Origin of the sequence: Streptomyces misionensis, assembly GCF_007896895.1 — a bacterium.
GTDB classification, from domain to species: Bacteria; Actinomycetota; Actinomycetes; order Streptomycetales; family Streptomycetaceae; genus Streptomyces; species Streptomyces misionensis_A.
Genome location: NZ_VOGW01000192.1, coordinates 1 through 41,102, shown reverse-complemented (window position 1 = coordinate 41,102; position 41,102 = coordinate 1). Strand labels below are relative to the sequence as shown.

Genomic DNA, 41,102 nt, shown 5'->3' with positions numbered 1-41,102 from the left:
CTCCCCGCACCCCCCATGGAGTCCGCATGCCCCTGCTGCACGACACCGCCCTGGCCGCCGCCTTCGACCGTGCCGCCCGCCGCTACGACCTGCTGACGGCGGCCGACCCGGGCCACCACGCCCATCTGCGCCGCTCCGCCCGCCGCCTCGGCCTGCGCAGTCCCGGCGACGGGCTGCGGGTCCTGGACCTCGGCTGCGGCACGGGGGGCTCCACCGCGGCGCTGGCCGCCGTGCTGCCGGGTGCGGACATCACGGCCGTCGACGCCTCGGCCGGCATGCTGCGACGCGCCGCCCGCCGGTCGTGGCCCCGGCCGGTGCGCTTCGTGCACGCCCCGGTGGAGCGGCTCACCGAGGCCGGGGTGCGCGGCCCGTTCGACGCGGTCTTCGCCGCCTACCTGCTGCGCAACACCACCGATCCGGACGCCGTCCTCGCGCACGTCCACCGGCTCCTCGCGCCGCACGGCCGCCTCGCGGTGCACGAGTACGCGCTGAGCGGGCGCGCGGCGCACCGCGCGGTGTGGAGCGCGGTGTGCGGCGGGCTCGTCCTGCCGGTCGCCACGTTGCTCGGCGACGGACCGCTCTACCGGCACCTGTGGCGCAGCGTCGGCGCCTTCGACACGGCCGGTCAGCTGGGGCGGCGCGTGCGGCGGGCCGGGTTCGAGCGGGTGCGGGTGCTGCCGCTGCCGGGCTGGCAGACGGGCATCACCCACACCGTCGTCGGCCGCCGCCCGTCCGCCGCGGTCGCGGGGGCGGGACGATGACCGTACCCGGCCGCCGGTTCGCACCCGCCCGCGCGTCGAGGCCCGGCCGGGACCGGCTGGCCCGGCTGCTGCCCGCGCCGCCCGGCGCCGCGCGCGCCGAGGGGTCCGGCGCCCCAGGGGTGGCGGTCGTCGGCGGCGGCATCGCCGGCCTGACCGCGGCGACCGCGCTGGCCGAGCGGGGCGTGCGCGTCACCGTGTACGAGCGCGCGGAGCAGCTGGGCGGGCGGCTCGCGGGATGGCCCACCCGCCTGGCCGACGGCACGGCGGTGACGATGAGCCGGGGCTTCCACGCCTTCTTCCGGCAGTACTACAACCTGCGTGCCCTGCTGCGCCGCACGGACCCGTCGCTGGACCGGCTGACCCCTCTCCCCGACTATCCCCTGCGGCACGCCGGCGGCCGGCGGGACGGCTTCCGGCACGTACCGCGCACACCGCCGCTGAGCGCGCTCGGCTTCGCGGCCCTGAGCGGGTCGTTCGGCGTGCGCGAGCTGGCCCGGATGCGGCCGCGCGCCGCGCTGCCGCTGTTCGACGTGCGGGTGCCGGAGGTGTACGAGCGGTTCGACCACGTCAGCGCGTACGACTTCCTGGAGGCCATCCGGTTCCCGCCGGCGGCGCGGCATCTGGCCTTCGAGGTGTTCTCCCGGAGCTTCTTCGCCGATCCCCGGCAGCTGTCGGCCGCGGAGATGGCGCTGATGTTCCACATCTACTTCCTCGGCTCGTCGGAGGGCCTGCTGTTCGACGTGCCCCGCGAGCCGTTCCCGCAGGCGCTGTGGGACCCGCTCGCCGAACGGCTGCGCGGGCTCGGCGCGCGGCTGCGCACCGGCACCGCGGTGGAGGCCGTCTCCCCGCGGCCCGCGGGCGGCCTCGCGGTGACCGCCGCGGGCGGCGGCGAGGAGCCGTACGACGCCGTGGTGCTCGCCCTCGACCCGGCAGGTCTGCGTTCCCTGGTGGCCCGCTGCGGCGGGCTCGGCGACGCGCCGTGGCGCGAGCGCGTGGCACGGCTGCGCACCGCACCGCCGTTCCTGGTCTCGCGCCTGTGGCTGGACCGGCCGGTGCGGCCGGACCGGCCCGGCTTCCTCGGCACCAGCGGCTACGGTCCCCTGGACAACGTCAGTGTGGTCAGCGGCTGGGAGGGGGAGGCCGCGCGCTGGGCGGTCCGGACCGGCGGCTCGGTCGTCGAACTGCACGCCTACGCCCTGGCCGAGGACGCCGACCCGGCGACCGTGCGCAAGGAACTGCTCGACGAGCTGCACCGCGTGTACCCGGAGACGCGCCGGGCCGGGGTGGTCGACGCCCGCCACGAGTGGCGGGCCGACTGTCCGCTCTTCGCCGTGGGCGGCCACGCCGACCGGCCCACGGTGGACACGCCCACGCCCGGCCTCGTCGTCGCGGGCGACACGGTCCGCACCGGCCTGCCGGTGGCGCTGATGGAGCGGGCGGCCACCAGCGGCTTCCTCGCCGCCAACGCCCTGCTGGGGCGCTGGGGGCTGCGCGGCCACGCCCTGTGGACGGTCCCGGACCGGGGCCGCACGGCGGCGCTGCGGTGGGCCGCGGCGTGCGCCGGGGGCGGCGGGTGAGGCTCAGGTGTCCCGCCGGGCCCGGCCGTCCTCCCGGTCGGAGGCCGGCCACACATAGGGCAGGTCGTCGGGCACGCCGGGGAACTCGGGTGCGTACGCGTCCGGGTCCTTGCGCACCAGCGCGGACTGGTGGCTGCGGTGGAAGGCCTGGTCGCCGAGCCACGGCGGCAGCTCCCCGGCGGCGGCGAGCGCGGCCTGGCCGCGCACCGAGGCCCCCGGCCGGGCGGCCTCGTACCCGGCGACCAGGGAGGCCGCGCAGCTGTCCTGGTGCCCGCGCTCCCGCCAGACCCGGCAGACCTCCAGGCCGTAGCGGACCAGCGCCTCCTCGTAGCCGCTCCACATGCGCACCGCCGGGTGCCTGCGCCAGCCGTAGCCGGGGACGGTCAGGCCGCGCAGGACCTGCAACGCCTCGACGCGCTGTTTGCCCAGGCGGCGGCGGTCGAGGAGCTGTGCCGAGCGCCGGAAGTCGGAATCGGGCAGAAACGTCTGCATGGGCACCGCCTTCGGGGATGTGGTGGCACGGGCCCGCCGCTCGTCCGCCGGCCGGTGCGGGCTACCGCCGCAGGGCGTCCGCGTGCCGGGGGCCGGGCGGTGCGACCGGGCCGGAGCGGTCCGCCTCGTCCTTGACGAGCAGCGACAGCAACGAGGCGACCGTGAGGCCCAGCCCGGCCTCGGCCGGGTGGCGCAGGACCTTGCCGGGGTCGATCCGGTAGGTGTTGCCGCGTCCTTCCCGGGTGTGGGAGAGGTAACCGTCCTCCTCCAGATCCACGATGATCTTCTGCACGGCTCGTTCCGTGAGCCGGCAATGCGCGGCGATGTCGCGGATGCGGGCGTTCTGATTGTCCGCGATGGCCGCGAGAACGCGGGCGTGATTGGTCAGAAACGTCCATCCGGTGTGGGGCTCGGGCACTCCATCCATGCCCCGAGTTTACCGAGGCGGTGTTCATGCACTCAAAAACACGTACTACATTTCATGCATCACTTGACGTATTTCTGCGCCGCGGGGAACGTGGGAGCCGACCCGGGGCGCTCAGCTGAGGGAGTGAGCCATGCAAGACCTTGTCCGCCACGCCTCTCTCCTTCTCGCGCCAGGAGGCCGTCGGGGGAGCCGGGAAGGCGAGCGGGCCCCGCTGCCCCCGGGCCTGGCGACCGCCTCGTACACGGCGGACGGCGCCTGGACCCGGGTGGAGATAGCGGGCGAGCTGGACCTCGACTCCGGAGATCGGCTCCGTGGCGGCCTGCTCGCGGCGCTCGCCCGGTCGGACCGCGGCCTCGCACTGGACCTGGACGGACTCGGCTTCTGCGACTGCGCGGGCCTGGCCGTCCTGATGGACCTGCGCCAACGGGCCGTCCGGGAGGGCAAGACGGTGGTCGTCCGCGCCGCCGGCCCCGCGGTCGGCCGCCTGCTGTCCCTGATCGGCGCCGAGGACCTCTTCGCGCCGCCGACGCCGCGGACGTGAGCGGTCAGTGCCCGTTCGGCCGGCCCCGCCAGTCCAGACAGACCACGAGCGCGTCGTCCTCCGGGTCGGCCCCGTCCCGGTGGCCGGTCAGCTCGCGCAGGACGGTGCGCGGCACCTCCGCCGCGGGCAGCAGCCGGGTCGAGTGGATGGCCCGGACCAGGGCGGCCTCCCCGTAGGGCTCCCCGAGCGGCGAGGCCACCGCGTGCACCCCGTCGCTGACGAAGACGAGCCGGTCGCCGGGCTCGACCTCGAACTCCTGGGCCACGTAGTCGGTCTCCTCGAACATGCCGAGGGGCAGCTGGGCGTCGAACGTGATGCGCTCCACCACGCCGCGCCGCAGCCGCAGCAGATGGGGGGAGCCGGCGTCCACCACGCTCACCCGCCCGGTGGCCACGTCGAAGTCGAAGAGCAGGACGGACAGGTGGCACCGTCCGCGGTAGTGGCCGTAGACGGCCTGGTCCGCGAGGGCGGCCTGGTCGGCGATGGAGACACCGGCCCGCCGCGCGTTGCGCAGGGCGTTGATGGCCAGGGTGGTCAGCAGGGACGCCTCCATGCCCTCGCCCATGCCGTTGGTGACGTACAGCATCAGGCGGTCGGCGGTGGCCGACCAGTCGTAGTTGTCGCCGAAGATGGCGTAGGCGGGTTCCAGTTGGGCGGCCAGGTCGTACTCGGGCAGCGAGAACGAACGGCCGGGCAGCAGCTGCCACTGCATCTCGGCGGCGAGGGTCAGCCGGTCCTTGCGGCGCGCCCGCACATACAGGTCCGTGTCGCGCTCGGCCACCAGCACCTCACGCCCCAGCACCTCGGCGACCTCGCCCAGTTCGTCCTCGTCGTGGCGGGCGTGATCGGGGCCGGGCAGCGTCACGGACAGCACGCCGATCCGGTCGCCCCGCACGCTGACCGGCAGATGAAGCCGCACCCGGCCGTCCGGGCGGTGCTCGCCGTGGCACCGCTGCGAGCCGAAGGCGCGGCCCGCCGGCGTGTTGAACACCGACACCGGCCGCGACGGCGCGCACACCGGCTGGAGCACGCTCAGGCCGTAGTCGGCGATGAAGAACTCGACGGCCTGCGCCGCGTACTGCTCCTTCAGCACACCGCGCAACGCGTCGAGCAACTGGTGGGGGGCCGCCGTCCGCAGGGCGCGTTCGGCGGCGATGAATCTCTTCACGATGAGAAATGAACCAATCTCTGTCGCCGGACAACGTGTGGATCCGAGAGGCGCGGGGAGCCACACCCCGTGGACCGCGCCGTTCGCTCGGGCCATCCGCCGCCGGCACCCATAGCTAGTACGCTGGCGGGCACCCCAGTGCCTGCGAGAGTGTGACCGTGACTGCCTTCCACCGCCGCCCGGAGCCCGCCGAGATCGCACGCGTGGCCTCCACGGCCGCGGAGCTGCTGGAAGTCCTGTGGGGCCGGGCCTCGACCGCGCCCGCCTCGGCGTCCCAGCTGCGCCTGCTGCACATCCTGGAGCACAACGACGGCGTCAACATGCGCACGCTCGCCGAGTCCCTCGCCTCGACCCCGCCCGCGACCAGCCGGCTGTTCGACCGGCTCCAGGCGGCGGGCTTCGTGGAGCGCAGGAACAGCCCGGAAGACCGGCGCGAGGTGCGCCTCGGCCTCAGCGGCCGGGGTCGCGCCTTCCTCGCCGACCTGCGCGGACGCCGGGAGGCGGAGTTGCGTGCGGTGCTCGAACTGATGCCCGCGGCGAAACGGACCGCCCTCGCCGAGGGCCTCGAGGCGTTCTGCGCCGCGGCGGCCGCGCAGATACACGAGGACCACACCCACGGGTCCGGCAGCAAGTCCGCCTGAACCACGCCGTGCCGCGCGGTCGTCCGCCGTGCACGGCGGCTCGCACCCGCAGCGGCCCGCGCAGACCGGAGCATCCCTGTTCCTTCCCCGTGCACATGCGACACGGCCACTTTGTTGACATACGGCGATAGTTGTCAAACGGCAACTTCCGGTGTGTGACCTTCCTGTGCAGGCATCTCACGACCTCCTCACGAGTGCGCTTACCCCGTCGAGCGCCGGATCTGCGCCGGGTGTGGCCCACCTCTCGGCGGAGGTCCGGAGAATCCCCTCAGCGGGCCCCGGCCCGGGACTGGTCGCCGTCCTCCCCGGGGGCGGAAAGACCGGCGGGGGTCACGGGGCCGGTGAGGTGGTCGAGGATGTCGGTGAGGCGCAGCCGGTGGTCGAGGAAGCCCGGCCGGTTGTCCAGGCGCAGGGCCGCCCCGAGGGCGCTGGTGGCCCGGTGGATCATCAGCAAGGCGGAGAGCCCCGAGGAATCGATCCAGGTCAGGCCGGTGAAATCCAGCCGGACCTCACCGGTGTGCGGTCGGCCGCGCAGATGCCCGACGACGGCCTCCACCAGCTCGTCGCTCGTGTCGTAGTCCAGCTCGCCCGCGATGCGCACGGTACAGCTCGCGGGATGCTCCGTGATCTCCACGCTGAACTCGGCGGGGAAGTAACCGGTCATACGCGGGTGCCGGGGCCGGCGGCGAGATCACCGGGGCGGGCGGCGAGCGCGCGGCTCCCCTCGTCCAAAAGGCGCGACGCGCGGGGGAAGTCGTGCAGTCGCGCGGCGAGGAGGTCCAGGCCCGCGGAGAGGGAGCGCGCCGGGACACCGCGCGCCTCGAGTATGCCGGCGGTCCAGGTGAGGAACGCGGAGAACACCTCGGGGTCGTCGACGTAGAGGGCGCAGGCGAGGAAGTCGACGATGTGGGCGACGTCCTCGGCCGTCCGTTCGCGCTGCACGTCGCTGTAGGAGCGCACCGCGGGGAAGCGGTCCTCCAGGTCGACGAGGGTCTGCTTCACCAACTGCCCGCGGGAGTGGACGACCAGCGTGTACTCCTGGTCGGCCAGGTGCGGCAGGTCGTCGACCACCTGGCGGACCGCCGCGGGGGCCGGCCGCGGCAGGCCGCGCGCCAGCACGTCCGCGGCGCCGCGGGCGTCCGGGGCCCACGCGTCGGCCCCGAGCGCCCGGGCGTGCTCGCCGTCCCGGCCGAAGGCGCGGCCGCCGGCCAGGACCGGGACCCCGACGGCCTGACAGGCGGTGATCGCCGTGTGGGCGGCCGGCAGCCGCGTCGGGAGCGAGCCGGACAGCAGCACGGCCTGCGGGTCGGTGTGGTGCAGATGGGCGATGAGATGCGGGGTGGGCGTCTGGCCGCCGAGGTAGTCCACCCGCCAGCCGCGCAGTCGCAGCACCTCCGCCACCAGCCGGGACGGGAAGGCGTGCCACTCGCCGTCCACGCAGCCGACGGTCACCCGGCCCCGCGGCGCCCGGTCGGCGCCGCCCGCAGCCCGGTGGGCGACGGCGGCGACCACCCGTTCGTTGACGGCCGTGGCGGCGTGCTCCACCGCGACGCCGATCCGGTCGGCGGCCCATTCCTCGCCGACCTTCTCCTGCACCGGGGCGATCACGTCCAGCAGCACCGCCTCCGCGTCCAGACCGGCGGTCAGCGCCTCCTGGACGACGGCCACGCCGGCGTACTCGTCACCGGCCACGACGGCGTCCCACAGCCGCTCACGATGCGGGGCCGCCTGGGCGACCTGACTCACCTGCTCCTCCTGATCTGCGACGGCTCGCCGCCCACCACCGACAGCGGACCGTTCTTGGGCGCGCTGATGGCGAGGACCGCCATGTCGTCGTGACGGCCCCCGCCGAGCCACTGGGCGGCGAGCATCTGCACCCGTTCCACGACCGCCTCCGCGGGCATGCCCGCGCACTCGGCCAGCGCGCGCCTGAGCCGGGCCTCGCCGAAGAACTCGTCACCGAGCGGGCCGCCGCGCGCCTCGGTGATCCCGTCGGTGTACAGCAGACAGGTCTCCCCCGGCGCCAGCGTCGCCTCGACCGTCTGCGCACTGACCGCCGGCAGCGCGCCGACCAGGGTGCCGCGGGTGGGGACCTGTTCCACCTCACCGTTGGTGCGGACGATCAGCGGCGGCAGGTGTCCGGCGCTGGTCAGCCGCGCCCGCACGTGCCCGCCCTGGCGGCGCACCGAGGCGAGCACCAGCGTCGCGAACCGGGCGTGATGGGAGGTCAGCAGGGCGCCGTTGAGCAGGGTCAGGACCTGCTGGTGGTCGGCGGCGAGCGGCAGCAGCGCGTGCAGGGTGTTGCGGATCTTGCCGGTCAGCACGGCCGCGTCCAGGCCCTTGCCCGCGACGTCGCCGAGGACGACGACGGTCTCCTGGTCGGGGTCGGCGCCGGGGTGGAAGTCGTAGAAGTCGCCGCCGACCCGTTCGTGGTCCTTGGCCGGGCGGTATCCGGCCGCGTACTCCACCCCGTGCACCCGCTCCAGGGTCGGCGGGAGCAGTTCACGCATCAACGTGGCGGTGATGGCGGCCTGTTCGGTGTAGAGGCGGGCCGCGGACAGGGCGGCCCCGGCCCGTGCGGCGAACAGCCGGGCGAAGGCCTCCTCCCCGTCGGAGAAGGTCCTCTCGGTGCCGGAGCGCAGCAGGACCAGCGCCCCGGCGGGCACCCCGTGTCCGGGCAGCGGGGCGATGATGACGGAGCCGGGCGGCTCGGTGAACCCTTCGGGGAGCAGCCAGTCGGGGATGCCGTGGGGGTCGATCCAGCGCGCCGGAACGGGCGGGAAACCCTGGAGCGCCTCGCTGAGGCCGTGCACGCTGAACGGATCTATCTTCCAGGTCACCTGGCTCACGGGCCCGCCGCGGCGCGCGTACGTCAGGGTGTGGCGCCGGCCGTGCGGGGGCGCCACGAGCACGGCCGCCTCGGCGAGGTGCTCGGCGGCCATGGCGGCGGTCTCCTCCATGCAGCGGGGCACGTTGAGCGTGGACAGGAGCCGGCTGGAGGCCTCGGCGAGGACGCCGGACCGCTCCTGGGCGTGGTGCAGGGCCTGTTCGGCCCGGCGGCGGTCGGTGTCGTCGACCAGCCACCACACCACGTCCCCGTCCGTGGACGGCGAGGGATGGGCCTCGAAGACGCGTTCGTCGATGGCGCCGGTCAGCGGGCCCGACGGGGCGCCCGGGGTTCCTTCGACCACGTGCCGATGGGCGTCGGAGAGCCAGGCCGGCGCGATGCCGTCCAGCCGGTCACCGTCACAGGCCCGCGGCAGGAGGGAGCGTGCGGCTCGGTTGAGCCGCACGAGGGCGCCGTGCCGGTCGACGACCAGTACGGGGCAGGGAGCCTCGCCCCACGCCGCACCCACATGAGCAGCGACGTCGCGCGGGCTTTGCGGGGAGCCGCGAAAAGCGCACACAAGCAGGGGCACGCCTGGTGCGCGCCCCACCACCTTCCTGCCCTGGGAAATAGATGCCTTCCGGCAACAGTTGCGCATCCGGCTGCCGGATGCAACCCGCTTCGCCCGGCCGGGGACAATTCCCGTCGGTGGCAGTGTGCTTGTGAGCCCCGTGGGCGGCGGGGGGCAGGGCATGCCCGACTCCCGGTCCCGGCGGGCGCCGTGAACCGGGTGGGTCACCGTACGCGGGGGACGCTCGCCGCCGAGCGCGCACCGGGGCTCCGGCCGGCCGCGCGCCCGGCGGCGGCAGTGTCCGCGAGGGCGACGCGGGCGGTGACCCTCTTGCCCGCACCCTCGCGCCGGGCCTCGAAGGTCTCGGCGACGGCCAGCACTATCTCCAGACCGTGCTGCCCCACCCGGCTCGGTTCGGCGGCCCGGGCCACCGGCAGCGCGGGGTCGCGGTCCCACACCGAGATCTCGACCAGGCCGGCGGCGATCCGCAGGCCCAGGCGGACGGGGCCGGGCGCGTACTTGCAGGCGTTGGTGACCACTTCGCTGACGACGAGCTGGGTGAGGTCCAGGGCCCGGCCGGAGACCTCGATGCCGTGTTCCTCCTGCACGCGGCCCAGGAACCGGGCCGCGTGGTGCCGCGCCGCGGCGATGCAGCCGGCTCCCCCGTCGAACTCCACGACCGTGGCCGGCGGTTCGGCGGGCATGCTCCGCCCGGCGTCGGCACGGACCCAGGACGCCATGGAAGTCGTTCGCGCTGCGTTCACTCGCCCGCCAATACCCCGCATCCCGGACTCCATCCCCCGATTTTCATGATCTGCGTCACATGGTGGTCAGCAGACCTTCCTTGAGCCGCTTGAGCGTGCGCGAGAGCAGCCGGGAGACGTGCATCTGGGACACCCCGAGCCGCTCGCCGATCTGGGCCTGGGTGAGCTCCTCCACGAAGCGCAGGTGCAGCAGCAGCCGGTCCCGCTCCTCCAGTTCGGCGATCATCGGCGCGAGGGCGTGGAAGTCCTCGACCAGTTCGAGCGCCGCGTCCTCGGTCCCGATGAAGTCCTGCAACACGGACTCGCCGTCCTCGCTGCCGCCGATGGCAGCGTCCAGGGAGGCGGAGTTGTAGCCGTTGGAGGCCAGCCGGGCCTCGACGACCTCCTCCTCGGACAGGCACATCAGTTCCGACAGTTCCTTGACGGTGGGCGTACGGCCCAGCCGGCTGCGCAGTTCCTCGGTGGCGCGGGCCAGCTGGACCCGGGCCTCCTGCAACCGCCGGGGCACGTGCACGGCCCAGGACGTGTCACGGAAGAACCGCTTGATCTCGCCCACGATGTACGGCACGGCGAAGGAGGTGAACTCCACCTCCCGGGAGATCTCGAACCGGTCGATCGCCTTGATCAGCCCGATCATGCCGACCTGGACGATGTCCTCCATCTCCTCCGGCCCGCGGCTGCGGAACCGGCCGGCCGCGTAGCGGACCAGGGACATGTTCATCTCGATGAGCGTGTTGCGCGCGTACTGGTACTCCGGCGTGCCCTCCTCCAGCCGCGTCAGCTGGTCGAAGAAGACCTTCGACAGCTCGCGGGCGTCCTTGGGAGCCACCGCGGCGGGGTCCGTGACCTCCAACCCCACCGCCTCGTCTGCCGCGCAGACGTCCGTCTTCACCGCGCCGATCGCAGTCAACCCGCTCCCCTTTCGTACCCGAGCCGCCCCGGAGGGCGACTGTCCTTGCTCGCGCCCGGTTACCCCCGTCCGCGCCGCACATGCACGCCGTGACGACGATCACGCCCGCCGCCCTGGTGCGCAGGGGCGCCCGTCACCACCCGCCGGTGGTACGCACCGCCTCGGCACGGGAGTTCGTGAGGGTGAAGTGCTCCAGGGTGCCGCTGATGGTGAGCAGCCTGGTGACGCTCTCCTGCAGGGGGCCGAGGAGGACGAAGACGCGGCCGCCCGCCTGGTGGCGCCGCCGCGCGTCCAGCAGCGAGCGGAGCAGCTGGCTGTCGCCGAAGGTCAGCCCCGTCAGGTCCACCACCGTGGCCGGCATGTCGCACTCGTCCGCCTCGTCCCAGGCAGCGCCGAGCAGGTCGCTCTCGTCGTAGTCGATCTCTCCGCGCACCACGACCTCGAAGACCCGACTATGCCGTCGGACCTGCACGAACGTCTCTGACTCCCAGCGCATCCCGTCATCCTGCCATCCCCCGACACGCCGGTGCGACCCCGCCCCTCGGCCGGGCCCTCGACCCGCCCGCGCCGTGCGGCACCCGCGGCGCGCGCCCCCGTCACCCGCGCGTGACGTCCGCCGTTCCGTCCTGCGCCGTGCCGGTGGACCCGGTGTGCGCCAGCGCGGCGAGCAGCCGCAGTTTCTCGTCGCTGTCGCTGTCCTTGTCGGGGTAGTAGACGACGAGGATGACGTCGTCGACCGGGAGTTTGTCGCGGTGCAGGCGGAGTTCACCGACGACGGGGTGCTCGACCGTGGTCGTGCCCCCGTCGAGGCCGCGGACGTCGTGGCGGGCCCACAGGGTGCGGAAACGCCGGCTGGACAGGGCGAGTTCGCCGACCAGCTCGATGAACCGGGGATTGTCGGTGTCGTCCCCGATGGTGGTGCGCAGGGCGGCGACGAAATCGGCGGTGGCCTTCGCCCAGTCCTGGTGGAAGGCCCGCTCCTCGGGGTCGAGGAGCAGGGAGCGCAGCCGGTTCTCGCCGGGCCGCAGGCGCGGGGAGAGCGCGACGGCCATCGGGTTGGAGGCCAGGACGTCGAACGCGCGCCCCTCGACGAACGCGGGGATCGGGAGGTGGGCGAGCAGCTGGTGCACCCGCGCCGGCACGTGCTCGGGCCGCTTGCGGCGCGGCGCCCTGGGGCGTGCCGCGGCGAGGCCGAGCAGATACGTCCGTTCGACGTCGTCGAGCCGCAGGACGCGTGCGAGCGCTTCGAGGACCTGGACCGAGGGGTTCTTGTCCCGGCCCCGTTCCAGGCGCAGGTAGTAGTCGGGGCTGATCCCGGCGAGCAGCGCGACCTCCTCCCGGCGCAGGCCGGGCACGCGGCGGTTGCCGCCGGGCGGCAGCCCCGCCTGCTCCGGGGTGACCAGCTCGCGCCGGGCGCGCAGGTAGGCGCCGAGCCGGTTGCCGGATTCCTCGTCCTTCATACCGACACCGTAATGCGGTGCGCGGCTGCGAAGGGGGGCCCTGGCAGGACCAGGGAAGACGGGGGCACTGCCCCGCCCGGCGGGCGCGGCCGAGACTGCGAGGGAACTGTTCACGAAAGGGAAAGGAAGATCTCGTGGATCTCTCCCACCGCACCGTTCTGGTCGTCGGCGGCACCTCGGGCATCGGGCGGGAGCTGGCCCGGCGGTTCGCCGCGGCGGGCAGCACCGTGGCCGTCGGCGGCCGCAGCCCGGAGGCCCTCGCGGAACTCGCCGGGGAAGGTTTCGGCACGTTCCGTGTCGACGTCACCGACGACTCCTCCGTCGCCGCCCTCCGCGACGCCGTGCTCGACCGGTACCCGGAGCTGGACACGGTGGTCACCATGTCGGGCGTGATGCTCCTGGAGGACCTGCGCGACCCCGCGCACTTCGAGGCGGCACGGACGACGATCGACACCAATCTGCTCGGCACCATCCGGGTCGTCGACGCCTTCACCCCGCATCTGGTCGGGCGGGGCGCGGGCACCTTCGTCACCGTCACCTCCGGCATCGCCTTCCTGCCGTTCCCGCCCATGCCCAGCTACGCCGCCTCGAAGGCCGCGGTGCACGCCTACTCCGAGGCGCTGCGCGCGCAGCTCGACGGCACCGGTGTCGGCGTCGTCGAGCTCGTCCCCCCGGCCGTCGCCACGGCCGGCCAGGAGAAGGTGAACCCGCACGCGCTGCCGCTCGACGACTTCGCCACCGAGGTCATGGACCTCCTGTCGGCGGACCCCACGCCCCGCGAGATCCTCGTCAAGGGCGTGCTCGGCCACCGCTGGGCCGAGCGCGACGGCACCTACGACGACCTCGTGGCCCAGCGCTCCCGGGCCCTGGCCATGCTCCCCGGCCGCGAGGGCTGACGTCCGTCCGGGCCCCGGGTCCGGACAGACGTCGGACCAAACAGGTCAGGGCCGGTGTCGGATGTCTCCGATACCGGCCCTGAACCGCGACTCTCTCGAGTCGGGACGACAGGATTTGAACCTGCGACCCCTTGACCCCCAGTCAAGTGCGCTACCAAGCTGCGCCACGTCCCGTCGTGCTCCGCGCGGGGTGTTCCGCGTGATCACGCAGGTCAACCCTACCGTATGCGCGCGGGTGCCCGGGCATCGGCGGCCGGATCACTTGATGAGGGCGTTGGCGACCACGACGACGAGGCCGAGGAGGGCGTCGCCGAGGCCCATCAGGACGGCGGACGGCCAGGTGCGCGCGGCCTGCCGGGCGGTGATCAGGCCGAGGGTGAAGAGGATCAGGATGTTGAGGGCGAACGCGGGGTACTCCACGCCCTTCGCCGGCCACCACCCCCAGCCCGAGCCCGCGAGCAGGAAGACCGTCGGCAGTACCGCCGTGACCAGCGGCCACTCGCCGCGCAGGGCGCGCAGGCCGTCCCCGCGGCGGTGCGGGGCGCGCTCGGCGATGTAGTGGGCGTAGCCGTGGGCCAGGGCGGAGGCGAGCGCGGTCACCACCAGCCAGACGGCGTCGTAGCGGCGGCTCGCGGGCGTGGTGCCGCCGTAGCGGCTGAGGGCGGCGACCATCGAGCTGGCGAGGACGGCGCCGTAGACCCCGCCGAACAGGACGGCCTCGCGGGTGCTGTGCCCGCCGGGCGGCCGTCCGCCCGGCGCGTGCTCATGGGGTCCGTCCGGCCCGCGGGCCGCCGCGGTCGAGTCCGCCATGTCTTCCACGGTCGCCCCCGCCGCACCCCGTCGCCAGTCGGCGCGACCCGACGAAGTGTCCTGTGACCAGGCCGGATGCCGCACACACTGTCGACGGCGGCGCGGGTGCGGGCCCCACTAGGGTCGGCCCATGACGCACAGCTTCGCGCTCCACATCCCCGACGCCGACCTCGAACCCGAGCCCCTCGACCCCGCGCAGATCGTCTCCGGGAACCCGGAGGTGACCGGGAAGGTGGTCTGGGAGTCGGCGGACGGCCGGCAGATACGCGGGATCTGGCAGATCACCCCGGGCGTGGTCACCGACACCGAGGCCGACGAGCTGTTCGTCGTGATCAGCGGCTCGGCGACGATCGAGTGCGAGGACGGTCCGACGCTGCGGGTCGGCCCGGGCGACATGGCGGTGCTGCGCGCGGGCGACCGTACGACGTGGACCGTGCACGAGACGCTGCGCAAGGCGTACGCCATCACCCTCTGAGGGAGCCCTCAGAGGGCGGCCACGGGTGCCGTCGTGCCCCGGATCTCCAGCGTCGGCGCCGCCAGGTGGAGCCGCCCCGGGGTGCCCGGCCGGTCGAAGCGGTCCAGCAGGCAGTGGGCGGCACGGCGCCCCACCTCGTGCGGGGCGGTGTCCACGGTGGTCAGCCAGACGTGCCGGAGCCGGGAGATGCTGGTGTTGTCGTAGCCGGCCACGGAGAGGTCGCGCGGGACCTTCAGGCCCAGCTCCTCGGCGGCCGAGAGGGCACCGACCGACGCCATGTCGTTGACGGCGAACAGTGCCGTGGGGCGCTCCGGGCGGCGGAGCAGCCGTACGGCGCCCCGGTAGCCGCCCTCCTCGGTCAGATCGCCGGGCTCGACCAGCGGCTCGGCGCCGCGGGCCCGCATCGCCGCCTCGAAGCCGCGCCGGCGCAGTTCGCCGACGGCGCCCCGGCCCGCGAGGTGCGCGATCCTGCGGTGACCGAGGTCGAGCAGGTGTTCGGTGGCCAGGCGGGCCCCGCGCTCGTCGTCCCCGGCGATCACGTCCACCCCGTCCGGCTGCGGCTCGCGGGCGCCCGCCACCACCACCGGCATCCGGCGCGCGAGCGCGCCGAGGGCGCCCGCGTCCGGGACCGTGCCGACCACCACCAGTCCGTCCACGCCCAGGTCCAGGAAGGGTTCGGCGAGATCGCGGCCCAGCCGCCGGTTGAGGCGGGCGTCGGCGAGCAGCATGCGCAGTCCGGCCGCGTGCAGCGGCGGGTTGAGGCCGTCGAGCAGGTCCACGAACCAGGGGTTGCGCAGGTCGTCCAGGAGGACGCCGACGGTGCGGGTGCGCTGCTCGCTGAGGCTGCGGGCGGCCGCGTTGGGCCGGTAGCCCAGCTCGCGCACGGCCCGCAGCACGGCCTCCCGCTTCTCCGGGCGCACCGGCCCCGAGTCCCGCAGCACCAGCGAGACCAGCGATTTCGACACCCCGGCCCGTTCGGCCACGTCGCGGATGGTCGGCGGTCTCATGGGATGGACCGTTCCATGGGGTGAGTCCTGCTGTCAAAGGGTTGACAGCCCCGCCATGTCCGAACAAAGGTGAACCGGCAGGGAGATGGACCGGTCCAAACAGCGGGGCCGGGACCGGAGAGGGGCTGCCATGGTGGACGAACTGGGTGTCGCCGTCGTCGGTTTCGGCTGGATGGGCCGGGTGCACACCCAGGCGTACGCCCGGCTCCCCCACCACTACCCGCGGCTCCCGCTGCGGCCCCGGCTGATCGCGGTCGCCGACGAGGTGCCGGGGCGGGCCGAGGAGGCCGCCGAGCGGTACGGGTTCGCCGCCGCGACCCGCAACTGGCGGGAGGTGGCCGCCGACCCCCGGGTGCGGGCGGTCAGCGTCACCGCGCCGAACTTCCTGCACCGGGAGATCGGGGTGGCGATGGCCGGGGCCGGCAAGCATATCTGGATCGAGAAGCCGGTGGGGCTGACCGCCGAGGACGCCCGCGCGGTCGCGGACGCGGCCGGCGAGGCCGGGGTGCAGAGCGCGGTCGGCTTCAACTACCGCAACGCGCCCGCCGTCGAGGCCGCCCGCGAGCTGATCGCCGCCGGCGGGATCGGCACCGTCACCCATGCGCGCATCCGGCTGTTCAGCGACTACGCCGCCCATCCGGACTCCGCCCTGACCTGGCGCTACGAGCGGCTGCGCGGCGGTCGCGGGGTACTCGGCGACCTGGCCTCGCACGGCGTCGACCTGGCCCGCTTCCTGCTCGGCGAGATCGCCGCGCTGACCGCCGACACCGCGGTCTTCGTCCCCGAGCGGGCCCTCCCGGGCGGCGCCACCGCGGGCCACGCCCGCGCGGCCGGCGGTGCCCGGGGACAGGTGGAGAACGAGGACTACGTCGGCTGTCTGCTGCGCTTCGCCTCCGGCGCCCGGGGCGTCCTGGAGGCCTGCCGGGTCTCGGTCGGCGAGCAGAACAGCTACGGCTTCGAGGTGCACGGCACCGAAGGAGCGGTGTCCTGGGACTTCAGGAGGATGAACGAATTCGCGGTCGGCCGGGGCACGGACTACCAGGACCAGCCGATGAGCACCGTCTACGTCGGCCCCGGCGCCGGGGAGTTCGCCGCGTTCCAGCCGGGCGCGGCCAATGCGATGGGCTACGACGACCTCAAGGTCATCGAGGCCTACCGGTTCGTGCGCTCCATCGCCGAGGGCACGCCGTACGGCACGACGCTCGCGGACGCGGTGCGCGCCGCCGCCGCACTGGACGCGATGGCGCGGTCCGCCGAGAGCGGCACGTGGGTGCGCCCGTAGGGCGCCTCCTCCCCCGAACCAGACATCCCCGACGACCCGGACCTTCCCGACCAGCCAGGAGTGGCAACCCATGCGTATCGGAATCCTCGGCCTCGGCCGCATCGGCGCCTTCCACGCCGAAACCCTCTTCGCGCTCGACGTCGTCGAATCCCTGGTGGTCGCCGATCCGCTGCCGGACGCCGCCAAGGCCGCCGCCGACCGGTTCGGCGCCCAGATCGCCCACTCGCCCGAGGCGCTGCTGGCCGCCGGGGTGGACGGGCTGGTCGTGGCGGCGGCCACGGACGCCCATCCGGCGCTGATCCGGGCCGGCGTCGAGGCCGGTGTCCCGGTCTTCTGCGAGAAGCCGGTGGCCCGCACCATGGCGGAGGGCCTCGCGGTGCGCGACGCGGTGCGCGGCGGCGCGGTGGCGGTCCAGATCGGCTTCAACCGCCGCTTCGACGCGGGCTTCGCCGCCGCGCGGGAGGCCGTGCGGGCGGGCGCGCTGGGGACGCTGCACACCGTGCGCTGCACGACGCTGGACCCGGCGCCGCCGCCGGCCGCGTACATCGCCGCCTCCGGAGGGATCTTCCGGGACTGTTCCGTGCACGACTTCGACGTCATCCGGTGGGTGACGGGCCGCGAGGTGACCGAGGTGTACGCGGTCGGCGGCAACCGGGGGGCCGGCTACATCGGCGAAGCCGGTGACGCCGACACCACCGGCGCGCTCCTCACCCTGGACGACGGCACGATCGCGGTGGTCTCCAACTCCCGCCACAACGGCCGTGGTTACGACGTGCGGATGGAGCTGCACGGTTTCACCGACGCCCTCGCGGTCGGCCTGGACGACAAGCTGCCGCTGCGCTCGGCCGAAACCGGGACGAACTTTCCGGCCGGTCCCCCGCACGACTTCTTCATGGACCGCTTCGCCGCCGCCTACCGGGCCGAACTCGCCGCGTTCACCGAGGTGGTGGCCGGTGACCGGCCGTCGCCGTGCACCGTCGAGGACGCGCTGGAGGCGGGCTGGATCGCGGAGGCCTGCACGCTCTCGCGGCGTGAGCACCGCCCGGTGCCGCTGGCGGAGGTGCGGCGGGCCTGACGCCGCGCGCCGGGGCGCGGGTCAGCCGCAGTAGCGCACCAGCCATTCGTCCGCGTGGTAGCGGTCCCGGGCCGGGTCCGGCAGGGTCGCCGGCCTGGTCTCGACCGTGTCCTCGGGGCGTATCCGCTCGGGCAGCGTGCCGAAGCGGTCGCGGCGCAGGGCGGCCGCGTCGGCCGTGTCCGGTGCCGTCTTCCGGGGTTCTGTGCGGTGTGTCATCTCGTCCTCCCGTCTGCGCGGGCGTCCCCCGTCTTCTTCTCCAACGCTCGCTGCCCCGGGTTGGTTCCCGGCCGCGCCGGGGGCGAATCCGTCGTGGTTGCGCAGGAACCCGCGCGCGGCTCACGGACGGCAGCGGGCGAGCAGCGCGGCGAGGATGCCCAGCGGGTCGTGCAGCACGCGGGCGCCGTCGGTGACGACGCGGTGGGTACCGGGATCGACGGGGTCGGTCCGCGCCCAGTCGGGGGTGCCGATGCCGAACTCGACCTCCAGACCGCTGGACAGGGCGTAGCGGCGTTCGGTGACCGGGCCCCAGACGCGGGTGCGCAGGGGGTCGCCGAGGGCGAGTTCGGCGGCCCAGGCGTCGGCGAAGTAGTGCGCGGGGTCCGTCGTCAGCAGGACGAGGTCCACGTCCGAGTCGGGGCGCGCGGCACCGCGGGCGTAGGAGCCGACGAGGAGCAGGCCGGCGAGGTCCTCGCGGCGCGTGGCCCACCGGGTGACGCGGTCGATGAACTCCCCTGCCTCCGCGAGGCGCTGCGGGGTGATGCTCATGCCCCGCACGACCGCAGGAACCGCCGGGTCCGTTCCGCGATCGGCAGGGGGCGGTCCGGCTCGCAGGGGTACATGTCCTGTTCCACGATGGCGAAGAGGTCCACGCCGAGCTTCTGGGCCGCTTCCAGGACGGGGCCCAGCTCCGGTACGCCGTGCGGTGGTTCGCACATGACGCCGCGCTGGACGGCGGGCCCGAAGGGCAGCGACCGGGCGACGACGTCGGCGAGGACCGCGGGATCGACCTGCTTGAGGTGCAGATAGCCGAGGCGCTCGCCGTAGGTCTCGATCAGCCGGACGCTGTCGCCGCCGCAGTAGGCGTAGTGCCCGGTGTCCAGGCAGAGGCCGACCAGTGCCGGGTCGGTGGCGTCGAGGAAGCGCGCGACGTGGGCCTCGGTGTCGATGTGGGTGTCGGCGTGCGGGTGGACCACGATGTCGAGGCCGTACGTCTCCTTCACCTCGCGGCCCAGGCGCTCCATGCCCCGGGCGAGGTGGCCCCACTGCTCGGCCGTCAGCTCGGGCGGCTCCAGGATCTCGGCGGTCTTGTCGTCCCGCCAGAAGGACGGGATCACCACCAGGTGCCGGGCGCCCATCGCCCGGGTGAGGGCGGCGACCCGGCCGACGTGGGACCAGGTGTCGGCCCAGACGGCGGGGCCGCGGTGCAGTCCGGTGAAGACGGTGCCCGCGGAGACCTTCAGGCCCCGGCGGGCCACCTCCTCGGCGAGCCGGGCGGGATCGGTGGGCAGATAGCCGTAGGGGCCGAGTTCGATCCACTCGTACCCGGCCTCGGCGACCTCGTCCAGGAAACGGTCCCAGGGCACCTGCCGGGGGTCGTCCGGGAACCAGACGCCCCAGGAGTCGGGGGCGGAGCCGACCCGGATGTGGTCGAGGACGTGGGGCATGGTCAGGGGTTCCCTTCGGGAAAGGTGTCGGCGATCGGCGGCTCCTCGGCGAGCCCGTCGGTTCTCACGCCGCCCGCCTGCGCCAACTCGTGTTTGAGGGCGGCGAGTTCGGCACCGCCGGCCATGTGGTCGGTCAGCTCTTCGAGGGTGATCTCGCCGCGGTCGGCGGACAGTTCCAGGGTGCCGAGGCGCAGCACGCCGAAGTGGTCGCCGACCAGGTAGGCGTGGTGGGGGTTGTGGGTGATGAGGACGACGCCGAGGCCGCGCTCGCGGGCGGCGGCGATGTACTTCAGCACCACCCCGGACTGCTTGACGCCGAGCGCGGCGGTCGGCTCGTCCAGGATGAGGACCCGGGCGCCGAAGTGGACGGCGCGGGCGATGGCCACGCACTGGCGCTGGCCGCCGGAGAGGGTGCCGACGGGCTGCTCCAGGTCGTCCAGGACGATGCCCATGCGGCGCAGTTCCCGGTCGGCGGTCTCCTTCATCCGGGCGATGTCCAGGCGGCGCAGCGGCCAGGGGCCCTTGGTCGGTTCGGAGCCGAGGAAGAAGTTGCGCCACACGGGCATCAGGGGCACGGTCGCCAGGTCCTGGTAGACCGCGGCGATGCCGTGGTCCAGGGCCTCGCGCGGGGTGCTGAAGCGCACCGGCCGGCCGTCGACCAGGAAGTCGCCCTCGGTGTGCCGGTGCAGCCCCGAGATGATCTTGATCAGGGTGGACTTCCCGGCGCCGTTGTCGCCGAGCACACAGGTGACCCGGCCGGCCCGGACGGTGAGGTCGACGCCGTACAGGGCGCGGACGTTGCCGTACGTCTTTCCCGCCCGGCGCAGTTCCACCAGGGGCGCGTCCCCGGCGGCGGGGGCCTCGGGCGGGGCGGTGCCGTGGGGGCCGGCTGTGGTGTCGTTCATCGGTTACCTCCGCGTCGCCGTGCGCCGGACCCACAGGTTGATCAGGACGGCGCCGAGCAGCATCACGCCCAGGAAGGCCTTGAACCAGTCGGGGTTCCAGCCGGCGTAGACGATGCCCTGGTTGACCATGCCGAACATGAAGGCGCCGAAGAGCGGCCCGATCGCGGAGCCGTAGCCGCCGGTGAGCAGGCAGCCGCCGATGACGGCCGCGGCGATGTAGATCAGCTCGTTGCCGACGCCCTCGCCGGACTGCACGGTGTTGAAGGAGAACAGGTTGTGCATGCCGACGAACCAGGCGCCGAAGCCGACCAGCATGAACAGGGTGATCTTGGTGAACCGCACCGGGACGCCGACCGCGCGGGCGCTGTCCTGGTCGCCGCCGACGGCGAAGACCCAGTTGCCGTACTTGGTGCGCAGCAGCACCCAGGTGGCGAGCGCGGCGTAGACCAGCCACCACACCACGGTGATCTTCACCTGGACGCCACCGACGTCGAAGGAGGACGCGAAGATCTTCTTCGCCTGGTCGAAGCCGTCCATGTCGCTGATGTCGTCGGTGGCGACGTTGCCGGTGACCAGCTTGGTGACGGCGAGGTTCACGCCCTGGAGGATCAGGAAGGTGCCGAGGGTGACCAGGAAGCTGGGCAGCCCGGTCCTGACCACCATCCAGCCGTTGAAGGCGCCGATGGCGAGCGAGAGGACCAGGGCAACGATCACTCCCGTCCACACGTTCAGGCTCAGCTGGTAGCCGAGCATGCTCGCGGTGAGCGCCGAGGTGATCACGGCGACGCCGGACGACAGGTCGAACTCGCCGCCGATCATCAGCAGGGCGACCGGCAGCGCCATGATGCCGATGGTGGAGGACTGGTAGAGGACCGTGGCCATCGACCCGCCCTGGCGGACCGACGGCGCGACGATCAGGAAGAAGACCAGGACGGCTGCGGCGCCGAGGAAGACGCCCACCTCGGGCCGGGCCAGCAGCCGCAGCGCCAGGGGGCGGCGGGCGGTGCGGCCGTCCGCCTCGCGGGGTCCGGGGGCCGGCGGTGCCTCGACGGCCCCCGGACCCGTCACCGGGTCCCCTTCGCGGCGAACCCGGCGACCTTGTCGACGTTGGTCCGGTCGACGAACGCCGGGCCCGTGAGGACCGGCTGGACGCCGCCGCCGCTGTAGTTGCCGTTGTTCTTGTAGAGCCAGAGCGAGTCGACCGCCAGATAGCCCTGGAGGTAGGGCTGCTGGTCGACGGCGAACTCGACGCTGCCGTTCTGCACCGCCTTGACCAGGTCCTTGTCGAGGTCGAACGTGGCGACCTTCGCCTTGCCGCCGGCGTCGCCGACCGACTGCGCCGCGGTGGCGGCGAACGGGGCGCCGAGGGTGACGACGGTGTCGATCGCGGTGTTCTGCTTCAGTTTCGCCGTGATGGTGGCCCGCACGGAGGGCATGTCCGTGCCGTTGACGTACAGCGTCTCGGTGGTGCCCTTGAAGGTCTTCTTCACCCCGTCGCAGCGCTGGGTGAGGCCCACGTTGCCCTGCTCGTGGATCACACAGACGACCTTCTTGGCGCCGGCGGTGTTCAGCTTGTCGCCGAAGGCCTCGCCGGCCACGCTCTCGTCCTGCCCGAAGAACTCCATCAGTCCGAGCTTCTTCCAGTCGGCCAGCCCGGAGTTGAGGCCCACCACCGGTATGCCCGCGCGCTCCGCCTTGCCGAGCACGTTCCGCATCGCGTCGGGCTTGGCCAGGGTGACGGCGATGCCGTCGACCTTCTGGTCGACCGCGTTCTGCACCAGGTTCGCCTGGTTGCCCGCGTTCGGGTCGGCCGAGTAGACGAGCTTGATGTTGTCCTTGGCCGCCGCGGCCTCGGCGCCCTTGCGCACGGTGTCCCAGAAGGTGTCGCCGGGCGCCTGGTGCGTGACCAGGGCGACGGTCATCCGGGGGGTGTTCGCCTTGCCCGCGGAGTCGTTCGCCGCGGCCTGTTCGGCCTTCTTGCCACCGTGGCCGCTGGAGCAGCCGGTGAGGGCAAGCGATGCGGCGGCGGCCACGGCCACCAGCGGAACCAGCCTGCGGGGGCCCGGACGGGAAGAGCGGTCCATCGTTGCTTGCACCTCGCTGTGCGTGCGACGGGAAGGGGGCGCTGTTGCGTCGGGAGGCGATCCAAGTCCCTGCCGGACCCGCTGTCAAGACTTTGTCCAGACATAGTTTCACCCGTAAGTTATGATGTAAGGACAAGTCACTCCATGGAAGCCATGGGGTGACAGGCGGCGGCGGTCACGTTTCGGGCAAGACAACTCCCGTTGTGCACCCACCTCTTGACGCCCATGCGGCGCCGCGGCTGTGATGACGGTCACACTGTTCGGTCGAGTTGGTTTATGAGCGGTTCCGACAAGTCCGCGGCGATCGACTCACCCCCGTGGCCGAACCCTGTATCCCTCGGGAGCCGCCATGCGTCCGTCCCACCCCGGTCCGTCCGTCCCGTCTCCCAGCCGTCGCTCCCTGCTGCGCGGGGCGGGCTCCGCCGCCCTGCTCGCCGGGGCCGGCACCCCCCTGCTCGCCGCCTGCGGCGGCAGCGGTTCCGCCGCCGACCCGAAGGCCGTCACCGTCGGCTCCAACGCCTCCGACGCGGTGCCGAAGAAGGCCTTCGCGAACGTCTACGCCGCCTTCCGGAGGCAGTCCGGGATCACCGTCCGGGTGAACACCAAGGATCACAACACCTTCCAGGAACAGATCAACTCCTACCTCCAGGGCACCCCCGACGACGTGTTCAACTGGTTCGCCGGGTACCGCATGCAGTTCTTCGCCGCGAAGAAGCTGGCCGCGCCGATCGACGACGTGTGGGCACGGATCGGGGACAACTTCCCCGACGCGATGAAGAAGTTGAGCAAGGGCGAGGACGGCACGTACTACTTCGTGCCGATGACCACCTACCCGTGGGCGGTCTTCTACCGAAGAAGCGTCTTCACCCGGTACGGGTACGAGGTCCCCGCCACCTGGGACCAGCTCGTCGCCCTGTGCAAGCGGATGAAGAAGGACGGCCTCGTCCCGATCGCCTTCGGGGACAAGGACGCCTGGCCCGCGATGGGCACCTTCGACCAGATCGACTTCCGGCTCAACGGCTACGACTTCCACGTGCGGCTGATGGCGGGCAAGGCCTCCTGGACCGACCCGAAGGTCAGGGCCGTCTTCGACCACTGGGCCGAGCTGCTCCCCTACCACCAGGACGGTTTCATGGGCCGTACCTGGCAGGACGCCGCCCAGTCGCTGGCCGCCCGGAAGGCCGGCATGTACCTCCTCGGCTCCTTCGTCGCCCAGCAGTTCACCGACAGGAGCGCCCTGGAGGACCTGGACTTCTTCCCCTTCCCGGAGATCGACCCCGCCCACGGCCTGGACACGGTGGAGGCGCCCACCGACGGCTTCATGGTGAGCAGGTCCCCGAAGAACCGCGCGGGCGTGGTGAGACTGCTCGAGTACCTCGGCACCCCGGCCGCCGAAGAGCTGTACCTCAGGACCGACTCCAGCGTGGTGGCCGCCTCCGGCAAGGCGGACACCTCCGCCTACTCGCCGTTGCAGAAGAAGGCGTTCGCCATGATCAGCGGCGCCAGGAACCTGACCCAGTTCATGGACCGCGACTCCCGGCCCGACTTCACCTCCACGGTGATGCAGCCAGGACTGCAGAAGTTCCTGCAGAATCCCCAGGGCGTGGACGGCCTGCTGGCGTCCATCGAGCGCCAGAAGAAGACGATCTTCGCGTCCTCGTGAGCGCCCCCATGACGAGCGAGCCGTCGCGAGCGGCCGCCGCGCCGCCTCCCGGCACCACGCGCGCGACACGCGAGACGACGAGGCGGCAGCTGCTGACCCGGCGCGACCGGATCACGCTGGCCGTGATGGCGGGCGTGCCCACGGTGCTGCACGTGGCCCTCGTGTGGGTCACCGCGCTCGCCTCCGTCGCCCTCGCCTTCACCACCTGGGACGGCATCGGGTTCGACTCGATCAGATGGGTGGGCCTGGACAACTTCCGCCAACTGTTCGCGGACAACCCGCAGTTCTGGCCGGCCGTCGAGCACAACGTCGTCTGGTTCGCCGTACTGATCCTGATCCCCACACCGCTCGGTCTGTTCCTCGCCGTCCAGCTGGACAAGCGGATCCGGTTCAGCCGGGTCTACCAGACCGCGTTCTTTCTGCCGGTCGTCATCTCCATGGCCTGCATCGGATTCGTCTGGCAGTTGGTCTACAACCCCGACACCGGGCTGATCAACAGCATCATCGGGGCGAACAGGCCCGGGCACTACATCGACTGGATCGGCGACCCGCACCTGAACCTGTGGGCCGTCCTGGTCGCCGCGTCCTGGCGGCACACCGGCTACATGATGATCCTGTACCTGGCCGGGCTCAAGAGCGTCGACCCGTCGCTGCGCGAGGCCGCCGCGCTGGACGGCGCGGGCGAGTGGCAGGCGTTCAGGAACGTGGTCTTCCCGACCCTGCGGCCGACCAACACGGTCGTCCTCGTCGTCACCATCATCGAGTCGCTGCGCGCCTTCGACCTGGTCTTCGTCTTCAACAAGGGCGCGCAGGGCACCGAGTTGCTGTCGATCCTGGTGACCGGCAACATCATCGGCGAGTCCAGCCGCGTCGGGTACGGCTCCGCGATCGCCGTCGTCCTGCTGGTCGTCTCCCTCGCCGTGATCATCCCGTATCTGATCGCCACCTTCCGCAAGGAGCGCCGGGCATGAGCGCCTCCACCCTCCCGCCCAAGCGCCGCGCCCCCGTCCGCCCGGCCCGGGTGGTGCTGCACGTCTTCCTCGCCGGCACGGCCCTGGCGTGGCTGGCGCCGCTGCTGTGGGCCGTCTTCTCGGCGCTGCGGCCGTACGCCGAGACCAGCGCCAAGGGGTATGTGTCCTGGCCGGACCGGCTGACCTTCGAGAACTTCACCCACGCCTTCCGGCAGTCGGACATGCTGCACTACTTCGGCAACACGCTGGTGATCGCCGTACCGGCCGTGCTGCTGACCCTGTTCCTGTCCTCCTGCGTGGCCTTCCACGTCAGCCGCTTCGACTTCCGGCTCGACCTGGCCCTGCTGCTGGTCTTCACGGCCGGCAACCTCCTCCCGCAGCAGGTGATCATCACCCCGCTGTACCGGCTGTACCTGCTGACGGACCTGCCGGGCATCACGGCGAGCGGCAAGCTCTACGACTCCGCGCTCGGTCTCGTGCTGATCCATGTGGCGTTCCAGTCCGGGTTCTGCGCGTTCGTGCTGAGCAACTACATGCGCTCGCTGCCGCACGAGCTGACCGAGGCCGCGCTGGTCGACGGGGCGTCGGTGTGGCGGCTGTACTGGCAGATCACGCTGCCGCTGTGCCGACCGGCGATGGCGGCGCTCGCGACCTTGCTGTCGATCTGGATCTACAACGACTTCTTCTGGGCCCTCGTGCTGATCTCGACCGGCGCGAACATGCCGGTCACCTCGGCCCTGAACAACCTCTCCGGCCAGTACTTCACCGACCCGAACCTGGTCGCGGCCGGCTCCCTGCTGACCGCGATCCCGACCCTGGCCGTGTACTTCGCGCTCCAGCGGCAGTTCGTCGGCGGGCTGACGCTCGGCTCGAACAAGGGGTGACCCCCGGGCCGGGTGCCGCGATGCCTGCCGCAAAGGCCGTGGCGGGCATCGCGGCCGGTCGTCAGGCGGTGCGCGTGCGGTCCCCGTCGGCGGGCCGCTGTCCCGCCTCGTCGACGACGGCGTGGGCCAGTTCGGCCGTGCCGGACAGCAGGGTCCCGGCCTTCCCGTACGACGTGTCCCTGGTCAGGTAGGTGCGGGCGCCGAGGAAGACGTAGTCCTTCGCGTCGAAGACCCACTCGGTGCGTACGCCGTAGCGCGTGTCGTCGCGGACGATGCCGAGACCCTGCCGGCCGATCACGTCCCGTGCCTCGGCGGTCCGGCGGACGCCGGGGATCTCGGCGGCGGCCCGGTAGAGGGCGGCGGCCGTGCGAGGCGGCATCACCCCGCCGAGCAGGCTGCCGATCTGCTCGAACACCGCCTGGTCGCGCTGGCGTCGCTCGGCCTCGGGCGTCTTGGCGTACAGGTAGTCGAGCAGCCGGCCGGGGTCGGTGGGCAGTGAGCCGAGCCAGCGGTAGGTGGGACGGCCGAGGCCGGCCGGGGTGCCTTCGGTGTCGCCCAGCTGGGCGTTGATGGGCAGGGTCTCGCCGTCGACCCGGAACAGTCCGAGCTTGTGCAGCGGTCCGGGTTCCTGCGCGAGCCACGACTCGTAGTCCTTCAGCGGGCCGACGACGGCCTTGCCGCTGGTCACGTCGGCCTCCCGGATCTTCTCCCGGGTGTACACGAACTGGTCGTCGCGCACGGTGGGCGTGTCGTGCCGTGCCGCGGCGGCGGAGATCCGGTGCAGCAGGGCCGCGGCGGGCCGCGACTCCGTGGCCGTCGCCGCGGTGCCGCCGTGGGCCCGCCCCTCGGTGCCGGTCATGGCGACGCCCGCGGTCAGCGCGCCGGCCAGGGCCAGCGCGGTGGCCGACGCGACGAGTACGGGCCTGCGCCACGGGGTGCGCCGGACGGGTTCGGCGGCCGCGGCGGACGCGGCCCGGTCGTGGTCGATGTGGTGCATGAGCAGTTCCTTGTGCCGTAGGTGCTGCTCGCGCGTGAGGTCCCGGTCGGCCGGGGCCGGCAGCAGACGGGCGATCTCGTCGCGGTCGTCGGGCCGGTTCCGGGAAGCGGTGCTGTCGGTCATGTGAGTTCCTCCCGCACGGGCAGGGCCGCGAGCGCGGCCGCACTGGTTGTCTCTCCGCGGCGGACTCGGGGTTCCCGGCCGCTTTCGTCGGCGAGCCGGGCGAGCTTCCGGCGGGCGCGTGACAGCCGGGACCGCACGGTGCCGACCGGGATGCCCAGCGCCTCGGCCGTCTCCTGGTAGTCCAGGCCCGACCACACGCACAGGACCAGCACCTCCCGTTCCGGGCGCCGCAGTCGGCCCAACGCCGCCTGTACGGCGCGCAGTCGGCGCGCGTCGTCGATCCGCGCGGCGGTTCGGGCGGCGAAGTCCTCCACCTCGCGCGGGGACTGGCGCGCCAGGAACAGCTGCCGCCGGCGGGCGCCGCGGCGCGCGTTGTCGGCCTTGTGGGTGGCGATGCCCAGCAGCCAGGGCAGCAGTGAACCACCCTCCTCCTGGACCCGGTCCCGCGAGCGCCACGCGGTCAGGAAGGTCTCCGACATGACCTCTTCGGCCGTCGACCAGTCACCGGTCAGCCGCAGCGCGTGGTTGTACACGGCCCGGGCGAAATCCTCGTAGAGCAGGGCGAACGCCTCGCGGTCCCCCTCGCGCACGCGGCGGCGCGTGTCGTTGTCTGACTTGTTCACATCCACTTCTCTCCGCACGCACCCGGCGGTTCCCGTGTCCTGCGTCACTCCGACGAGGCCGGCGGCGACCACACGGGGACCGGCTCGCCCAAACGCGGCGGGCGCCGTACCGCACGGGGAGTGATCAGCGGGGCACGGGGCCGGTGCTGCTGCGGACCACGAGCCGGGTGGCGAGTTCGATGTGCGGGCTCTCCAGGGTCTCGCCCTGGATCAGCCGCAGCAGCGTACGCGCGGCGACCTGGCCCATCTCGTCGAGCGGCTGGCGGACGGTGGTGAGCGGCGGTGGGGACCACTGGACCTGGGGCAGGTCGTCGAAGCCGACCACGCTGAGGTCGTCCGGGATGCGCAGCCCGTGCTGCCGGGCCGCCTCGTAGACGCCGAGCGCCATCTGGTCGCTGGACGCGAAGATCGCGGTCGGCGGGTCCGCGAGGCCGATCAGCCCGGTGCCGGCGCGGAAGCCTGCCTCGTGGGAGAAGTCGCCCTGCCGGACGAGCCGGTCGTCGATCTCCGCACCGGAGGACTCCAGCGCGGCCCGGTACCCGTCCAGGCGGGCCCGGCTGCACAACAGCGTCGGCGGGCCGGTGATGACGCCTATGCGGCGGTGCCCGAGGGCGAGCAGGTGCTCGACGGCGCTGCGCCCGCCGGCCCAGTTCATGGCGCCGATCGTCGGTATGCCGTAGGTGGGCACCCCGGCCGGGTCGACGATGACGGTGGGCACGCCCAGGCGGCGCAGCTCGGCGTGGAGTTCGGGCGCCAGGTCCGAGGTCACCAGGATGACGCCGTCGGAGGCCCGCGCCCGCAGGTTGACCAGCCACTGCCGGGCGGAGGTGCTGCGGTGGTGCACCGCGGAGACCACGGTGCCCAGGCCCGAGGCGTGCGCCACGTCCTCCACACCGCGCAGGATCTCCACGGCCCAGGGGCTGTCGAGGTCGTTGAAGACCAGGTCGATCAGTTCGGCCCGGCCGGCGGGCTGCGCGGCGCGCCGCCGGTAGCCGTGGTGGGCCAGCAGTTCCTCGACCCGGCGGCGGGTCGAAGGGGACACATCGGCGCGCCCGTTGAGCACCCGGGAGACCGTCGGCAGGGACACGCCCGCCTCCCGGGCGATGTCCGCGATCGTGACGCGCCCCGCGTCCTGTGCTGCCATCCGAGCCTCCTCGCCTGCGCTCCTCAGCATAGGCAATCGCCGCGCGCGGCCCACGGGGGTGCCGGACCGGGCCGCCTCTGCTGTCAACCCAGCGCCCGCACGGGGCAGTTGGTGCCGCGCGTATTGACGGCCGGTCGGCCCGTCCCTAACGTTTCGCGACAACTTCCGGAAATTTTCCGGAAACAGTATCCGCGAAAGGGGCGCTTGCGGGCCCCACGGAGGGCGGCATGGATTCTGCGCGGCGCGGGCCCCACCCGACACGACCCGGCACCGACATGAGCCGGCGAACGGCACTGGCCCTCGGAGCCGGACTCACCGCACTGGCGACCCCCGCCGCCTCGCTGCTGGGCGCGGCCGGGCCCGCCGTTGCGGGTACGTCCGGGAGTCCGGCGCGGCCCACCGACCCCGGCGCGTACATCACCACCTCACGCGGGCCCGGCACCTTCCCGCTCGTCGAGCGCGGCGCGGCCACCCCCCTCGTGGTCAGCGCCGACGACCACCCGGGCGTCGTCCGCGCGGCCGGTGACCTCCAGGGCGACCTCCAGCGGGTCACGGGCGTCGAGCCGGACCTGTCCCACACCCTCCCGGCGGGCCGGCGCGAGGTCGTCCTCATCGGCACCCTCGGCAAGAGCCCGCTGATCGACTCCCTGGTGGCCGCGGGCAAGCTGGACGTGACCGGGATCGCGGGCAAGTGGGAGACCTCCCTGGAGCAGGTGGTGGACGACCCGCTGCCCGGAGTCGACCGCGCCTTCGTGATCGCCGGCAGCGACCAGCGCGGCACCGTCTACGGCGTCTACGACGTCAGCCGCGGCATCGGCGTCTCGCCCTGGTACTGGTGGGCCGACGCCACCCCCGTCCACCAGGACCTGCTGCACGTCCGGCCCGGCCGCCACACCCAGGGCACGCCCGCGGTCAAGTACCGGGGCTTCTTCATCAACGACGAGAACCCCGCGCTCGGCACCTGGGCCCCGGCCCGGTTCGGCCCCGGCCTGGCCCCCGGCCACCCCGACGGCTTCAACCACGCCTTCTACGCCAAGGTCTTCGAGCTGATGCTGCGCCTGAAGGCCAACTACCTCTGGCCCGCGGTGTGGGGGCGCGCCTTCGCCGAGGACGACCCGGAGAACCACGCCACCGCGACGGCGTACGGCATCGTCATGGGCACCTCCCACGAGGCGCCCATGATGCGGGGCATCGAGGAGTGGAACCGGCACGCCGTACCCGCCGTGCGCGACGCCCAGGGCAAGGTCGTCACCCCGGGCAGCGACCCCTACGGCGGCACCGGCGAGTGGAGCTTCCGGCACAACGCCGAGGCCATCAAGGCGTACTGGGCGGACGGCATCCGCCGCAAGGTGCGCGAGGGCTTCGAGGGCGTGGTGACCCTCGGCATGCGGGGCAACGGCGACACCGCGCTGCCCGACGGCGACGGCATCGACCTGATGCGCGGCATCGTCTCCGCCCAGCGGCAGATCATCGCCGACGTCACCGGCAGGCCGCTGTCCGAGACCCCGCAGGTGTGGACGTTCTACAAGGAGGTCCAGCGCTACTGGGAGCAGGGGCTGCGGGCGCCCGACGACGTGACGGTGGTCTTCACCGACGACAACTGGGGCAATCTGCGCCTGGTGCCGGACCCGTCGCTGCCGCCGCGCGAGGGCGGTTACGGCCTCTACCACCACTTCGACTACGTCGGCGCGGGCCGCAACTACAAGTGGGTCGACACCGCCAACCTGGCCAATGTCTGGGACCAGCTCAACCAGGCCTGCACGTACGGCATCCGGCAGCTGTGGATCGTCAACTCCGGTGATCTGAAGAGCAACGAGCTGCCCACGCAGTTCTTCCTGGACTACGCCTGGGACCCCGCCCGGTGGCCGGTCGAGAACCTCACCGAGTGGCTGGAGCACTACGCGCGACAGAACTTCGGGCCCGAGCACGCCGCCGCCATCGCCGCGGTGCTGGGCACGTACGGGCGTCTCCAGGCCCGCCGCAAGCCCGAGTTGCTCAACCGCAGGATCACCGTGGACCCGGCCAAGGACCTGGCCACGGACCCCTCCGCCGTCGTCTACGACGACCAGGCGACGCCGTTCAGCATCACCGACTACCAGGAGATGGAACGCGTCACGCAGGAGTGGCGGGAACTGTCCGCCGCGGCCGAGCGCATCGAGTCCGCGCTGCCGGCGGACCGGCGGGACGGCTACTACGAGCTGGTGCTGTACGCGGTGAAGGCGACCGCCAACCTCTACGCCCTGCGCCAGGCCCAGTTCACCAACCTCCTGTACGCCGCCCAGGGCCGGACCACCACCAACTCGCTCGCCACGGCCGCCGAGTCGTACTTCCGTACCGACAAGGCACTCGCCGACCGCTTCAACAACACGGTGGCGGACGGGAAATGGAAGGGTTTCCAGACCCAGCCGCACATCGACTACGGCGATGTCGCCCGGTACGGCCCGGACGCCCCCTGGCAGCAGCCGCAGATCGACAACGCGGCCATCCCCGACGTGATCTTCCCGGCGGTCAAGCGGATCACCCCGGCCACGGGTTCCCGGATGGGGGTCGCCGTCGACGGCTGCGACCAGGCGTGGCCCGGCTCCGCGGCCGACTGCGCGCTGCCCGCGCTCAGCCCGTACGCCACCGGACCCGCCCCCTGCATCGAGATCTTCAACCGGGGGACGGCACCCTTCGAGTACCGGATCACGACCGGGGTCCCGTGGCTGTCCGTGGACGCGACGAGGGGGCGGGTCGACGGCCAGGTGCGGGTCGCCGTGCGGGCCGACTGGTCCCGGGCGCCCAAGGGCAGGCGCAGTGTGCCCGTCACCGTCACCGGCCCCGACGGCGAGCGGGTGACGGTGCGGGTCCCGGTGGACAACCCGGACGTGCCCCGGCGGAGCCTGCGCGGATTCGTGGAGGCGGGCGGCCACGTCTCCATCGAGGCCGACCACTACGGCCGCGCCCACGGCGGGGGCGTCGTCTCCTGGCGGCGCATCCCCGGCATCGGCAGGACCGGCTCGGGCATGGAGCCCTTCCCGGTCACCGCGCCCCGGCAGACACCGGGCGGCGACGGCCCCCGGCTGGAGTACCCCGTCACGCTCTTCACGACCGGACCGCTCACGGTGTCGGCCTACCTCTCGCCCCGGAACAACATCCTGGCGAGCGACGGCCTCACCTACGCCGTCTCCTTCGACGACGACCGGCCGCAGTCGGTGAACATCACGAAGGCCACCGGCTCCGACGACGGCACGATGAACATGCAGTGGCAGCGGAACACCTCCGACAACGTCAACGTCACCGCGACCACGCACCGGATCACCCGGCCCGGGCTCCACGTTCTGAAGTTCTGGATGGTCGACCCCACCGTCGTCCTGCAGAACCTCCTCGTGGACACCGGCGGGCTCAAGCCCAGTTACCTCGGCCCGCCCGAGAGCCTCCGGCTGCGCTGAAGGAGGGAACCGGATCATGGCCCGAACATCCGCACTCGTGGCGAGCCTGGCCGCCGCGGCCCTGCTCACCGTCACCGGTGTCGCCGCGTCCTCCGCGGCCGGCGGCGCACGCCCGGTGAGCACGGCCCGGATCGCCGCGGCCGGGCACTGGGTGAACACCTGGACCTCGACGCCCCAGCTGACCGAGCCGGGCAACATGCCCCCGGCGCCGTTCACCCGGCCGGGCCGGGTCTTCGCCGACAGCACGGTGCGCCAGACCGTGCACGTCTCGGTCGGCGGGACGCATCTGCGGCTGCGCTTCTCCAACGCGTTCGGCGGCGCGGCGCTGCCCATCACCGCGGTGTCGGTGGCGCTCCCGGACGGCGGTCGCGCCGGGTCCGGCGCCGTCCAGCCGGGCAGCGCTCGGAAGGTGACCTTCGACGGCCGCTCCTCGACGGTGGTCCCGGTGGGCGCGGAGGCCGTGTCCGACCCGCTGGACTTCGGCCTGCGGGCGGGCAGCAATCTCACGGTGACGCTCTATCTGGCCGACGGCCAGGCGTCGGACGACATCACCTCGCACCCCGGCTCCCGGACCACCTCGTACATGGTGAACGGGGACCACGTGGACGACGCGGACCTCGGCGGGGCCGCGACCACCGCCCATTGGTACTTCCTGAGCGGGGTGGAGGTCTGGTCGAAGAGCGGCACGGCGGCGGCCGTCGTGCTGGGCGACTCGCTGACTGACGGCCGGGGCTCCACGACCGACGGCAACGACCGGTGGACGGACCGGCTTCTGACCCGGCTGCGGTCCACGCCCCGCACCGCCGGTGTCGCGGTCCTCAACCAGGCGGCCGGCGGCAACCGGGTGCTCAACGACGGTCTCGGACCCAATGTGCTGGCCCGCTTCGACCGCGATGTGCTGGCGCAGAGCGGGGTGAGGTGGCTGGTCCTCTTCGAGGGCGTCAACGACATCGGCACCGCCGACGCCACCGAGGCCGCACAGCGGCAGGTGACGGCGGATCTGCTCGCGGCCTACGACCAGATCGTGGTCCGGGCGCACGCGCAGGGCATCCCCGTGTACGGCGCCACGCTGACGCCCTTCGGCGGGAACACGGACTACGACGACCCGAACGGCTACCGCGAGGCGGCCCGGCAGGCCGTCAACCGCTGGATCCGCACCAGCGGCCGCTTCGACGCCGTCCTCGACTTCGACCGGGCGGTCCGCGATCCGAGCCGACCCCGGCGGCTTCTGCCGTCGTCGGACGTCGGCGACCATCTGCACCTGAACCCCGCCGGGTACCGGGTGCTGGCCGACGCGGTACCGACCCGGCTGTTCGGACCGGACCGTCCCGTACCGGACTTCGGCCTTCACTGACCCGACCAGCACAAGGGATCTCGTCGCCTCGACCCTCTCTTCCGACGATTTACGAAGATCCATGGCGCTTCTTCGGCGGAATCAGTACTCTCCCGTCGTCACCACCTCCCATGCCCCGGAAGGGAAGCGCCCATGAACTCCGGTCGTCCCGAACGGCAGTTGCCGGTCACCGAGCGCACCCGGCACCGCCGTCTGCGGGAGCAGGGCAGCCTGGACCGCGACCGGCTCGACGCGATCCTGGAGGCGGGCTTCGTCTGCCATCTGGGCGTCGAGGTCGAGGGGACCGTGATGGTGGTGCCGACCGTCTACGGGACGGACGGCACCACCCTGTACCTCCACGGCTCGGTGGCCGGCCGCAGCATGATCGCCTCCCCCGCCGCCACGGTCTGCGTCACGGTCACCCACGTCGACGGACTCGTCCTGGCCCGCTCGGTCTTCGAGCACGGGGTCAACTACCGCAGCGCCATGATCTTCGGCACCCCTCGCCTCGTCACGGACCCCGACGAGAAGCTGGCCGGCCTGCGCTGCCTGACCGAGCAAGCCGCCCCCGGCCAGTGGGACTACGCCCGGCGCCCCCACCGCAAGGAACTCGCCGCGACGGCCCTGCTGGCCCTCCCCCTGGACGAGGCCTCCGTCAAGATCCGCGAGGGAGCCCCGGACGACGGCGCCGGTCCGGACGCCGAACTCGGCCTGTGGGCGGGTGTCCTCCCCCTGCACACCACGTGGGGCGAGCCGGACCCGGACCCCCTCCTGCCGGAGGGCGTGGAGGCCCCCGCGCATGTGACGAGGCGGGTTGGCGGTCCGGCGAACTGAGCGGACATGCTCAGGGCCGGCAGCGCGCGGCAGGTCGATGCCGGTGGCGAGGCGGACAAGGTGGCCGATCATGTCCCGGCGCGGCGACCGTTGACCTCGATGAGGCGCGGCCGGCCGTGGACGAGGCGCATCTCGATGCGGCCGACGCCGTTGGCAGCACGCAGCACGCAGCACGCAGCACGCAGCATCAAATGCGATCGCGACCGGGTCGAGCCCTGGAACCGCTCGACTGGCTCGACCAGCACGACATCCCTCGGGAGCTTGTCAGCACCTCCGCAGACGTCCTACGCGACCCTGACCACGTACTTGCCCTGGACGCCGCCCGCCTCCAGCGCCCGGTGTGCCGCTGCCGTCTCCTCCAGGGGGAAGACGGTGTCCACCGCAGGGCTCAGCTTGCCCTCGACCACATGCCGGGCCAGGTCGTCGAAGTCCGCCCGCGTGGGGTTGCCGCTGAAGAAGCGCACCCGGCCGTGTCCGTGGACCGTGCCCGCCGCGAGGTGGCCGAGCGACGCAGCGGGCCGTTTCAGGTCGAAGGCGATGGTGACCATGCGCCCGCCGGGATTCAGCAGGCGCCGGAAGGCCCGCAGGTCGGTCCCCGCGGTGTCCAGGACCACGTCGAAGCGGCCCAGTTCCGCCGGCCGCACGGTCCGGTGGTCGACGGCCTTGTGCGCGCCGAGCCCGCGGACGAAGTCGAGGTTGGCCGCACGGGCCAGGGCCGTGACCTCTGCGCCGTACGCCTGTCCGAGCTGGACGGCGGCGTTGCCGACACCGCCCGCCGCGCCCCGGACGAGGAGTCGTTCGCCGGGGCGCAGCCCGGCTTTGTCCCGCAGCGCGGTGATGGCCGTGGTGGCCACCGGCAGCGCGGCGGCGTCCACCGGGTCGAGGCCGTCGGGGAGCCGGCCGACCCGCTCGGCGGGCACGGTCACGTACTCGGCGGCACTGCCGAACCCGGAGGTGCGGCCCAAGACCCCCCATACGAGGTCGCCGGCCGCGAACCGTGTGGCTCCGGCCCTCAGTGCGGCGACCTCGCCGGTGAAGTCCAAGCCGACGCGCTTGGGGAATCTCCGGCCGCTCAGGAGGCGGAGACGGCCGGCACGGACTGCCAGTTCGCCGCCGTTGACGCTGAACGCGCGCACCTTCACCAGGATCTCGCCGGGGGCCGGCTCGGGGCGTGGCACGCGGGCCGTGTAGAGCACATCGGGGCCGCCGTAGCGGTCGTAGAGCACTGCCTTCATCATGCGGTCGTTCATCGGGCTGCCTTTGCCGCCGGGGGCCGTACAGGGATCTGGCGTCGACCGTAAGCTCCTCGGTGGACGCGATCGTCCGCTTGGACCGGAAGCGAGAGACAGTGATGGCGGAATCCTCTCGGATCACAGCCCGGGACGGGGTGCGGGCGGACGCCCGGCGCAACCGGGAGCGCGTCCTCGCCGCCGCCCGTGCGGTCTTCGCGGAGCGCGGGATCGACGCCCCGATGGCGACCGTGGCCCGGCGGGCCGGGGTCGGCGTGGCGACGCTGTACCGGCATTTCCCGACCCGGGACGCCCTGGTGAGAGGCGCGTTCGCGCAGCAGATGGAGACCTGCGCGCGGGCGCTCACCGAGGCTCTGGCCGCCCCCGACCCGTGGCAGGGCTTCCAGCAGCTGGTCGAGACGGTCTGCGCTCTGCAACGGGAGGAACGCGGGTTCCCGGCCGCGTTCGTCGCGGCCTTCCCGGAATGCGCGTCGGAACACGCGCAGTCCCGGCAACGAGCCGAGCGGGACTTCACGACCCTGGTACGCAGGGCAAAGGCGTCGGGCGCGCTGCGGGCCGATTTTCACCCTTCCGATCTCGCCGTGGCCCTGTTGGCACACTGCGGTCTGGTGACCGCCCTACCGGACGACGGCGCAGCGTCCCGGCGCCTGGTGGCCTATCTGCTCCAGTCGTTCCGCGCCGACCCGGCCGACGAACCGCTGCCCCCGCCGACTGCGCTGACACTGCGCAGCCTCCCCCTTGCAGCTGACAGTTCCCAGGGACAGCGGCCCCCCAGAGCCTGACACCTGCTCGCCACCGCCGGCGTCACCGTCAAGCCGTCGTCCACGCCGGGCAGCACATCCGCGCCTGTCGGCCGGCACGCCGGCGGCTCACAAAGGGGGTCCCCCGGATCAGTCGCGCGACCGGTCCGGGGAGGTCGACGGCTCCGCCAAGGTCCATGACGCCAACAGGCTCAGCGCCTGGGCGGACGCCGACCGGGGTTCGGCGGTGTAGAGGAACAGGGTGGTCTCGCTGTCGCCAGGAAGCGAAAGCGTTTCGTATTCCACGGTGAGCTCGCCGACCAAGGGGTGCCGGAGCCGCTTGGAACCGTGCGTGCGCTGGTGTACGCGGTGCTGCCGCCACCAGTGGTCGAAGTCGTCGCTCAGTTCCCGCAACTCGGTGACAAGCGCCTGCGTGGCCTGCCGCTCCGATGCGCGGGCCGCGTCCAGGCGCAAGTTCTCCACCGCGGCACGGGCCTGCACCTCCCAGTCGACGAACAGTTCGCGCGCGTCCCGGTCGAGAAAGAGCCAGCGGGTGTAGTTGCGCTCAGCGACCGGCATGGCCTCGAAGTCCGCGAACAGGGCTCTGGCCATCCGGTTCGCGCCCAGGACGGCGGATCGACGCCCCAGGATGAGGGCGGGAACAACGTCGTCCAGGGAATCCAGCAGCCGATGGAGCCCGGAGCGCAGACGCTGGACGCTGGGCGGACGGGACGGGGGGCGGGTGTCGGTGATGCCGACGAGATCCCTGAGGTGGGCAAGGCTTGCCGCGTCCAGTCCCAGGGCGTGCCCGATGGCCTCGATGACGGCGGGGGACGGAGTGATGGGGCGGCCCTGCTCAAGACGGGCGTAGTAATCGGCGGAGACCCCCGCCAGGCGGGCGACTTCCTCTCGCCGAAGTCCAGGCACGCGCCGGACCCGTCCGTCCGGTGGCAGCCCCGCCCGCTCGGGATCGCACTGGGCACGGGAACGCTTGAGGAAATCGGCGATTTCACGGTTGACGGCAGCCATGAAAACAAGTCTGTCTCACGAAAAACGACAAGGGCCCTCTCCAAGAAGGGCCTGTCAGTCCTGGTCTGCCGCGTCCTAGGGCGCACAGGGCACCTCATGGCCCCGAAAGCCGCTCTCCGGCGAACCACGATTGAGTCAGCGCCGGAACAGCAGCCCTGGTCCGGTTCCCCGTCACCGCACTGACAGAAGAGGAACACCCATGCCTGCCACCGCCCCCGCCACCTGGTTCATCACCGGCACCTCCCGCGGGATCGGGCTGGAGCTGGTCCGTCAACTGCTCGCCCAGGGCGACAACGTGGCCGCCACCACCCGCTCCACTGAACGCCTGACGACCGCGCTGGGCAGCACGGTCGACACCAGTCGGCTCCTCGCGCTGACCATGGACCTGACCGACGAGACACAGGTCGAGAACGCCGTGCACCGGACCACCGAGCGATTCGGCCGTCTGGACGTCGTGGTGAACAACGCGGGTTACGGCTACCTCGCGGCCGTCGAGGAGACCACCGCCAAGGACGTACGGGACATGCTCGACGTCCAGGTCGTCGGCGTATGGAACGTGCTGCGCGCGGCGTTGCCGGTCATGCGTGAGCAGCGCGCGGGCCGTGTCGTCAACGTCTCCTCGATCCTGGGTCTGACCACGATGCCCGGGTGGGCCCTGTACTGCGCGGGCAAGTTCGCGCTCGAGGGGCTGAGCGAGGCGCTCGCCGCCGAGGTCGCCGACTTCGGCATCAAGGTCACCGTCGTCGAGCCCGGCTATTTCCGCACCTCCTTCCTCACCACCGACTCGCTGGCCCTGCCCGCCGAGACCTCGGAGCACTACCCGGCCGTGCGGACCATGGTCGAGGACCATCTCAAGCTCCAGGGACGCCAGCTCGGCGACCCGGTCAGGGGAGCCGCCGCCATCATCGAACGCGCCGGCCTCGACGACGGCCCCCTGCGCCAGCTGCTGGGCTCCGACGCCCACGCCTACGCCACCGCGAAGGTCGACGCCCTGCGCGCCAACCTCGACGCCACCGCCGCCTGCGCCGCGGCCACCGACTTCCCCGAAGCCTGAGCACGCGTCGCGGCCGGCGGGGCCCGACGTACGGACGACGGCCGGAGACGTCCTCCGGTTCCGGCCGTGCCCCAGGCCCGCCCAGGGCGCTTGGAGGCTGCCCACCGTCACTCGACCCAGACCGCGATACCTACACGCTGGAGTTATGAGGTATAACTTAGGCGTTGAGCGATAACAGCCAAGGGCTTCGTCGCCCCTGCCGAAGGGATCACGTCATGACTGCAGCACCGGGTGCACTCCACACCGTTCTGGGGGCCGGGCCCGCCGGCACGTCCCTCGCCCTGGAACTCGCGCGCCGCGGGCACGCGGTCCGGCTCGTCGACCGCGTCGGCGCCGGTGAACCGCTGGACGGCGTCGAGCGGCTCGCCGGGGATGTCAGCACGGCGGACGGGGCGCTCGCCGCGATCGAGGGCGCGGGCGTCGTCTACCACTGCGTCAACGTCGCCTACCACCTCCAGGTCGACGTCATGCCCGGCATCCAGGAGGCAGTCCTGGGCGCGGTGGCGCGCTCCGGCGCCCGTCTGGTCGTCCTGGACACGCTGTACCCCTACGGCGAGACGCACGGCGAGGTCATGACGGAGGACACGCCGTGGCGGGCGACCACAGCCAAGGGCAAAATGCGTGCCGCGCTGGACGAGAACTACCTCGCCGCGCACCAGGAGGGCCGCGCAAGGGTCGCGCTGGGGCGCTCGGCCGACTTCGTCGGGCCCCGGGTGCTGAACTCGACGCTGGGCGGGGCCGTCTTCCCGGCCGCGCTCACAGGCGGCGAGGTGCCGGCACTGGGCGACATCGACCTCAAGCACAGCTACACCAGCATTCTCGACGTGGCCCGGGGCCTGGCCACGCTCGGCGAGAACCCGTCAGGAGACGGCCGGGTCTGGCACCTGCCCACCGCCCCCGCCCGCACGACACGCGAGATCTTCACCATGCTGGGCGACCTGGTGGGCCACCCGCTCCAGATCGCCGCGATGGACGAGCCGCGCCCCTTCGGACCGTTCGACGAGACGTTCATGAACTCCTACGCCGAGCTGTTCTACCAGCACACCGAGCCGCAGATCATGGACTCCACCGCCTTCCAGCAGAAGTTCGACCTCGAACCCACCCCGATCGAGAACACCCTGAGCCAGACCCTGGAGTGGTACCGCGGCTTCCTCACCGACGAGCACAAGGGCTGACCGGGCAGGGGGTATGCGCCCGGAAGTCCTCTACCGTCAAGGGCCGGGAGAGGGCTTCGTCGTATCGCGCCGGCGATAGGGTGACGCATACGATATGAGCTGGACCGTGTAGTCCGGCGCGACCGGCGACAGGAGGCGGGAATGACAGTCCGCGTGGACAGTCCGCGTGCGCGGTACCGGGAGCAGACCCGCTCGGAGATCAAGGCAGTGGCCGTACGGCAGCTCGCCGCCGGCGGCATCGAGAGCGTGGCGCTCCTGCGGATCGCGAAGGAGATCGGGTTGTCCGGCCCGGCGCTCTACCGCTACTTCGCCAGCCGAGACGACCTGCTCGCGGAGCTGGTGCTCGATGCCTACCAAGGCGCGGCCGCAGCCGTCCACGCGGTGGACGTCGAGGGCGGTGGGCGGGCCGCGCTCCACGCCCTGACCAGCGCCTATCGTGCGTGGGCCATGGCGCAGCCACACCTGTACCTGCTCATCCAGGGCACCCCGGTGGCGGGCTTCACGGCTCCGGCCGAGACCGTGCTGAAGGCGCGCTCCGTCCTGGGCCCCTTCCTGTCCGTCTTCACCCAGGGGCGGCCGTTGGTCTCCGTGGACCCGCTCCTCGCGCAGTTGCGCGTATGGCTGCACGACAAGCCCGAGGTGGCGGCCTGGGTCCAGGAGTGGACGGGGCAGCCCGCCGACACATCCGCCGCGGCCATCGCGCTGACCGGAGCAGTGATGACCTGGCCGCAGATGCACGGCACGGTCAGCCTGGAGGTCACAGGCCAGTTCGCCGGCATGGGACACGACCCCGCCACCCTGCTCGACGTCCAGACGGCACTCCTGGCCGACACCTTCCAACTTCCCTGACCGCCAGGAAACCCCCCTGAAGGCCGATGTGGCGCTCCCCGGCGAGCGCCACATCGGCCAGGGGAGCGGCCGGCTTGTGCGGGCGGCCGGCGGCCTCTGTGCCGAGAGACTTCCAGGGCCCGGAGTCCCGTCAGCCGGTTCCCGGACAGCATGCGAACCAGCTTCTCCGGTCCCTGGCGGCCTGTCATGCAAAAGGCCGCTGACCTGGGAATTCTCCCGGCCAACGGCCTTTCCGACTCACGTCGGGACGACAGGATTTGAACCTGCGACCCCTTGACCCCCAGTCAAGTGCGCTACCAAGCTGCGCCACGTCCCGATGCGCGACTCGCGGTGATCCGCGTGATCGCGCGGACAGCACTTTACCGCACGTACGGGGGTGTGCCGAAAACGGGCCGGAACGGGGCGGGGGACAATCGGTCGTATGACGAACGCGGACGAGCCGGCGGGCCGGGACCGGGACACGGAGGGGCGGGCCCGCAACGCGCGGCCCCGGGACGGACTCGGCCGGCCGCTGGCGTACGGCGCGCAGGGGGTGCCGCGGCAGCCGGAGGGTGTCGTACGGGCGCCGCGCCAGACGGTGGCCGAGGCACAGGCGCTGCTGGGCGCGGGCCGGCCCTTCCACGCGCACGAGGTGTTCGAGGACGCCTGGAAGTCGGGGCCCGATG

42 protein-coding genes, 2 tRNA genes and 1 pseudogene are annotated in these 41,102 nt (G+C 72.6%); 19 read left to right on the top strand and 26 right to left on the bottom strand.

Translation table 11 applies throughout. The annotated features are described in order from the left end of the window. The first annotated feature begins 26 nt into the window (after nt 1-26). Together FRZ03_RS35200 and FRZ03_RS35195 are read left to right on the top strand one after the other, a co-directional pair. Nucleotides 27-761, top strand: a complete 735-nt coding sequence (locus FRZ03_RS35200) for a methyltransferase domain-containing protein (RefSeq protein WP_146469124.1) — start codon at nt 27-29, stop codon at nt 759-761. Then, entirely contained in the window at nt 758-2,338 is a 1,581-nt protein-coding gene (locus FRZ03_RS35195) for an FAD-dependent oxidoreductase (RefSeq protein ID WP_146469123.1), read from the top strand. Before FRZ03_RS35200 ends, FRZ03_RS35195 begins: the two co-directional genes overlap by 4 nt. A gap of 3 nt (nt 2,339-2,341) precedes the next feature. Here FRZ03_RS35195 and FRZ03_RS35190 read toward each other — a convergent pair whose 3' ends face one another. Next, nucleotides 2,342-2,830 (bottom strand): MSMEG_6728 family protein, encoded by a 489-nt coding sequence (locus FRZ03_RS35190; protein WP_146469122.1) that lies wholly within the window; start codon nt 2,828-2,830, stop codon nt 2,342-2,344. A gap of 61 nt (nt 2,831-2,891) precedes the next feature. After that, on the bottom strand, nt 2,892-3,257 hold the full coding sequence (locus tag FRZ03_RS35185) for a MarR family transcriptional regulator (protein ID WP_146469121.1): 366 nt from the start codon (nt 3,255-3,257) through the stop codon (nt 2,892-2,894). Between the two features lie 130 nt (nt 3,258-3,387). On the opposite strand from FRZ03_RS35185, the gene FRZ03_RS35180 reads away from it, so the two are divergent. Then, nucleotides 3,388-3,798: an STAS domain-containing protein gene (locus FRZ03_RS35180; RefSeq protein WP_146469120.1), complete on the top strand. Its 411-nt coding sequence runs from the start codon at nt 3,388-3,390 to the stop codon at nt 3,796-3,798. A 4-nt stretch (nt 3,799-3,802) separates the two neighbouring features. Here the strand turns inward: FRZ03_RS35180 and FRZ03_RS35175 are convergent, their stop codons facing one another. Continuing rightward, complete coding sequence (locus FRZ03_RS35175; protein WP_146469119.1) at nt 3,803-4,966, bottom strand: PP2C family protein-serine/threonine phosphatase; 1,164 nt, start codon at nt 4,964-4,966, stop codon at nt 3,803-3,805. Between the two features lie 152 nt (nt 4,967-5,118). Between FRZ03_RS35175 and FRZ03_RS35170 the strand changes: the two genes are divergently transcribed. Further along, complete coding sequence (locus tag FRZ03_RS35170; RefSeq protein WP_261399479.1) at nt 5,119-5,607, top strand: MarR family winged helix-turn-helix transcriptional regulator; 489 nt, start codon at nt 5,119-5,121, stop codon at nt 5,605-5,607. A gap of 268 nt (nt 5,608-5,875) precedes the next feature. On the opposite strand, the gene FRZ03_RS35165 is transcribed toward FRZ03_RS35170, so the two are convergent. The 7 genes from FRZ03_RS35165 to FRZ03_RS35135 all read right to left on the bottom strand — a co-directional run bounded on the left by FRZ03_RS35165 (nt 5,876) and on the right by FRZ03_RS35135 (nt 12,139). Further along, entirely contained in the window at nt 5,876-6,271 is a 396-nt protein-coding gene (locus tag FRZ03_RS35165) for an STAS domain-containing protein (RefSeq protein WP_146469118.1), read from the bottom strand. Continuing rightward, nucleotides 6,268-7,353, bottom strand: coding sequence for a cobalamin B12-binding domain-containing protein (locus FRZ03_RS35160; RefSeq protein WP_146469117.1), 1,086 nt, complete (start codon nt 7,351-7,353; stop codon nt 6,268-6,270). The genes FRZ03_RS35165 and FRZ03_RS35160 overlap by 4 nt, the downstream gene beginning before the upstream one ends. Beyond that, nucleotides 7,350-9,014, bottom strand: a complete 1,665-nt coding sequence (locus tag FRZ03_RS35155) for a PP2C family protein-serine/threonine phosphatase (protein WP_464862775.1) — start codon at nt 9,012-9,014, stop codon at nt 7,350-7,352. The genes FRZ03_RS35160 and FRZ03_RS35155 overlap by 4 nt, the downstream gene beginning before the upstream one ends. Before the next feature lie 215 nt (nt 9,015-9,229). Then, complete coding sequence (locus FRZ03_RS35150) at nt 9,230-9,709, bottom strand: ATP-binding protein (RefSeq protein ID WP_261399477.1); 480 nt, start codon at nt 9,707-9,709, stop codon at nt 9,230-9,232. Between the two features lie 115 nt (nt 9,710-9,824). Next, nucleotides 9,825-10,670 carry an RNA polymerase sigma factor SigF gene (locus tag FRZ03_RS35145; protein ID WP_146469126.1) on the bottom strand — a complete coding sequence of 282 codons (846 nt, stop codon included), beginning with the start codon at nt 10,668-10,670 and terminating at the stop codon, nt 9,825-9,827. A 142-nt stretch (nt 10,671-10,812) separates the two neighbouring features. Beyond that, entirely contained in the window at nt 10,813-11,175 is a 363-nt protein-coding gene (locus FRZ03_RS35140; RefSeq protein WP_186785792.1) for an STAS domain-containing protein, read from the bottom strand. Between the two features lie 100 nt (nt 11,176-11,275). Continuing rightward, the gene (locus FRZ03_RS35135) at nt 11,276-12,139 is read right to left on the bottom strand and encodes a helix-turn-helix transcriptional regulator (protein WP_146469114.1); all 864 of its coding nucleotides are present in this window, start codon (nt 12,137-12,139) and stop codon (nt 11,276-11,278) included. A 134-nt stretch (nt 12,140-12,273) separates the two neighbouring features. Between FRZ03_RS35135 and FRZ03_RS35130 the strand changes: the two genes are divergently transcribed. After that, entirely contained in the window at nt 12,274-13,035 is a 762-nt protein-coding gene (locus FRZ03_RS35130) for an SDR family oxidoreductase (protein ID WP_146469113.1), read from the top strand. Nucleotides 13,036-13,135: 100 nt separating this feature from the next. On the opposite strand, the gene FRZ03_RS35125 is transcribed toward FRZ03_RS35130, so the two are convergent. Then, nucleotides 13,136-13,209, bottom strand: a tRNA-Pro gene (locus tag FRZ03_RS35125). 84 nt (nt 13,210-13,293) lie between these two features. Continuing rightward, the gene (locus FRZ03_RS35120; RefSeq protein ID WP_146469112.1) at nt 13,294-13,845 is read right to left on the bottom strand and encodes a hypothetical protein; all 552 of its coding nucleotides are present in this window, start codon (nt 13,843-13,845) and stop codon (nt 13,294-13,296) included. Between the two features lie 130 nt (nt 13,846-13,975). On the opposite strand from FRZ03_RS35120, the gene FRZ03_RS35115 reads away from it, so the two are divergent. Then, nucleotides 13,976-14,320: a cupin domain-containing protein gene (locus FRZ03_RS35115; protein WP_146469111.1), complete on the top strand. Its 345-nt coding sequence runs from the start codon at nt 13,976-13,978 to the stop codon at nt 14,318-14,320. 8 nt (nt 14,321-14,328) lie between these two features. On the opposite strand, the gene FRZ03_RS35110 is transcribed toward FRZ03_RS35115, so the two are convergent. Next, nucleotides 14,329-15,327, bottom strand: coding sequence for a LacI family DNA-binding transcriptional regulator (locus tag FRZ03_RS35110; RefSeq protein WP_146469110.1), 999 nt, complete (start codon nt 15,325-15,327; stop codon nt 14,329-14,331). Nucleotides 15,328-15,457: 130 nt separating this feature from the next. Between FRZ03_RS35110 and FRZ03_RS35105 the strand changes: the two genes are divergently transcribed. Together FRZ03_RS35105 and FRZ03_RS35100 are read left to right on the top strand one after the other, a co-directional pair. Then, the gene (locus FRZ03_RS35105) at nt 15,458-16,609 is read left to right on the top strand and encodes a Gfo/Idh/MocA family protein (protein ID WP_146469109.1); all 1,152 of its coding nucleotides are present in this window, start codon (nt 15,458-15,460) and stop codon (nt 16,607-16,609) included. Nucleotides 16,610-16,679: 70 nt separating this feature from the next. Next, nucleotides 16,680-17,684: a Gfo/Idh/MocA family protein gene (locus tag FRZ03_RS35100; RefSeq protein ID WP_146469108.1), complete on the top strand. Its 1,005-nt coding sequence runs from the start codon at nt 16,680-16,682 to the stop codon at nt 17,682-17,684. Between the two features lie 21 nt (nt 17,685-17,705). On the opposite strand, the gene FRZ03_RS35095 is transcribed toward FRZ03_RS35100, so the two are convergent. The 6 genes from FRZ03_RS35095 to FRZ03_RS35070 form a co-directional block, all read right to left on the bottom strand. After that, complete coding sequence (locus FRZ03_RS35095) at nt 17,706-17,900, bottom strand: hypothetical protein (protein ID WP_146469107.1); 195 nt, start codon at nt 17,898-17,900, stop codon at nt 17,706-17,708. A 120-nt stretch (nt 17,901-18,020) separates the two neighbouring features. Then, a complete protein-coding gene (locus tag FRZ03_RS35090; protein ID WP_146469106.1) occupies nt 18,021-18,449 on the bottom strand; it encodes a nucleotidyltransferase domain-containing protein in 429 nt (142 codons plus the stop codon). Next, the gene (locus FRZ03_RS35085; RefSeq protein WP_146469105.1) at nt 18,446-19,348 is read right to left on the bottom strand and encodes a sugar phosphate isomerase/epimerase family protein; all 903 of its coding nucleotides are present in this window, start codon (nt 19,346-19,348) and stop codon (nt 18,446-18,448) included. Before FRZ03_RS35085 ends, FRZ03_RS35090 begins: the two co-directional genes overlap by 4 nt. Before the next feature lie 2 nt (nt 19,349-19,350). Next, nucleotides 19,351-20,253: an ATP-binding cassette domain-containing protein gene (locus tag FRZ03_RS35080; protein WP_146469104.1), complete on the bottom strand. Its 903-nt coding sequence runs from the start codon at nt 20,251-20,253 to the stop codon at nt 19,351-19,353. Nucleotides 20,254-20,256: 3 nt separating this feature from the next. Then, the gene (locus FRZ03_RS35075) at nt 20,257-21,321 is read right to left on the bottom strand and encodes an ABC transporter permease (protein WP_146469103.1); all 1,065 of its coding nucleotides are present in this window, start codon (nt 21,319-21,321) and stop codon (nt 20,257-20,259) included. Next, nucleotides 21,318-22,337 (bottom strand): sugar ABC transporter substrate-binding protein, encoded by a 1,020-nt coding sequence (locus FRZ03_RS35070; RefSeq protein WP_146469102.1) that lies wholly within the window; start codon nt 22,335-22,337, stop codon nt 21,318-21,320. Before FRZ03_RS35070 ends, FRZ03_RS35075 begins: the two co-directional genes overlap by 4 nt. 349 nt (nt 22,338-22,686) lie before the next feature. Here FRZ03_RS35070 and FRZ03_RS35065 point away from each other — a divergent pair, with 349 nt between their 5' ends. The 3 genes from FRZ03_RS35065 to FRZ03_RS35055 are packed head-to-tail and all read left to right on the top strand — an operon-like array spanning nt 22,687 to nt 25,855. Continuing rightward, nucleotides 22,687-24,000, top strand: a complete 1,314-nt coding sequence (locus tag FRZ03_RS35065) for an ABC transporter substrate-binding protein (protein WP_146469101.1) — start codon at nt 22,687-22,689, stop codon at nt 23,998-24,000. A gap of 8 nt (nt 24,001-24,008) precedes the next feature. Beyond that, nucleotides 24,009-24,971: a carbohydrate ABC transporter permease gene (locus FRZ03_RS35060; protein ID WP_146469100.1), complete on the top strand. Its 963-nt coding sequence runs from the start codon at nt 24,009-24,011 to the stop codon at nt 24,969-24,971. Then, entirely contained in the window at nt 24,968-25,855 is an 888-nt protein-coding gene (locus FRZ03_RS35055) for a carbohydrate ABC transporter permease (protein ID WP_146469099.1), read from the top strand. Before FRZ03_RS35060 ends, FRZ03_RS35055 begins: the two co-directional genes overlap by 4 nt. A 61-nt stretch (nt 25,856-25,916) precedes the next feature. Here FRZ03_RS35055 and FRZ03_RS35050 read toward each other — a convergent pair whose 3' ends face one another. The 3 genes from FRZ03_RS35050 to FRZ03_RS35040 form a co-directional block, all read right to left on the bottom strand. Then, entirely contained in the window at nt 25,917-26,975 is a 1,059-nt protein-coding gene (locus FRZ03_RS35050; RefSeq protein ID WP_146469098.1) for a CU044_5270 family protein, read from the bottom strand. Then, nucleotides 26,972-27,598, bottom strand: coding sequence for an RNA polymerase sigma factor (locus FRZ03_RS35045; RefSeq protein WP_146469097.1), 627 nt, complete (start codon nt 27,596-27,598; stop codon nt 26,972-26,974). The genes FRZ03_RS35050 and FRZ03_RS35045 overlap by 4 nt, the downstream gene beginning before the upstream one ends. 124 nt (nt 27,599-27,722) lie before the next feature. After that, the gene (locus FRZ03_RS35040) at nt 27,723-28,742 is read right to left on the bottom strand and encodes a LacI family DNA-binding transcriptional regulator (protein ID WP_146469096.1); all 1,020 of its coding nucleotides are present in this window, start codon (nt 28,740-28,742) and stop codon (nt 27,723-27,725) included. Between the two features lie 227 nt (nt 28,743-28,969). On the opposite strand from FRZ03_RS35040, the gene FRZ03_RS35035 reads away from it, so the two are divergent. The 3 genes from FRZ03_RS35035 (at nt 28,970) to FRZ03_RS35025 (ending at nt 34,340) form a co-directional block, all read left to right on the top strand. Beyond that, the gene (locus FRZ03_RS35035; RefSeq protein ID WP_146469095.1) at nt 28,970-32,173 is read left to right on the top strand and encodes a glycosyl hydrolase 115 family protein; all 3,204 of its coding nucleotides are present in this window, start codon (nt 28,970-28,972) and stop codon (nt 32,171-32,173) included. A gap of 16 nt (nt 32,174-32,189) precedes the next feature. Continuing rightward, complete coding sequence (locus FRZ03_RS35030; RefSeq protein ID WP_146469094.1) at nt 32,190-33,527, top strand: SGNH/GDSL hydrolase family protein; 1,338 nt, start codon at nt 32,190-32,192, stop codon at nt 33,525-33,527. Between the two features lie 132 nt (nt 33,528-33,659). Continuing rightward, complete coding sequence (locus tag FRZ03_RS35025) at nt 33,660-34,340, top strand: pyridoxamine 5'-phosphate oxidase family protein (RefSeq protein WP_146469093.1); 681 nt, start codon at nt 33,660-33,662, stop codon at nt 34,338-34,340. A gap of 18 nt (nt 34,341-34,358) precedes the next feature. Here FRZ03_RS35025 and FRZ03_RS35020 read toward each other — a convergent pair. Then, nucleotides 34,359-34,522, bottom strand: a pseudogene (locus FRZ03_RS35020) (ATP-grasp domain-containing protein); the annotation flags it as partial. Between the two features lie 102 nt (nt 34,523-34,624). Continuing rightward, nucleotides 34,625-35,590, bottom strand: a complete 966-nt coding sequence (locus FRZ03_RS35015) for an NAD(P)-dependent alcohol dehydrogenase (protein WP_146469092.1) — start codon at nt 35,588-35,590, stop codon at nt 34,625-34,627. 101 nt (nt 35,591-35,691) lie between these two features. Here FRZ03_RS35015 and FRZ03_RS35010 point away from each other — a divergent pair, with 101 nt between their 5' ends. Continuing rightward, nucleotides 35,692-36,372 (top strand): TetR/AcrR family transcriptional regulator, encoded by a 681-nt coding sequence (locus FRZ03_RS35010; RefSeq protein ID WP_146469091.1) that lies wholly within the window; start codon nt 35,692-35,694, stop codon nt 36,370-36,372. 108 nt (nt 36,373-36,480) lie between these two features. Here the strand turns inward: FRZ03_RS35010 and FRZ03_RS35005 are convergent, their stop codons facing one another. After that, nucleotides 36,481-37,359 carry a helix-turn-helix transcriptional regulator gene (locus tag FRZ03_RS35005; RefSeq protein WP_146469090.1) on the bottom strand — a complete coding sequence of 293 codons (879 nt, stop codon included), beginning with the start codon at nt 37,357-37,359 and terminating at the stop codon, nt 36,481-36,483. 199 nt (nt 37,360-37,558) lie between these two features. On the opposite strand from FRZ03_RS35005, the gene FRZ03_RS35000 reads away from it, so the two are divergent. From FRZ03_RS35000 to FRZ03_RS34990, 3 genes are all read left to right on the top strand, one after another. After that, a complete protein-coding gene (locus FRZ03_RS35000) occupies nt 37,559-38,413 on the top strand; it encodes an SDR family oxidoreductase (RefSeq protein ID WP_146469089.1) in 855 nt (284 codons plus the stop codon). 215 nt (nt 38,414-38,628) lie between these two features. Further along, complete coding sequence (locus FRZ03_RS34995; RefSeq protein WP_146469088.1) at nt 38,629-39,588, top strand: NAD-dependent epimerase/dehydratase family protein; 960 nt, start codon at nt 38,629-38,631, stop codon at nt 39,586-39,588. 141 nt (nt 39,589-39,729) lie between these two features. Beyond that, nucleotides 39,730-40,437, top strand: coding sequence for a TetR/AcrR family transcriptional regulator (locus FRZ03_RS34990; RefSeq protein WP_146469087.1), 708 nt, complete (start codon nt 39,730-39,732; stop codon nt 40,435-40,437). Between the two features lie 242 nt (nt 40,438-40,679). Here the strand turns inward: FRZ03_RS34990 and FRZ03_RS34985 are convergent. Then, nucleotides 40,680-40,753, bottom strand: a tRNA-Pro gene (locus tag FRZ03_RS34985). Between the two features lie 105 nt (nt 40,754-40,858). On the opposite strand from FRZ03_RS34985, the gene FRZ03_RS34980 reads away from it, so the two are divergent. Then, on the top strand, nt 40,859-41,102 hold a 244-nt coding region (locus tag FRZ03_RS34980; protein ID WP_146469086.1), incomplete at its 3' end, for a DUF309 domain-containing protein.

Bases quoted from the DNA above. Each gene is read 5' to 3' on its own strand.
- FRZ03_RS34995 (WP_146469088.1), top strand. From the start codon at position 38,629: ATGACTGCAGCACCGGGTGCACTCCACACCGTTCTGGGGGCCGGGCCC.
- FRZ03_RS35105 (WP_146469109.1), top strand. From the start codon at position 15,458: ATGGTGGACGAACTGGGTGTCGCCGTCGTCGGTTTCGGCTGGATGGGC.
- FRZ03_RS35070 (WP_146469102.1), bottom strand. From the start codon at position 22,337: ATGGACCGCTCTTCCCGTCCGGGCCCCCGCAGGCTGGTTCCGCTGGTG.
- FRZ03_RS35180 (WP_146469120.1), top strand. From the start codon at position 3,388: ATGCAAGACCTTGTCCGCCACGCCTCTCTCCTTCTCGCGCCAGGAGGC.
- FRZ03_RS35040 (WP_146469096.1), bottom strand. From the start codon at position 28,742: ATGGCAGCACAGGACGCGGGGCGCGTCACGATCGCGGACATCGCCCGG.
- FRZ03_RS35165 (WP_146469118.1), bottom strand. From the start codon at position 6,271: ATGACCGGTTACTTCCCCGCCGAGTTCAGCGTGGAGATCACGGAGCAT.
- FRZ03_RS35095 (WP_146469107.1), bottom strand. From the start codon at position 17,900: ATGACACACCGCACAGAACCCCGGAAGACGGCACCGGACACGGCCGAC.
- FRZ03_RS35005 (WP_146469090.1), bottom strand. From the start codon at position 37,359: ATGGCTGCCGTCAACCGTGAAATCGCCGATTTCCTCAAGCGTTCCCGT.
- FRZ03_RS35190 (WP_146469122.1), bottom strand. From the start codon at position 2,830: ATGCAGACGTTTCTGCCCGATTCCGACTTCCGGCGCTCGGCACAGCTC.
- FRZ03_RS35030 (WP_146469094.1), top strand. From the start codon at position 32,190: ATGGCCCGAACATCCGCACTCGTGGCGAGCCTGGCCGCCGCGGCCCTG.
- FRZ03_RS35050 (WP_146469098.1), bottom strand. From the start codon at position 26,975: ATGACCGACAGCACCGCTTCCCGGAACCGGCCCGACGACCGCGACGAG.
- FRZ03_RS35025 (WP_146469093.1), top strand. From the start codon at position 33,660: ATGAACTCCGGTCGTCCCGAACGGCAGTTGCCGGTCACCGAGCGCACC.
- FRZ03_RS35120 (WP_146469112.1), bottom strand. From the start codon at position 13,845: ATGGCGGACTCGACCGCGGCGGCCCGCGGGCCGGACGGACCCCATGAG.
- FRZ03_RS35110 (WP_146469110.1), bottom strand. From the start codon at position 15,327: ATGAGACCGCCGACCATCCGCGACGTGGCCGAACGGGCCGGGGTGTCG.
- FRZ03_RS35100 (WP_146469108.1), top strand. From the start codon at position 16,680: ATGCGTATCGGAATCCTCGGCCTCGGCCGCATCGGCGCCTTCCACGCC.
- FRZ03_RS35195 (WP_146469123.1), top strand. From the start codon at position 758: ATGACCGTACCCGGCCGCCGGTTCGCACCCGCCCGCGCGTCGAGGCCC.
- FRZ03_RS35115 (WP_146469111.1), top strand. From the start codon at position 13,976: ATGACGCACAGCTTCGCGCTCCACATCCCCGACGCCGACCTCGAACCC.
- FRZ03_RS35140 (WP_186785792.1), bottom strand. From the start codon at position 11,175: ATGCGCTGGGAGTCAGAGACGTTCGTGCAGGTCCGACGGCATAGTCGG.
- FRZ03_RS35065 (WP_146469101.1), top strand. From the start codon at position 22,687: ATGCGTCCGTCCCACCCCGGTCCGTCCGTCCCGTCTCCCAGCCGTCGC.
- FRZ03_RS35000 (WP_146469089.1), top strand. From the start codon at position 37,559: ATGCCTGCCACCGCCCCCGCCACCTGGTTCATCACCGGCACCTCCCGC.
- FRZ03_RS35015 (WP_146469092.1), bottom strand. From the start codon at position 35,590: ATGAACGACCGCATGATGAAGGCAGTGCTCTACGACCGCTACGGCGGC.
- FRZ03_RS35055 (WP_146469099.1), top strand. From the start codon at position 24,968: ATGAGCGCCTCCACCCTCCCGCCCAAGCGCCGCGCCCCCGTCCGCCCG.
- FRZ03_RS35010 (WP_146469091.1), top strand. From the start codon at position 35,692: ATGGCGGAATCCTCTCGGATCACAGCCCGGGACGGGGTGCGGGCGGAC.
- FRZ03_RS35185 (WP_146469121.1), bottom strand. From the start codon at position 3,257: ATGGATGGAGTGCCCGAGCCCCACACCGGATGGACGTTTCTGACCAAT.
- FRZ03_RS35060 (WP_146469100.1), top strand. From the start codon at position 24,009: ATGACGAGCGAGCCGTCGCGAGCGGCCGCCGCGCCGCCTCCCGGCACC.
- FRZ03_RS35035 (WP_146469095.1), top strand. From the start codon at position 28,970: ATGGATTCTGCGCGGCGCGGGCCCCACCCGACACGACCCGGCACCGAC.
- FRZ03_RS35200 (WP_146469124.1), top strand. From the start codon at position 27: ATGCCCCTGCTGCACGACACCGCCCTGGCCGCCGCCTTCGACCGTGCC.
- FRZ03_RS35090 (WP_146469106.1), bottom strand. From the start codon at position 18,449: ATGAGCATCACCCCGCAGCGCCTCGCGGAGGCAGGGGAGTTCATCGAC.
- FRZ03_RS34990 (WP_146469087.1), top strand. From the start codon at position 39,730: ATGACAGTCCGCGTGGACAGTCCGCGTGCGCGGTACCGGGAGCAGACC.
- FRZ03_RS35135 (WP_146469114.1), bottom strand. From the start codon at position 12,139: ATGAAGGACGAGGAATCCGGCAACCGGCTCGGCGCCTACCTGCGCGCC.
- FRZ03_RS35080 (WP_146469104.1), bottom strand. From the start codon at position 20,253: ATGAACGACACCACAGCCGGCCCCCACGGCACCGCCCCGCCCGAGGCC.
- FRZ03_RS35085 (WP_146469105.1), bottom strand. From the start codon at position 19,348: ATGCCCCACGTCCTCGACCACATCCGGGTCGGCTCCGCCCCCGACTCC.
- FRZ03_RS35150 (WP_261399477.1), bottom strand. From the start codon at position 9,709: ATGCCCGCCGAACCGCCGGCCACGGTCGTGGAGTTCGACGGGGGAGCC.